Source organism: Emcibacter sp., assembly GCF_048269205.1.
Classification (GTDB): domain Bacteria; phylum Pseudomonadota; class Alphaproteobacteria; order Sphingomonadales; family Emcibacteraceae; genus Emcibacter.
In genome coordinates this window covers 856,420-914,090 of sequence record NZ_JBLXJC010000001.1, presented here as the reverse complement: position 1 = coordinate 914,090, position 57,671 = coordinate 856,420, and the positions used below count along the sequence as shown (strand labels likewise).

Annotated in this window: 51 protein-coding genes and 1 tRNA gene (2 of these 52 only partly in view); 23 read left to right on the top strand and 29 right to left on the bottom strand. The window is 54.1% G+C overall.

Features of this window, described 5'->3' with window-relative positions:
• The 3 genes in view from ACN0YD_RS04235 to ACN0YD_RS04225 are tightly spaced (at most 17 nt apart) and all read left to right on the top strand, a layout consistent with a single transcriptional unit that may run on beyond the window.
• Positions 1–324, top strand: partial view of a tRNA (cytidine(34)-2'-O)-methyltransferase gene (locus ACN0YD_RS04235; protein ID WP_417317400.1) — the 3' portion only. 138 nt of this gene lie to the left of the window's left edge; only the last 324 of its 462 coding nucleotides appear in the window; the start codon falls outside the window, past its left edge; it ends in the stop codon at positions 322–324.
• Between the two features lie 7 nt (positions 325–331).
• Positions 332–1,204: an oxygen-dependent coproporphyrinogen oxidase gene (gene hemF / locus ACN0YD_RS04230; RefSeq protein WP_417317399.1), complete on the top strand. Its 873-nt coding sequence runs from the start codon at positions 332–334 to the stop codon at positions 1,202–1,204.
• Positions 1,205–1,221: 17 nt separating this feature from the next.
• Positions 1,222–2,091 (top strand): esterase/lipase family protein, encoded by an 870-nt coding sequence (locus ACN0YD_RS04225; RefSeq protein ID WP_417317398.1) that lies wholly within the window; start codon positions 1,222–1,224, stop codon positions 2,089–2,091.
• A 103-nt stretch (positions 2,092–2,194) separates the two neighbouring features.
• Here the strand turns inward: ACN0YD_RS04225 and ACN0YD_RS04220 are convergent, their stop codons facing one another.
• The 8 genes from ACN0YD_RS04220 to ACN0YD_RS04185 all read right to left on the bottom strand — a co-directional run bounded on the left by ACN0YD_RS04220 (position 2,195) and on the right by ACN0YD_RS04185 (position 9,547).
• Positions 2,195–2,701 carry an O-acetyl-ADP-ribose deacetylase gene (locus ACN0YD_RS04220; protein ID WP_417317397.1) on the bottom strand — a complete coding sequence of 169 codons (507 nt, stop codon included), beginning with the start codon at positions 2,699–2,701 and terminating at the stop codon, positions 2,195–2,197.
• Positions 2,702–2,731: 30 nt separating this feature from the next.
• Positions 2,732–3,922 (bottom strand): CCA tRNA nucleotidyltransferase, encoded by a 1,191-nt coding sequence (locus tag ACN0YD_RS04215; RefSeq protein WP_417317396.1) that lies wholly within the window; start codon positions 3,920–3,922, stop codon positions 2,732–2,734.
• A complete protein-coding gene (locus ACN0YD_RS04210) occupies positions 3,922–4,572 on the bottom strand; it encodes a CoA pyrophosphatase (protein WP_417317395.1) in 651 nt (216 codons plus the stop codon). Before ACN0YD_RS04210 ends, ACN0YD_RS04215 begins: the two co-directional genes overlap by 1 nt.
• Positions 4,569–5,153: a DUF1285 domain-containing protein gene (locus ACN0YD_RS04205; protein ID WP_417317394.1), complete on the bottom strand. Its 585-nt coding sequence runs from the start codon at positions 5,151–5,153 to the stop codon at positions 4,569–4,571. The genes ACN0YD_RS04210 and ACN0YD_RS04205 overlap by 4 nt, the downstream gene beginning before the upstream one ends.
• Positions 5,154–5,222: 69 nt before the next feature.
• Positions 5,223–5,726 (bottom strand): GNAT family N-acetyltransferase, encoded by a 504-nt coding sequence (locus tag ACN0YD_RS04200; RefSeq protein ID WP_417317393.1) that lies wholly within the window; start codon positions 5,724–5,726, stop codon positions 5,223–5,225.
• A 135-nt stretch (positions 5,727–5,861) separates the two neighbouring features.
• Entirely contained in the window at positions 5,862–7,148 is a 1,287-nt protein-coding gene (locus ACN0YD_RS04195) for an OprO/OprP family phosphate-selective porin (RefSeq protein WP_417317392.1), read from the bottom strand.
• A gap of 243 nt (positions 7,149–7,391) precedes the next feature.
• Positions 7,392–7,871 (bottom strand): DUF934 domain-containing protein, encoded by a 480-nt coding sequence (locus tag ACN0YD_RS04190; protein ID WP_417317391.1) that lies wholly within the window; start codon positions 7,869–7,871, stop codon positions 7,392–7,394.
• Positions 7,868–9,547: a nitrite/sulfite reductase gene (locus tag ACN0YD_RS04185; RefSeq protein WP_417317390.1), complete on the bottom strand. Its 1,680-nt coding sequence runs from the start codon at positions 9,545–9,547 to the stop codon at positions 7,868–7,870. The genes ACN0YD_RS04190 and ACN0YD_RS04185 overlap by 4 nt, the downstream gene beginning before the upstream one ends.
• A gap of 206 nt (positions 9,548–9,753) precedes the next feature.
• Here ACN0YD_RS04185 and ACN0YD_RS04180 point away from each other — a divergent pair, with 206 nt between their 5' ends.
• On the top strand, positions 9,754–11,310 hold the full coding sequence (locus tag ACN0YD_RS04180; RefSeq protein WP_417317389.1) for a choice-of-anchor I family protein: 1,557 nt from the start codon (positions 9,754–9,756) through the stop codon (positions 11,308–11,310).
• A 469-nt stretch (positions 11,311–11,779) separates the two neighbouring features.
• A complete protein-coding gene (locus ACN0YD_RS04175; RefSeq protein WP_417317388.1) occupies positions 11,780–12,379 on the top strand; it encodes an RT0821/Lpp0805 family surface protein in 600 nt (199 codons plus the stop codon).
• Here ACN0YD_RS04175 and ACN0YD_RS04170 read toward each other — a convergent pair whose 3' ends face one another.
• The 5 genes from ACN0YD_RS04170 to ACN0YD_RS04150 all read right to left on the bottom strand — a co-directional run bounded on the left by ACN0YD_RS04170 (position 12,380) and on the right by ACN0YD_RS04150 (position 16,879).
• Positions 12,380–13,144 (bottom strand): enoyl-CoA hydratase, encoded by a 765-nt coding sequence (locus tag ACN0YD_RS04170; RefSeq protein WP_417317387.1) that lies wholly within the window; start codon positions 13,142–13,144, stop codon positions 12,380–12,382.
• A gap of 76 nt (positions 13,145–13,220) precedes the next feature.
• Positions 13,221–13,958: a hypothetical protein gene (locus tag ACN0YD_RS04165; protein WP_417317386.1), complete on the bottom strand. Its 738-nt coding sequence runs from the start codon at positions 13,956–13,958 to the stop codon at positions 13,221–13,223.
• A gap of 128 nt (positions 13,959–14,086) precedes the next feature.
• Complete coding sequence (gene groL / locus ACN0YD_RS04160) at positions 14,087–15,739, bottom strand: chaperonin GroEL (RefSeq protein ID WP_417317385.1); 1,653 nt, start codon at positions 15,737–15,739, stop codon at positions 14,087–14,089.
• 61 nt (positions 15,740–15,800) lie between these two features.
• Positions 15,801–16,088, bottom strand: a complete 288-nt coding sequence (gene groES / locus ACN0YD_RS04155; protein WP_321393048.1) for a co-chaperone GroES — start codon at positions 16,086–16,088, stop codon at positions 15,801–15,803.
• 230 nt (positions 16,089–16,318) lie between these two features.
• Entirely contained in the window at positions 16,319–16,879 is a 561-nt protein-coding gene (locus ACN0YD_RS04150) for a TetR/AcrR family transcriptional regulator (RefSeq protein WP_417317384.1), read from the bottom strand.
• Positions 16,880–17,050: 171 nt separating this feature from the next.
• On the opposite strand from ACN0YD_RS04150, the gene ACN0YD_RS04145 reads away from it, so the two are divergent.
• The 3 genes from ACN0YD_RS04145 to ACN0YD_RS04135 are packed head-to-tail and all read left to right on the top strand — an operon-like array spanning position 17,051 to position 19,126.
• Entirely contained in the window at positions 17,051–17,557 is a 507-nt protein-coding gene (locus ACN0YD_RS04145; protein WP_417317383.1) for an HPP family protein, read from the top strand.
• Positions 17,550–18,167, top strand: a complete 618-nt coding sequence (locus ACN0YD_RS04140) for a glutathione S-transferase family protein (RefSeq protein ID WP_417317382.1) — start codon at positions 17,550–17,552, stop codon at positions 18,165–18,167. The genes ACN0YD_RS04145 and ACN0YD_RS04140 overlap by 8 nt, the downstream gene beginning before the upstream one ends.
• Positions 18,168–18,181: 14 nt before the next feature.
• Positions 18,182–19,126 carry a pyridoxamine 5'-phosphate oxidase family protein gene (locus ACN0YD_RS04135; protein ID WP_417317381.1) on the top strand — a complete coding sequence of 315 codons (945 nt, stop codon included), beginning with the start codon at positions 18,182–18,184 and terminating at the stop codon, positions 19,124–19,126.
• Here ACN0YD_RS04135 and ACN0YD_RS04130 read toward each other — a convergent pair.
• Positions 19,081–19,554 (bottom strand): tetratricopeptide repeat protein, encoded by a 474-nt coding sequence (locus tag ACN0YD_RS04130; RefSeq protein ID WP_417317380.1) that lies wholly within the window; start codon positions 19,552–19,554, stop codon positions 19,081–19,083. The two genes, ACN0YD_RS04135 and ACN0YD_RS04130, sit on opposite strands and share 46 nt — an antisense overlap.
• Before the next feature lie 72 nt (positions 19,555–19,626).
• A complete protein-coding gene (locus ACN0YD_RS04125; protein WP_417317379.1) occupies positions 19,627–19,956 on the bottom strand; it encodes a DUF1491 family protein in 330 nt (109 codons plus the stop codon).
• Positions 19,957–20,045: 89 nt separating this feature from the next.
• Between ACN0YD_RS04125 and ACN0YD_RS04120 the strand changes: the two genes are divergently transcribed.
• Together ACN0YD_RS04120 and ACN0YD_RS04115 are read left to right on the top strand one after the other, a co-directional pair.
• Positions 20,046–20,882 carry a helix-turn-helix transcriptional regulator gene (locus tag ACN0YD_RS04120; protein ID WP_417317378.1) on the top strand — a complete coding sequence of 279 codons (837 nt, stop codon included), beginning with the start codon at positions 20,046–20,048 and terminating at the stop codon, positions 20,880–20,882.
• Between the two features lie 119 nt (positions 20,883–21,001).
• Complete coding sequence (locus ACN0YD_RS04115; protein ID WP_417317377.1) at positions 21,002–22,045, top strand: MBL fold metallo-hydrolase; 1,044 nt, start codon at positions 21,002–21,004, stop codon at positions 22,043–22,045.
• A 7-nt stretch (positions 22,046–22,052) separates the two neighbouring features.
• On the opposite strand, the gene ACN0YD_RS04110 is transcribed toward ACN0YD_RS04115, so the two are convergent.
• The 3 genes from ACN0YD_RS04110 to ACN0YD_RS04100 are packed head-to-tail and all read right to left on the bottom strand — an operon-like array spanning position 22,053 to position 26,919.
• On the bottom strand, positions 22,053–25,997 hold the full coding sequence (locus ACN0YD_RS04110) for a cobaltochelatase subunit CobN (protein ID WP_417317376.1): 3,945 nt from the start codon (positions 25,995–25,997) through the stop codon (positions 22,053–22,055).
• 21 nt (positions 25,998–26,018) lie between these two features.
• Positions 26,019–26,351, bottom strand: coding sequence for a DUF2149 domain-containing protein (locus ACN0YD_RS04105; RefSeq protein WP_417317375.1), 333 nt, complete (start codon positions 26,349–26,351; stop codon positions 26,019–26,021).
• Positions 26,338–26,919: a MotA/TolQ/ExbB proton channel family protein gene (locus ACN0YD_RS04100; protein ID WP_417317374.1), complete on the bottom strand. Its 582-nt coding sequence runs from the start codon at positions 26,917–26,919 to the stop codon at positions 26,338–26,340. The genes ACN0YD_RS04105 and ACN0YD_RS04100 overlap by 14 nt, the downstream gene beginning before the upstream one ends.
• A gap of 216 nt (positions 26,920–27,135) precedes the next feature.
• On the opposite strand from ACN0YD_RS04100, the gene ACN0YD_RS04095 reads away from it, so the two are divergent.
• A complete protein-coding gene (locus ACN0YD_RS04095; protein WP_417317373.1) occupies positions 27,136–29,328 on the top strand; it encodes a TonB-dependent hemoglobin/transferrin/lactoferrin family receptor in 2,193 nt (730 codons plus the stop codon).
• Between the two features lie 83 nt (positions 29,329–29,411).
• Here ACN0YD_RS04095 and ACN0YD_RS04090 read toward each other — a convergent pair whose 3' ends face one another.
• A complete protein-coding gene (locus ACN0YD_RS04090; RefSeq protein ID WP_417317372.1) occupies positions 29,412–31,118 on the bottom strand; it encodes a monovalent cation:proton antiporter-2 (CPA2) family protein in 1,707 nt (568 codons plus the stop codon).
• 407 nt (positions 31,119–31,525) lie between these two features.
• Positions 31,526–31,600, bottom strand: a tRNA-Gln gene (locus ACN0YD_RS04085).
• A gap of 200 nt (positions 31,601–31,800) precedes the next feature.
• On the opposite strand from ACN0YD_RS04085, the gene ACN0YD_RS04080 reads away from it, so the two are divergent.
• Together ACN0YD_RS04080 and ACN0YD_RS04075 are read left to right on the top strand one after the other, a co-directional pair.
• The gene (locus ACN0YD_RS04080; RefSeq protein ID WP_417317371.1) at positions 31,801–32,799 is read left to right on the top strand and encodes a GDP-mannose 4,6-dehydratase; all 999 of its coding nucleotides are present in this window, start codon (positions 31,801–31,803) and stop codon (positions 32,797–32,799) included.
• Between the two features lie 12 nt (positions 32,800–32,811).
• Positions 32,812–33,624 carry a YdcF family protein gene (locus tag ACN0YD_RS04075; protein WP_417317370.1) on the top strand — a complete coding sequence of 271 codons (813 nt, stop codon included), beginning with the start codon at positions 32,812–32,814 and terminating at the stop codon, positions 33,622–33,624.
• A gap of 65 nt (positions 33,625–33,689) precedes the next feature.
• On the opposite strand, the gene ACN0YD_RS04070 is transcribed toward ACN0YD_RS04075, so the two are convergent.
• From ACN0YD_RS04070 to ACN0YD_RS04045, 6 genes are all read right to left on the bottom strand, one after another.
• On the bottom strand, positions 33,690–34,979 hold the full coding sequence (locus ACN0YD_RS04070) for a nucleotide sugar dehydrogenase (RefSeq protein ID WP_417317369.1): 1,290 nt from the start codon (positions 34,977–34,979) through the stop codon (positions 33,690–33,692).
• Positions 34,980–35,084: 105 nt separating this feature from the next.
• A complete protein-coding gene (locus ACN0YD_RS04065; RefSeq protein WP_417317368.1) occupies positions 35,085–37,544 on the bottom strand; it encodes a YjbH domain-containing protein in 2,460 nt (819 codons plus the stop codon).
• An 11-nt stretch (positions 37,545–37,555) separates the two neighbouring features.
• Positions 37,556–40,246, bottom strand: a complete 2,691-nt coding sequence (locus tag ACN0YD_RS04060; protein ID WP_417317367.1) for an SLBB domain-containing protein — start codon at positions 40,244–40,246, stop codon at positions 37,556–37,558.
• 219 nt (positions 40,247–40,465) lie between these two features.
• The gene (locus tag ACN0YD_RS04055) at positions 40,466–41,353 is read right to left on the bottom strand and encodes a 4-(cytidine 5'-diphospho)-2-C-methyl-D-erythritol kinase (protein WP_417317366.1); all 888 of its coding nucleotides are present in this window, start codon (positions 41,351–41,353) and stop codon (positions 40,466–40,468) included.
• Positions 41,334–43,058 (bottom strand): tetratricopeptide repeat protein, encoded by a 1,725-nt coding sequence (locus ACN0YD_RS04050; protein WP_417317365.1) that lies wholly within the window; start codon positions 43,056–43,058, stop codon positions 41,334–41,336. Before ACN0YD_RS04050 ends, ACN0YD_RS04055 begins: the two co-directional genes overlap by 20 nt.
• A 21-nt stretch (positions 43,059–43,079) precedes the next feature.
• Positions 43,080–44,738, bottom strand: coding sequence for an electron transfer flavoprotein-ubiquinone oxidoreductase (locus tag ACN0YD_RS04045; RefSeq protein WP_417317364.1), 1,659 nt, complete (start codon positions 44,736–44,738; stop codon positions 43,080–43,082).
• 376 nt (positions 44,739–45,114) lie between these two features.
• On the opposite strand from ACN0YD_RS04045, the gene ACN0YD_RS04040 reads away from it, so the two are divergent.
• The 3 genes from ACN0YD_RS04040 to moaB are packed head-to-tail and all read left to right on the top strand — an operon-like array spanning position 45,115 to position 48,360.
• On the top strand, positions 45,115–45,957 hold the full coding sequence (locus ACN0YD_RS04040) for a uracil-DNA glycosylase (RefSeq protein ID WP_417317363.1): 843 nt from the start codon (positions 45,115–45,117) through the stop codon (positions 45,955–45,957).
• A complete protein-coding gene (locus tag ACN0YD_RS04035) occupies positions 45,954–47,852 on the top strand; it encodes a lytic transglycosylase domain-containing protein (RefSeq protein WP_417317362.1) in 1,899 nt (632 codons plus the stop codon). The genes ACN0YD_RS04040 and ACN0YD_RS04035 overlap by 4 nt, the downstream gene beginning before the upstream one ends.
• Positions 47,839–48,360, top strand: coding sequence for a molybdenum cofactor biosynthesis protein B (gene moaB / locus ACN0YD_RS04030; protein ID WP_417317361.1), 522 nt, complete (start codon positions 47,839–47,841; stop codon positions 48,358–48,360). Before ACN0YD_RS04035 ends, moaB begins: the two co-directional genes overlap by 14 nt.
• Positions 48,361–48,365: 5 nt before the next feature.
• On the opposite strand, the gene ACN0YD_RS04025 is transcribed toward moaB, so the two are convergent.
• Together ACN0YD_RS04025 and ACN0YD_RS04020 are read right to left on the bottom strand one after the other, a co-directional pair.
• On the bottom strand, positions 48,366–48,968 hold the full coding sequence (locus ACN0YD_RS04025) for a TIGR04282 family arsenosugar biosynthesis glycosyltransferase (RefSeq protein WP_417317360.1): 603 nt from the start codon (positions 48,966–48,968) through the stop codon (positions 48,366–48,368).
• Between the two features lie 39 nt (positions 48,969–49,007).
• On the bottom strand, positions 49,008–49,670 hold the full coding sequence (locus tag ACN0YD_RS04020) for a TIGR04283 family arsenosugar biosynthesis glycosyltransferase (protein ID WP_417317359.1): 663 nt from the start codon (positions 49,668–49,670) through the stop codon (positions 49,008–49,010).
• A 90-nt stretch (positions 49,671–49,760) separates the two neighbouring features.
• Between ACN0YD_RS04020 and ACN0YD_RS04015 the strand changes: the two genes are divergently transcribed.
• The 4 genes from ACN0YD_RS04015 to ACN0YD_RS04000 all read left to right on the top strand — a co-directional run bounded on the left by ACN0YD_RS04015 (position 49,761) and on the right by ACN0YD_RS04000 (position 54,806).
• Entirely contained in the window at positions 49,761–50,864 is a 1,104-nt protein-coding gene (locus tag ACN0YD_RS04015; RefSeq protein ID WP_417317358.1) for a PA0069 family radical SAM protein, read from the top strand.
• 73 nt (positions 50,865–50,937) lie between these two features.
• The gene (gene rnhB / locus ACN0YD_RS04010) at positions 50,938–51,594 is read left to right on the top strand and encodes a ribonuclease HII (RefSeq protein WP_417317357.1); all 657 of its coding nucleotides are present in this window, start codon (positions 50,938–50,940) and stop codon (positions 51,592–51,594) included.
• 181 nt (positions 51,595–51,775) lie between these two features.
• Entirely contained in the window at positions 51,776–52,813 is a 1,038-nt protein-coding gene (locus ACN0YD_RS04005) for a site-specific DNA-methyltransferase (RefSeq protein ID WP_417318842.1), read from the top strand.
• Between the two features lie 181 nt (positions 52,814–52,994).
• A complete protein-coding gene (locus tag ACN0YD_RS04000) occupies positions 52,995–54,806 on the top strand; it encodes an ATP-binding protein (protein WP_417317356.1) in 1,812 nt (603 codons plus the stop codon).
• Positions 54,807–54,825: 19 nt separating this feature from the next.
• On the opposite strand, the gene ACN0YD_RS03995 is transcribed toward ACN0YD_RS04000, so the two are convergent.
• Positions 54,826–55,719 carry a LysR substrate-binding domain-containing protein gene (locus tag ACN0YD_RS03995; protein ID WP_417317355.1) on the bottom strand — a complete coding sequence of 298 codons (894 nt, stop codon included), beginning with the start codon at positions 55,717–55,719 and terminating at the stop codon, positions 54,826–54,828.
• Between the two features lie 107 nt (positions 55,720–55,826).
• Here ACN0YD_RS03995 and ACN0YD_RS03990 point away from each other — a divergent pair, with 107 nt between their 5' ends.
• From ACN0YD_RS03990 to efp, 3 genes are all read left to right on the top strand, one after another.
• Entirely contained in the window at positions 55,827–56,255 is a 429-nt protein-coding gene (locus ACN0YD_RS03990) for a VOC family protein (protein WP_417317354.1), read from the top strand.
• 16 nt (positions 56,256–56,271) lie between these two features.
• The gene (locus ACN0YD_RS03985; protein WP_417317353.1) at positions 56,272–57,195 is read left to right on the top strand and encodes a 2-hydroxyacid dehydrogenase; all 924 of its coding nucleotides are present in this window, start codon (positions 56,272–56,274) and stop codon (positions 57,193–57,195) included.
• Positions 57,196–57,298: 103 nt separating this feature from the next.
• Positions 57,299–57,671, top strand: the 5' portion of a protein-coding gene (gene efp, locus ACN0YD_RS03980; protein WP_417317352.1) for an elongation factor P. Its footprint extends 191 nt past the window's final position; the window shows 373 of its 564 coding nt (coding positions 1–373); it begins with the start codon at positions 57,299–57,301; its stop codon lies beyond the right edge, outside the window.

The following is a 57,671-nucleotide window of genomic DNA, read 5'->3' as shown; positions in this document are numbered from 1 at the left end:
GCAGGCATGGACTATCTGGACCAGAGTCTTGTGATCCGGCATAGAAGCTGGGACGACTTCATATCCGCAAAGCCGGAGGCCAGTCGAATTCTCCTGCTCTCTACGAAAGCGGCAAGGCCCTATACGGACTGCGCCTTTAAACCGGATGACATTCTTCTTCTGGGGCGGGAAAGTGCCGGGGTGCCGGACGAGGTTCATGACCTGGCCGACGACCGGCTGATCATACCCATGACACCGAAGACAAGATCGTTGAATGTGGCGGTCTCTGCCGCTATGGTGCTGGGTGAAGCCCTTCGGCAAACAAACAATTTTCCTACAGGATAGAATAAGAATGGCCCTTCTTGATGAAGCCCTGACCCATGAACGACAACAAACAGCAAGAAACTGGTTTGAAGGCCTGCGTGATCGCATCTGTGCCGCTTTCGAAAAGCTGGAAGACGACCTGACAGGCACCTTTTCAGACCGGGAACCCGGACGTTTCGAGCGCACCACCTGGCATCGGGAGGACGATCCGGAAAAAGGCACAGGCGTCATGTCAGTGATGAAAGGCCGCGTTTTTGAAAAAGTGGGTGTCAATGTGTCAACGGTGCATGGAGAATTTGCGCCGGAATTTGCAAAATCCATGCCCGGCGCCGAGGAAGACCCCCGCTTCTGGGCCAGCGGTATTTCCCTGGTCGCTCATATGCGGAATCCGCTGGTGCCGGCGGTGCATATGAACACCCGGCATATTGTTACCACAAGAAGCTGGTTCGGTGGCGGCGCGGACCTCAATGCCGCCCATCCCGACCCGACGGACACAGCAGACTTCCATGCAGCTTTCAAGGAAGCCTGCGACCAACACGGTCCGGACTATTATGAAAAATACAAGAAATGGTGCGACGAATATTTCTTCATCAAACACCGCAACCGGGCCCGGGGTGAAGGCGGTATCTTCTATGACCAGCTTAACAGCGGTGACTGGGTCAATGATTTTGCCTTCACACAGGATGTAGGGCTCGCGTTCCTGGACATCTATCCGAAGCTTGTGGCCCGGCACATGAATGAAAGCTGGACCGAAGAACAGCGTGAAAAGCTTCTGGTCTATCGTGGTCACTATGCGGAATTTAACCTGGTTTACGACAGGGGCACCACCTTCGGGCTTAAGACCGGCGGCAATGTGGACGCCATCCTCATGTCCCTGCCCCCGGAAGCCAAATGGCCCTGAGACAGGGATAACCGTCCATGCGATTCCAGATTCCGGAAAAACCTGCCAACCTGCGACTTCCCACTTCGGGGGGGAAATACTTCTGGAAAGACCTGTATTTCTATGCAGGCTGGCGCATTCAGCAGCAGATCTGGACCGGTCATTGCCGACTTCTGGACGAACGGGACGCCCGCAGGGCCTGGGGAAGCTATGAACACTGCCTGAGCCAGTTCCGGCATTTTCGCGTGAAACATGACCTGAAATTCCGCTCAAAACATCTGGTAGTGCTTTTGCACGGTCTGGCCCGGCACAAGAATACCATGAAAAAGCCGGCCCGTTTCCTGACCGAAAAGGGACTTGACTGTTATCTGGTCAATTATCCCAGCACCTTCCAGTCGGTGGAAGATCATGCGGATCAGTTGGAGCAGACCCTGAACCTGCTCGAGGATATCGAAACTGTGTCCTTCGTTGCACATAGTCTGGGGGGACTGGTCTGCCGCGAACTGCTTTCCCGGGACGCCGACTGGCAGCAGAGAATTAAAATCGGCAAGCTTGTCATGATCGGCACCCCGAACCAGGGCGCCAGGATCGCCCGTTATCTGGATCCCCTGTGGCTGTTCCGGACGATCAGCGGACCGTCCGGCCAGGACGTGCAACCTGGGAAAGTCGCCCGCTTTGCCCTGCCCTCGGCCCCTACTCTGGTGATTGCCGGCGGCCGGGCCCGCAAAAGCGGTTTCAACCCCTTCCTGCAGGAAGATAATGACGGCGTCGTCACCGTGGAGGAAACCAAGGTGGAAGGCATGACCAGATTCCTGCTGGTCCCCAGCATTCACACGGTGATCATGGATCACCCGGATACCCTGAAGGCCATCGACGAGTTCCTGCAGGCCCCCGACGGCGGCTCGTGAAACATCCCGATAATCGAATTAAATATTATAAAATAAACAGTTAGCCGGATTTTTTTATCTATAACTTCCGGCATCCCCTTGCGCACCCTTGCCTTCCGGGAGCCTAGAGCTGCAGGTTTGCCCTGTAGAACCGTTCCGTATCCCCGTCAAAGCAACAGAATATGACCTGCTTCAGGCTGCTGGAATTTTCCTCGGCCCATGTTTTCACTGTTTCTATTGCAATCTTTACCGCCCGCTCGGCAGGAAAACCGTAAATGCCGGTTGATATTGCCGGAAAGGCAAGGCGGGAAAGTTTCTTTTTTGTCGCCAGTTCAAGACAGCTTCGGTAGCAGGAGGCGAGCTTCTCCTCTTCGTCTTCCCCACCGCCGCACCAGACCGGCCCCACAGTATGGACAATATGTTTCGCAGGCAGTTTGAAGCCTTTCGTTATCACAGCCTCACCGGTATTACAGTGACCTATAGCCTGACAGGCATCCACCAGTTCCGGCCCGGCCGCCTGAAAAATGGCCCCGCAAACACCACCACCCGGTGTCAGCCGGTTATTGGCGGCATTGACAATAGCGTCCATCTCCAGTGTGGTGATATCTCCCCTAAGAACGTTAATCTCCATTGGCCTACTCCTTTATTCCAAATTGGCCTGTTACTCTATTTTGAGAAGTTCTTCCCTGCCCATAGTATAATCACTTTCTTCCCAAAACTGTTCCAGTTTTTTTAATCTTTGCCCGAGCTCCGGTCCCGGCTCCTCCCCGTTTTTGAGAAGATCCCTGCCCTGCAGGGGAAATACCGGGATTGAATAATGCCTCACATATGCAACCTGCTCCACCGTACCATGGCCAACCAGATGAAACTGAACAACGGCCCGTCCAAGGTGATACACAAGCCTGCGCAGGTCCCTTTCAGTCAGTTCCCCTTCCAGTTCCGGATACTCCCGGGCCAGACAGGCCAGTTCTGCGGTCTCCTTGCCGGAAAGGCGCAGATGGCGGGCCATCTTCCGGCTTCGTTCCTCGTCCCGCGGCAATAGCGTGGCAAGCCGCGCCGTCACCGAGCAGAGGCCAAGCTGCTTTTCCCGCCGAATATAGTCAAGGAACGTATCAATTCCTGCATTGTCAGGCAGCACCATGTCGAGAATGCGGCAGTCAGACATGACCGGCACAATGCGTTCGGCAGCGGGATACGATAGTAACTTGCGCATTTCCTGAGCGAGCCGTTCACCGGAAAGACCGGAGATCAGGTCTTTTTCGGCAATACAGGCCGTAAGGCCCTCTTCGTCCAGGGTCGCCTCGTCAAATTGCGCGGCAAAACGGAAAAAGCGCAAAATCCGGAGCGCATCCTCCCGAATGCGTTGCACCGCATCGCCGATGAAACGCACATGACGGGCCTCGATATCCGGCCAGCCATTGCAGGGGTCATAAAGTGTGCCATCTCCATCAAGATAAAAGGCATTCACCGTCAGGTCCCGCCTTTTTGCATCCTCCAGCCAGTCGTCGGTAAAGGCCACATCCGCATGGCGACCGTAGGTTTCCACATCACGGCGAAGAGCCGTCACCTCGATCACTTCTCCCTTTGAGACCGCCGTCACGGTACCATGCTTCAGACCGGTGGGGATCACCTTGATCCCGGCCGCCTCCAGCCTCTTCATGGTTTCTTCCGGGTGCAGGGAACAGGCGACATCAATATCGCCAATGGGACGGTCCATCAGGCTGTCACGCACACAGCCCCCTACCAGCCGCGCCGCGCCGTCGCCCGCATTAAGCACCTCGAGTAACTTCTTCAGGCCAGGCCGGTCAAGCCAGGCCACCTTCGCCCGCTCCAGTTTTTTCAGCGGCTGCATCAGGACATCTCCCGGATCAGGCGGCTGAAACGTACCAGCATGGCTGCCGTCGCCCCCCAGATATAGTGATCGGGATGGGGAAAGACATAAAAGTGCCGGGTCTGGCCTTTCCATAAGCGGCTCTCAAGCTGATGGTTGGTCTCATCCAGAATGAAATCAAGCGACACCTCGAAGGCCTCTTCCACTTCCGACGGATCAATCACAAGTTCAAAATCCGGCTTCACAAAACCAACCACCGGGGAAACTGTAAAACCGGTCACTGTCTCGTAATCCTCCAGTGCGCCGACAACATCGACCTTGTCTATCGGAAGGCCAATTTCCTCTCGTGCTTCCCTGAGCGCCGTGGCAATGGCGTTTTCATCACCCTCGTCACATTTGCCGCCGGGAAATGCAACCTGGCCGGAATGTGTTTTAAGCTCCGCGGATCGTTTGGTCAGCAGGACCGTCAGGCCCTGGGGCCGATCCACCAAAGGCACAAGCACCGCCGCAGGCTTCAAGGGAAGGTCGCTACGCGGCATGAAGTTGTCGGGTCGGTAATTATCCTGATCTGCCCCGGGCGGCCGGCTCCAGGCCCTCTTGTCCGCCGGCCTCATGGCGCGCCAGCAACCGGGATCATGCAATTCGACAATGGTGCGTATCTTGTCTTTCATTCACCGGCTCCGAGAATAAAGAACTGACCTGCGCTCCAGACCCCGAAGGCGCCGTCACGCTCCAGCGCCATATCCGCCAGTTCGTAATATACCGGTCTGCTGATCAGGGCTTCCAGCCGGTCCCGCACCAGAAGATAGGGAGAAGGTTCTCCCGTTTCAGGATCCGTCTCTACCCGGAGGGGATGATCGGCATCGGCGGTAACATAGTCATCAAGATTGGTTCGGAAATGCAGAATCTGCTCTTCCCCCTCACCTTCCTTCTGAAGCTCCACAGCAACAAAAGGACGATCTTCAACCCGGATGCCGACTTTCTCGACCGGAGTCACTAAATAATATTTACCGTCCTCATCATGACGTAAAATGGTAGAGAAGAGCTTGACCATGGCCGGACGGGCAATAGGCGTGCCCATATAATACCAGCTGCCGTCGCGGCGAATTTCCATATCGATGTCACCGCAAAATTCGGGATTCCATTTATGGACCGGAGGCAGCCCTTTCCCTCCGGCTGCCTTGCGGGCTTCCTGTGCAAAAAGATCCGGCCGAAAACCGGAAATATTAGTTTCATTAGAATGTTCTGACATGGATCACTCATCCCGTTGACTTTCATCAATATAGAATTTGATCCATGTAATTGAAAGTATCACAGGAAGTTATTTTGCCGACTGGATTACCCCGGCCACATCCTTCATGGCGCCGGGCACCAGTTCCCGGGCCAGCACCCTTTTGTAATTCACCGGCCCCGGAAGAAGCAGATCCACCGCCAGGTCCCGGGAAAAACCGACACGCCTGTAATAGGGCTCGTCCCCCACCAGAATTACCCGTTCATGCCCCAGTTCGTGCGCCCGTTCCAGGGCATATTCCATCAGGGCGATGCCATATCCCTGTCCCTGCTTGCTGGCCTTGACCGCAATGGGACCCAGCAACAGGGCCGGCCATTTGCGTCCATTGTGCGAACGGATCATCACCGGCCAGAATTGCAGGCTGGCCTTCAGCTGGCCCTCTTCACGGATCACAAACCCCAGTTCGCGGATGCTCGCAACATCCTGCCGCAGCTTGTAGACAGTCTTGACCTGACGATCATTACCAAAACATTCGTCAAGAAGTGTCTCGATATCCTGCAGGTCGCTATCCTGTTGAGGTGTGATGGACAACATGGGCAATACTCAAATTAAAGTGCAGGGGGAAGTATCACACTATCTGTGGAATCTCCAGAAAATAATCACTTAAACAGCAAAAAGGACGGAGCAAGAGCCCCGTCCCAAAATTTTATTCGATAAAACTGGTTTATATTACCAATCAACCTGGAAACGCAGACCCCAGGCATCGATGTTTTCACCGTCGTCACTGCCGCCCTCGATATCGGAGGAGGAGTAGTTGGCCATGAAACGGGCATAGTCGTTCAGGTGCCAGTTAACGCCAACGATGAAGGTTTCCTGCTTGCCGCCGAGAATGGCAAGATCATCGTCACTCAGGTCGATGGTGTCGTAACGGACAGCTACCTGCCAGGCGCCCATGCCGCCTTCAAAGACAGGGTTCGCCACTTTCACACGGCCAAACGCGCCTTTTTTGTAGCTGCGGCTTTCACCGGTAATAAAGTAGCTGAGATCGACATAACCGCCGTTGAAGGTGGCACTGTCATCTGAGCCTATCAGGCTGGCTGACTGCCAGGCCCATTCAGCCTGTGCGGAGAAAGGACCCATAACACCGGCCAGCTCTACACCGTAGAAGGTGTCAGAGTCGGCATCGAAGTTTCCAGTATTAACATAACGACCGGCCTGGTGGTTATGCGGACGCTGGCGATAGCGGACAGAACCGGCTTCATCCAGTTCCCGATACCGGATAGAGGCGCCCATGTGCACCAGAACGTCCTCGAATTTGGTGCTGTAGGTTGCGCGAGCGGCATAGGCGCGGTCATTCACCTCACCACCACCACCGGCATTCCCCTGGAACAGACCGGCCTTGAACGTCAGGCCGTTATCCGCATAGTTCACAGCGATACCTGTCTGGCGGGCCAGGCTGAAGGCATCGGTGAAGGAACCGCGTTCCATGAAGGTGATATAACGTGAAGACGTCTGCTCTTCGAGGGAGTTGGGGGTCTTGTACTGACCGATATCAACAGATACCGGCTTCAGGTCCCAGGAAAGATAGGCATCCTGAACCGTCACTTCATTGCCGGCGAAATCGATCTCGAACTTATATTTCACGTCTTTGAAAACAACGCCTTCAACACCCAGGCGCGCGGCACGGAATTCAGTGTCATCCACTACAGTACCGCTGTTGTCGGAAACATTGCCGTAATCCATCAGAAGGCGGCCACGCACCTTCATTTTGAATTTGCCGTCCTTGCTGGAAAGTTCGGGGGCCCCTTTCCATTTGACTTTCAGGTCAGACCCGGAATCGCTCTGTTTTTTTCCTTCCTGATCCTGCTTGGTTTTCATTTCGTTGACCTGCTGCTGCAAGGCATTGATCTGCTTCTGCAGCTCTTCAACGGTCTGGGCAGAGGCCGGAGCAGCAAGAAGCGCCCCGGTTATGGCAGTAGCAGCCGCCAGGCTGGCCTTTTTAAACCTGTAAGACATGTTTTTTCCTTTTGTCTATATGCGGTTATTGAGTTCTTGGTGTTACTCGGAACGACATAAAATACATTAGAGATTTATAAAATATCAATCTCGGATATGACTCAATTATTTTATTTATGTTACATATATATGACACAAACGTAACAATGGTCATTTTTCCGGACGGGTCATGTTCCCGAATATGAAAAAAGCGGCTCGAAAGCCGCTTTTTCTTTAACGATACTGAAAAATTTTTGTCACATTTTAACGCCGACGGTAAAGCGGCACCTTCTGATCGGCGGACACCTGATAGACTTCCGAAAAGTCTTCCAGTCCCTTGATTTCTTCCTCGATATTCTTGCCCGTCTTTATTTCAAAGGCATTAAATCCACAGCGCTGGAGATAAAAAAGCTGATCCCGCATGATGTCACCCACAGCCCGGATCTCTCCCTTATAGCCTAAACGGTCACGCAGAATCTTGGCATGGCTGTAGCCGCGCCCGTCCATAAAGGTGGGAAAATTAATGGCAATCACATCAAATTTTTCGAGGTCGGCGGCAATCTCGGAGGGATGCTGGTCCGGTTCAAGCTGTATCCCCAGCTTGCCGTTACGGGTCGAAAGGCTTTCCCGATCCGATTTCCAGATGTCCAGGGGTACAATAATATCCCCCAGGAACAGATCATCAGCCGGACCCACATGGCGCCAGTGATCCTCTACAATTTTTTTATCTTTGATGATTCTCACAGCGCGGCTCCTTTCAGGGATACATCTTCATAGACCTGTTCCTTGAACACATCCATACCCACCCGGCGATAGGTATCCAGGAAACGTTCCCCTTCTTCCCTTACCTCCAGATAGGTTTTCAGAAGGCGATCCACCGCCGGGACAATTTCCTCTTCGTCAAAGGCCGGCCCCATGATCTTGCCAATTGAGGCGTCATCTTCAGCCGAACCGCCCAGGGTGATCTGATAATATTCGGTCCCTTTCTTGTTCACGCCAAGGATGCCGATATGCCCCACATGGTGATGTCCGCAGGCATTGATGCAGCCGGACATCTTCAGTTTCAGCTCACCCAGATCATAGAGGTAATCCATATCATCAAAGAAATTGCTGATCCGGTCCGCAACGGGAATGGAGCGGGCGTTGGCCAGGGTACAGAAATCCAGACCCGGACAGCAGATCATATCCTGAAGCGTACCGATATTGGGGGATGCGAAGCCAAGCCCCTTTAGTTTTTCCCAGAGCTCCGGCAGGTCTTCCAGCTTTACATCCGCCAGAACCAGATTCTGTTCATGGGTGGTGCGAATTTCACCAAAGCTGAACTCGTCAGCCAGATCGGCCACCGCCATCATCTGGTCATCAGTGGCATCGCCCGGCGGCACCCCCGGCTTTTTCAGAGACACCACAACAATGGCATAGCCCGGTTTCTTGTGAGTGGTCACATTGTTCTTGTACCACCAGGAAAAATCCCGGTTGTCGGCCAGAAGCTGATCGACACGGGAAGATTTGGCCGGAAGCGTCTCATAATCAGGTTCGGTGAAATAGGCCTTGACCCTGTCGATTTCGGCCTGGTCGAGAATGACCCCGCCCTCGGCCTGGAGGTTCTGCCATTCCTCATCCACCCGGCGGGTAAACTCCTCGGGTTTCAGTTCATGGACAAGAATCTTGATCCGGGCCTTGTATTTGTTGTCCCGGCGACCGAACTGGTTATAAACCCGCATGATGGCCTCGGTATAGGTCAGCAGGTCCTTTTCCGGCACGAATTTATTGATCAGCTTGCCGATCATCGGCGTCCGGCCCATGCCGCCGCCCACATAGACCTCGAACCCGACTTCACCGTTCTTGCCCGGTACGGCGCGATAACCGATGTCGTGATACAGGATCGCCGCCCTGTCCTTGGTCGCCCCGGTAAAGGCCATTTTGAATTTCCGCGGCAGATGGGCGAATTCCGGATGGAAAGTGGACCACTGGCGCATAATTTCGGCATAGGGCCGTGGATCAACCACCTCGTCAGGAGCCACACCCGCATACTGATCGGCGCTGATGTTGCGGATACAGTTACCGCTGGTCTGCACCGCATGCATTTCCACACTAGCCAGGTCAGACAGAATATCCGGCACCTTGTCCAGAGCCGGCCAGTTATACTGGATATTCTGACGGGTGGTGAAATGGCCATAGCCCCGGTCGTATTTGGTGGCGATACGGGCCAGCATGCGCATCTGGTCCGAAGACAGGAGGCCATAAGGCACTGCCACCCGGAGCATATAGGCATGCAGCTGAAGATAAAGACCGTTCTGTAGCCTCAGGGGCCGGAACTCTTCTTCGGTCAGTTCTCCGCTGAGACGGCGTTCCACCTGTCCCCGAAACTGGGCCACGCGTTCATTGATGATACGCTGGTCATAATCGTCATATTTATACATTGCGGTCTTTCCATCACCGGTTCCTGCCGGTTCAAAATATTTTACACTATATTTTATGTGTATTATTATATTCTACATATATAACGATATAAATATAAAAATTCAATACGGGACGTGCGATTCCCGCTATTATTTTTTTTCATAAAAGTTACATAATCTGCTTCCATCATGATTGCTTCGAATAATCTATTCCGGATTCAAGATCAATGACACATCACAAACACCTTACAGCCAGGATTGCCGGGCTCACCCTATTCTCTTTCCTGGTCCTGCCTGCCGCGGCCCCGTCACGGGCCAGTGCGGAGGAACTTACACTCACCCCGCTTGCAACATGGGAGACGGGCATTTTCGATAAAAGCGCCGCAGAAATCGTGGTGTTCCAGAAAAGCACGGGTCTTGTCTTGTTCGTCAATGGCGCGGCCCCCTCAGTAGAGGTGATCAGGCTGACGGCGCAAGGGAAGATGGAATTCGTCACCCGGCTGGATCTGGCGAAATCTGAAAGCCCCACCAGCGTCGCCGTCCGCGATGATCTGATCGCCGTGGCTGTTCATGATGCAGAAGCAAAGGGCCGTCCCGGCAAGATTGTCTTTTTTGACAACCACCACAAGAGGGTCAGGGAAATTCCCGCCGGATCTCTCCCGGACATGGTGACCTTTAGCCCCGACGGGCGCTATGTGCTGGTCGCCAATGAAGGAGAACCCCACGGCACCTTTGATCCGGAAGGCTCCATCACTGTCATCGACCTGAAGCCCGGCATTGACAAAGCTACCCCTGCAACTGCCGCCTTTGGTGCCTTCAATCGCAAGGCCCTGGTCAAGGACGGTGTGCGTATCGCCCCCGGCAAAAGCTTTGCCGAGGATGCGGAACCAGAATATATCGCCGTCTCCAAAGACAGCCGCACAGCATGGGTCTCCCTGCAGGAAAATAACGCACTGGCGGAAATCGATATTGCCAAAGCCGGCATCACAAAAATCATTCCCCTGGGCCTGAAAGACCACAGCCGGCCTGAAAACGCCCTGGACGGTGTTGATGGCGACGGCATCAACATTGTCCCCCGCCCCGTCTTCGGCATGTATATGCCCGACAGCGTGGCAAGTCTGGAGTTTGAGGGTAAAAACTATATCCTGACCGCCAACGAAGGCGATGCCCGCGCGGAGGAAACCAAGCTCGCCAAAGCAAAGCTTGATCCCGCCGCCCTGGACGAGGCAACGAAAAAGGAACTGGCCAAACTGCGCATATCCTCCACTGACGGTGACCTGGACGGAGACGGCGACATTGACCGGGTTCATACCTACGGCGCACGGTCCTTTTCCATCTTTGACACGGACGGAACCCTGGTCTTTGACAGCGGGAATGATTTCGAGCGCATAACCGCGGAATGGCTTGGCGCCTTTTTCAACAGCGACAAGTCAGCCGGTGACAGCGGCGACAGCCGCAGCGACAACAAGGGACCGGAACCGGAAGGCATCACCACCGGCAGGATCAATGAGCGCACCTATGCCTTTATCGGGCTCGAAACAGTGGGTGGCGTCATGGTCTATGATATAACCGATCCCCGCAAACCGTCCTTTGCCGGATACCATAACCCCCGGCATTTCGAAAAGGGACTGAACTATGAAAAGGACGCGGACTGGAAAAAAGCCGGCTATCTGGGACCGGAAGGTTTGAGCTTTATTCCGGCTGAAAACAGCCCCACCGGCACCCCCCTTCTTCTCATTGCTTATGAAGTCAGTGGAAACGTGGAAATTGTGGCCATTAACTGAATCTAAACTATTTGGGCATAATTTAGATTTTGTTAGACATTTTCCTCCCCAGACTTGGGCGGCCCGTAAGGAGCCGCCTTTCTTTTATGAATAATCCCCTGAAAACACATATAAAATTTGCGCCATTGTTTCCGGCAGCTTTATTTTAGTTTTTACTAATAGTTTCAGGAAGTTAGGCTACACTTCCCCATCTGTAGGACAATATTCCCCGCCCGGTGACCCGACGCCCTTTTCCCGTTAACCGGGTTTATTAACCTTGCTCCAGGGTTTCGACTCATCCGTGGTTCCACCCGCAATTGATCTATCTGATTTCCGTTTCCACAATAGTAAGGCAGGATTGCAGAACACGAGTCGCCCCGTTTCCGACAGACCCGGGCGACTTCATAGATATGAGGTTCATGATCTTCTGATTTGATATCTTTACCGCCTGTAAACCGGAAGGCCCCTGCAAACCTGTAAGGAATGGAAAATGTTGATCAAATATTCGTCCAATGCTCTTGTATTTCTGCTGGCCACAACACTGATGACCGGGCCCGTGCTGGCCGATCCGCCCCGCTCAGGGCCAAAAGGCCCGCCCCCCAAGGCCGCGCCCTTCACACCGCGCATTCATCCGGGCGTTCCCCTCTATGCCGGCCCGCATTCGCCCTACGTCCGGCCGCTGCCGCCGGAAAGATACCGGCTCTATCGGGGGGTCCGGATTTATCGCCCCTATGGTCTTATCTATCCGGGGTTCGGGTTTTACTATACGGACAATGATGCTTTTTTCTGGCTGGCCTTCACCGCCTTTACCCTGATCATCCTGCACGAGTTAAGCGAACAGCAGCAGCGCACCCATGAAAATGCCATCGTTATGGCCACAAGGGCGCCTATAGGGGAAACTGTGACCTGGCGGGACGGTAATGCCTCTGGCTGGGTCACCGCCACCCGGGAAGGCACAAGCACACTGGGACGGTACTGCCGTGAATTCCAGCAGACCGTCACCGTCGGCGGCAAAACGGAAACCGCTTACGGCACTGCCTGCCGACAGGAAGACGGCCAGTGGGAGATCATCTCCACCCGGAATGAATAGTCAGAATTTTGAAAAATCAGGGGGCCGCTTTTCAAAAAAGGCGGCCGCCACTTCCATGAACTCAGGGGTTTTCAGCCGCTCGGCGAACAACAGTCCCTCCTCGTCCATGCGCTCCTGAACCTCGGCGCGATTTTTGGCCAACAGACGCTTGGTCTCCAGGATCGCGGTCGGCGCCTTGCTCGCCAGCTCCCGCGCCTTCTCCAGCACCGCCTCGTGAAAGTTAGCCCCGGTCAGGATGCGCGCCACCAGCCCGGCCTGCACGGCTTCTTCGGCAGAAAGCGCCGCCCCCAGCATCAGCATCTCGGTCGCCTTGGCGGTGCCGATGGCCCGGGGGAGCAGCAGCGAGGAGGCCGCCTCAGGCACCAGCGCCAGATTGGTGAAGGGGGTGGTAAAGACCGCGTCCGGGGAGGCATAGATCAGATCGGAATGCAGCAGCATGGTGGTGCCGATGCCGACCGCCAGGCCGTTGACGCCGACGACAATCGGTTTTTCAAACTGGGAAATGGTTTTCAGGAAGCGGAACACCGGCGCCTCCTCCGAATGCTGGATGCCGGCGGCAAAATCCTTCAGGTCATTGCCCGAGGTGAAGGCGTCACCATTGCCGAGGAACACCACGGCCCGGACGGAGCTGTCGGCCGCCGCCTCGTCCATGCCGTCACAAAAGGCCGTATACATGTCGTGGGTAATGGCGTTTTTCTTGTCCGGCCGGTTAAAAGTCAGGACCAGCAGGCTGCCATCCCGCTCGTTTAAAACATAGTCGCTCATGTCGTCATGCTCCCAGAATTTTCCACGGGAACAGTCTAGGACATTTACGGGAGAAATTCAAACGATCGTTTTAAGGTCAAATATACCTCCCCTCTATTTTTCGTCCTCTGAGTACAGCTTTATATACTTTCAGTGGCTCCCGATAATCTTTAAGATCGGTTACTATAGAAATATAAACCCACTTGATGGGGTGCTTCTCACATCCTGCGGTTTCCCATGCGTAATAGTGAGTACCCTTATCTGGAACTCCTCTGTTTTTGGATCTGAGGCGCAGATCAAACTTCTGACGAAAACTCAGGTTCTTGTAATTTTCCACTTTCGATATATCCGTTTCCCCAACACTTTCTGGACGATGCAATTGCCCGTTTGGAAAACTCTCATCAAGCACATCTTTGCTCACTAGAAACTCGCAAGGATGCAGGGAGGCATAAATTATCTTCTCTCTTACCTCTTCATATTCCCAGACATCTGATCGAACATATAGTTTCCTGCACTTAATACTTGGAAGGATATAGCCGCAATCCGACCCTCCCCCTACGACAAAACATCTGCCATAGTCATATAGTTGGAAGTTTTTAATTTCATCCAACGTGCAAAGACCGCGGCGTTCCCGAGGACGTATTATCGGCTCCAATTCCGCCTTATCGGAACCCAGAATTACACTCCGTGTAACGGCGTTTGGAACCCCGTAATTGCCAATGCCGTTTTTAGCATAATAGAAGTTCAAATAAGCCCAGTGACCCAGCACTACGAAATAGTAATACAACACACAGACCAGAGCTGCCCCCAATCCAATCTTGAATTTCTTTTTCATGCTTCCCCCATTCTTCGCTGTTTCACAAAGCATACCACGTTAATTCTAAGTCAATACCCCCAAAAGAAAAGGGCCGCGCGGTTGCGCAGCCCTTCCCAGTAATCTTTGGTGCGTTTGAGCGCTTAGGCTTAGAAGCCCATGCCGCCCATACCGCCCATGCCGCCCATGCCGCCCATGTCGGGCATAGCCGGTGCGCCTTTTTCTTCCGGAATTTCGGCAACCATGGCTTCGGTGGTGATCAGCAGACCGGCAACGGAAGCCGCATCCTGCAGAGCCGTACGAACCACTTTGGTCGGGTCGATAATACCGGCAGCCACCAGGTCACAATATTCTTCTTTCTGGGCGTTGAAGCCATAGTTGGCGTCACTGCTTTCCAGAAGTTTACCGGCGATCACGGCACCATCTTTACCGGCATTTTCAGCGATCTGGCGCACCGGGGCTTCCAGGGCGCGGCGAACGATGGCAACACCAACATTCTGGTCGGCGTTTTCGCCTTCAAGGCCTTCGAGAACGCGTGTGGCATAGAGCAGAGCCGTACCACCACCGGGAACGATACCTTCTTCCACCGCAGCGCGGGTGGCGTGCAGGGCATCATCAACGCGGTCTTTACGTTCTTTCACTTCAACTTCGGTAGAACCGCCAACTTTGATCACGGCAACACCGCCAGCCAGTTTGGCCAGACGTTCCTGCAGTTTTTCACGGTCATAGTCGGAAGTTGTGCTTTCCACCTGGGCGCGGATCTGGCCGCAGCGGGCTTCGATCTCTTCTTTGGCGCCGGCACCGTCAACAACTGTTGTATCGTCTTTGGTGATGGTGACGTTTTTGGCAGTCCCCAGCATATCCAGGGTAACAGTTTCCAGCTTGATGCCGAGGTCTTCGGACACAACCTGACCACCGGTCAGTGTGGCGATATCCTGCAGCATGGCTTTGCGGCGATCGCCGAAGCCCGGAGCTTTCACAGCAGCAATTTTCAGGCCGCCGCGCAGTTTGTTGACCACGAGGGTAGCGAGAGCTTCACCTTCTACGTCTTCTGCAATGATCAGCAGCGGACGACCGGACTGAGCAGCAGCTTCGAGAAGCGGCAGCATCGGCTGAAGGCTGGACAGCTTGCTTTCGTGCAGCAGGATGTAAGGATTTTCCAGATCAACGGTCATTTTCTCGGCGTTGGTGATGAAGTAGGGAGACAGGTAACCGCGGTCGAACTGCATGCCTTCAACAACTTCCAGCTCTGATTCCAGACCTTTGGCTTCCTCGACGGTGATCACACCTTCTTTACCAACCTTGTCCATGGCGTCAGCAATCATCTGGCCGACGGAAACTTCACCGTTGGCGGAGATGGAGCCAACCTGGGCAACTTCCTCGCTGGAGGAAATACCTTTGGAGCGGGCTTTCAGGTCTTCGATCACTTTGGTCACGGCCAGGTCAACACCGCGGCGCAGGTCCATCGGGTTCATGCCGGCTGCAACGGCTTTCATGCCTTCCTTGATCAGGCTCTGGGCCAGAACGGTGGCAGTGGTTGTTCCGTCACCGGCCACATCGTTGGTGCGGCTGGCCACTTCACGGACCATCTGGGCGCCCATGTTTTCATATTTGTCTTTGAGTTCGATTTCCTTGGCAACGGAGACACCGTCTTTGGTGATGCGCGGCGCACCGAAGGATTTTTCGAGAAGAACATTGCGGCCTTTCGGGCCGAGGGTCACTTTAACAGCGTTGGCCAGCGTATCCACACCTTTGAGGATGCGACCACGGGCGTCAGAACCGAATTTTACGTCTTTTGCCATTTTAAATTCCTTTGTGTCTTGAATATCTGTCGCGAGAAGCGGAGTTCAATCGCGAGATGAATTATTCGATAATGCCGAGGATATCGGATTCTTTCATGATCAGCAGGTCTTCACCTTCAACCTTGACTTCGGTGCCGGACCATTTGCCGAACAGGACAGTATCGCCTGCTTTTACATCCAGAGCCGTCACGGTGCCGTCTTCGGCTTTGTGGCCGGAACCCACAGCAACAATTTCACCCTGGCTTGGTTTTTCCTGGGCGGTATCGGGCAGAATGATGCCACCAGCGGTTTTCTGTTCTGCGTCTACGCGACGAACCAGAACACGGTCATGCAAAGGACGAAATGCCATTTCGTAATTCCCTCTATTTGGTTGGTTTGAAGTTAAAGGTTAGCACTCACTCCCTGGGAGTGCCAACAGCTGCCTAGAGAGATAATCCATGGAAGGTGAGAGTCAAGGGGAGCGGGTAAAAAAAATGATCTTTTTTCCGGATTTTTTGAAGGACAGGGCCGAAAGTGCCCAGCCCTGTCAGAGGATATGTGGGAGCCCCGGGCAAATATACAAGATGTAAATCTGAATATTTACGCCCGGTACGGCAACAAATGGCGGACCATTTCGCGCATGGTCTCTATCGCCGGGTCGGGACCGAACAGCTTGGCGCCCTGGATGGCGCCTTCCAGGATCACCATCAGTTGCCGGCCGAAAGAGATCGGATCCTTAAGGCCCATTTCCGCGCCCAGCGTGGCGAACTGTTTCATGGCCCGCTCCTTATAGGCCCGGATCGCCCTGAACACCGGCCCTTCGGGATCGGCATATTCCGCCGCCCCCTTCTGGAACATGCAACCGTTGAAGTCGGGCGAGCGGAACCATTCCTCGTAAATCTCCAGCCAGACCTTGAGCCGGCCGATGGGTTTCTTGTCCCAGCCGAGCGTCTTCTGCCGGTACTGGTCCTGAAACCATTCCTCGCGCTTTTGCAGGACCGCCACCACCAGGTCGTCCTTGGACTTGAAATGATTATAAAGGGTCATTTTGGCGACACCGGCTTCCTTCAGGATCGTATCGATGCCGGTGGCGTGATAGCCGTTTTCGTTGAACAGCCTGAGCGCCGTGTCCACCAGATGTTCCCTGCGTAATGAAGCCATGGAATAACCTTATACAAACCTGTCTGTTTTTTTGCGGTATATCATAGCTTCTTTACCGCGATCACGCAAGATCACATAAATTTGAGAAAATAATTCATTGAAAATATACTGACCTGTCTGTATATATTGCCAAAGCAGACAGACTTGTCTATTCAAAAAAGGAGTGACGCTATGCAATCTGTGAAAACCCTGCGCGCCTCTGTCGGACGGGACTTCAGGCATATTTTCTGGTCCTGGCTCGGCGGCGCCGTCGCCATCTGCCTGCTGGGAGCGCTGACCGGATATTCCAGCCTGCCTCTGTTGATGGCGCCATTTGGCGCAAGCTGCGTTCTTGTTTTCGGACTCCCCGAAAGCCCGCTGGCCCAGCCCCGGAACGTCATCGGCGGTCATACCCTCACCGCCCTGACCGGGTTTGTGTTCCTCTTCCTCTTTGGAGACAGCTGGTGGGCCATGGGACTGGCTGTCGGCACGGCCATCGCCATGATGCAACTGACCCGGACAATCCACCCCCCGGCCGGGGCAAACCCGGTCCTGGTAATGATGTCCGCGCCGGCAGTCACGTTCCTGCTTTTCCCGGTCCTTTCCGGCGCCGCCCTTCTGGTGCTGATCGGACTGCTTATGAACAATCTTTCCCTAACCCGAAGCTATCCCCACAAAAAAGGAGAACAGCATGTATAAACTCTACGATCTTTCCCTGTCCGGCCACTGCCACCGGGCCCGACTGTTCCTGGACCTTATGGGCCTGCCCTATGAATGCGTGCCAGTGGATCTGATGTCTGGCGAGCACAAAGACGAGGACTATGTGAAACGCAATCCCTTTGCCAAAGTACCGCTGCTGGAAGACGACGACACCCTGATTCGGGAATCAAACGCCATCCTGGTCTATCTGGCTCTGAAACACCGGGCCCGAGACTGGTATCCGGTTGAGGACGCCAAAACCGCCGCAGAAATCCAACAATGGCTGAATGTGGCCGCCAATGAGGTGCTGCAGGGCCCGGCCAAGGCCTATGTCGCCCGGGTCTTCGGCGGCAGCGACGAGGTCTATAAGGAAGGCGTTGAAAACAGCCACAAGCTCTATGCCGTCATGGACCCGCTGCTGGAGGACCGCGACTGGCTGGTGAGCAACCGGCCCACCCTCGCCGATGTTGCCCTATACAGCTATATCTCCCGCGCGCCGCTCTCCGGCGTGGATATTTCCGCCTATGGCAACATCCAGCGCTGGCTTGAGAATGTGGAAGGGCTCACCGGTTTTGTCGCCATGCCCGACCCGGCACTTGATGCTGCCTGATCCTGGAGCATACCATGTCACTTTCTTATTATGAAAAGCAGGATATCTCCCCCTTTCACGAGGGGGAGCAGAAAATGCAGGACATTGCCAGACGGCGTAAGCTTACTGAAAGGATCGGCCGCCGCTTCATTCGGCCTTTCCTCACCGAAGAACATCAGGAATTTTTCCGCGGCCTCAGCTACCTGTTTCTGTCGGCGCGGGATGAGGACGGCTGGCCGCAGCCCTTTATCCTTCATGAGGACAGCCCCTTTATCACTGTGCCAGACGAAGAACATCTGGTGCTTCACAGCCTAGTCCCCGGCCTTGAGGAAGGGCAGCGCGTGGGCCTTCTGGGGCTTGATTTTTCCAACCGGCGGCGCAACCGGGTCAATGGTCATGTGGCCGCCCGGGAAGAGGATCATGTGATCCTGCGGGTCGACCAGGCCTTCGGCAATTGCCCGAAATATATCGACATCCGGGAGATGGCGCGCCCGCCCCTGCCGGGACCGGAAAGCATATACAACAAGGCCACGCCTGAAATCAGGGATATGATCCGCGAAAGCCGGCGTTTTTTTATCGCCAGCGGCTATGACACCTTTCAGAATAACGGGCTCAGCGGCATGGATATCTCCCACCGCGGCGGCGCGCCGGGCTTCGTCCAGGTCCACGCCCCGGACCGGCTGATCTTTCCGGAATATGCGGGCAATAACTACTTCAACACCCTCGGCAATATCCTGATGGACGGACGGGCCGGCTTGTTGTTTGCCAACTTCGATACCGGCGCCCGACTCCGTGTCCTCGGCAATGCGCGGGTGATTTTCAATAATTTCGAAGAAACCGGCTGGCAGGCGCAACCGAATACGCCGGAGGCCAAACGGCTGGTGCAGATCGAGATTGAAAAAGTGCTTCATGCGCCGGGGCGGGTAGGTCCCGTTCAGTCCCAGGGTTCACTTTCCAGCTTGAGTGTCAGCTTGTCGTAGATTGCCCGTGCTTCCTCATGACCCTGTTTCGCCGCCCGGCTGAACCAGAGATGGCCAAAACCGTCATCCTGCTTGCGGCCGCGGCCTTCCAGATACATCAGGCCAAGTCGATACTGGGCTTCCGGATGCCCCTCTGACGACGGTCTTTTCTGTACCGGCCGGTTATAGAGATAATTATATTCCATGCCGGTTTTGGGCCGGGCCGCCTTCTCATACCAATGTGCCGCCTTATCCAAATCAACATCGCCCCCAAGGCCCTGCTCGTAAGCGAGACCAAGGCGATACATAGCTTCCTCATCATCCTGGCTTGCCCGGCAGCGGTAATATCTGAACAATTGCCCCTGATCTTCGTCTTTGCCAAGCTGCGGTTTTCCAGACAGGGGGTTCACTCCCTCTGGCAGGCGGGAGGCACAAGGATCCCCCATCATGCATCCCGAAAGAAGCAGCGGCAGAACCAAAAAAGATAAACTCAGATATTTCATCATCCCCCCATGCCGCGGTCAGCTCTGCGGCTGGTATGTCCCCTTCGGGTCCTCCACTTCGATTACCCACAGGTCGTCGTCAAAGTCACGCTGGCGGGCGATATAGCTGTCGGCCTTGTCTTCCGGGACCGGCTCCTCCCCAAGCGGGCAGCGCCAGCCGAGATTTCCGTCCATGTCCCGGGACTGGATGTAAAGCACACAACCGGGCCCGAGCAGGTTTTTCTTGATCAGCACCAGCCCCCGGTCCTTGTCCCCCTTGTGCAGCACCATGGCGGTCATCAGTTCCACGTCAAGGCGCCTGATTTCCGCCGACACCCAGATCGAGGTCTTTAATCTCTCTTCGAACATAAACTCTCTTTGGCTTCAAACATGGGTTACCCATGGACTTTTCTATTGGGCCCACTATAAACTTGAGAAACATCGGGAGGAAAGAAAAAGTGTCAACAAGCGGGACAGACCAGTGGCTGGCGAAACTGACCAGCACCATCTGCAAGCTGGGCCGGGCCGGGTTCGAGGAAACCCTGTTCGAACTGGTCAACCTGGCCGTCGTTGTGGACCATTGCACGGTTTTCATCACCACCCCCGACGGTCATACCGAACATCTTTTTACCCAGAGCCGCCTGGATGAGGACACCTGCAACCGGCTCGCCCGCGCCTATGTCTCGGACTACCGGGCCCGGGACCCGCAGCTCCCCCCAATGGCCGAAGACGGCGCGCCGCCGGAAAGTGACCAGCTTACGGTATTGGGCCGGGCCGACACCGCCGGCTACCCCGAAGACTACCGGCAACAGTTTTTTGGGAAAAGCGGCCTGATCGACAAGGTTTCCAGCCTGCTGCAGACCAGTGCCTACAACATTTACTGCAGCTTTTACCGGCTGGAACAGTCCGGCCCCTTTTCGGAGGAAGACTTCCAGGAACTCTCCCAGCTTCTGCCGCTGCTTACCAACCTGATTTTCAAACATTCGCGCCTGACCCAGTTCCGGGACAAACCGGCCGACCCCATCATCACCCGGGTGCCCCTGAGCCGCTCACCGGACCTGATGAACCGGCTATTGGAGGAACAGAGCGAGGTGTTCGGCCAGCTTACGGAGCGGGAGCGCGAAGTTTGTGTGCGCATTATCCAGGGCTATACGTCAGAGGCCATCGCCCTTGACCTGGATGTGGCCATCTCAACAATTCATACCTATCGCAAACGGGCTTACGCCAAGCTCGGTATCAGCTCGCAAAACGAGCTCTTCAGCCTGATCCTGGAACAAATGCCGATGGGGGCCTAGGCTACCCCCCTGCCTCCAGCCATGCATAAAAGACATGGGGGCTAGTTGTCTCCGGGCCTTTCCATTTCCGTCAGGCCGTTCTATATCTTGAACAAGTAAAGTTTACCGGAAAGCTCCCCATGACCAGACCCGAACGCCCCAAGATGCAGTATCCTATCTCCCACGAGCCGGAGCTCGCCCGGCCGGACAAGGTGGCCGAGGGGGTCTACCGCTGCCGCATCCCGCTGGAATTTGGTCCGCCCTATATCAACAGCTGGCTTTTGGAGGAAGAGGACGGCTGGACCGTGGTGGATACCGGCATGGGCACCAGAATTTCCTCGGACGCCTGGCGGGACGTATTCAAGAACTTCTTCGGTGACAAGCCAGTGAACCGGGTCATCGTCACCCATATGCACCCGGATCACATTGGTCTTGCCGGCTGGATCTGCCGCAAATGGGATATCCCGCTGCATATGTCACAGGTCGAATATCTCACCGCCCGGACCCTGGTTGCGGACACCCATCATGACGTGCCGGACGAGGCCCTGAATTTCATCCGCGCCGCCGCCTATACCGAGGAACAGATGGACAGCTACCGGGCCATCTTCGGCAAGTTCGGCAGCTTCATCCGCGCCCTGCCCCATGCTTTCACCCGCCTTCGGGACGGCGACCGGCTGACCATCGGCGGAGTGGAATGGATTGTGGTGATCGGCCGCGGCCATTCACCGGAACATGCCTGTCTGCATTGCCCGGAGAAAAACCTGTTTATTTCCGGCGACCAGATTTTGCCGGAGATTTCCTCCAACATCAGTGTCTGGCCGACGGAGCCGGAGGCCAACCCGCTCGAGGACTGGCTGGAGTCCTGCGAAATGCTGAAAAACTACCTGCCGGAGAATGTGCTGGTGCTGCCGGCGCACGGCAATCCCTTTATCGGCGCCCGGGAACGGCTTGCCTATATGATCAGCGATCATCAGGAAAACCTGGAAAAGCTGCTTGAGCTATGCCGGACGCCGGTGCGGGTGCCGGACTGCTTTACCACCCTGTTTAAACGGGAAATTACCGGCGGCAAACTCAATCTTGCCGCCGGCGAGACCCTCGCCCACCTCAACTTTCTGATCCATCAGGGCCAGGTCATCCGGGAAACCGATGACAAGGGCGTGAACCTCTACCGCCGGGCGGACTGAACCCGCTCTATTCGGCGGACACAGCCCCGAAAGCGGTTGCCCCGCCGGGTCGACGCCGGGCCTGATGGACGGCGCCGCCGACAAAGAACAGCAGGCAGAGACCGAAGGAGGCGATCATTGACCAGTTCCAGTCGCTTTCCACAGCTTCCGCTTTTTCCACTTTCTTCAGCTCGCGGCCTTCCACCGGCTGGGTCATCTGCCCCTGTGATGCCGCCTGGGGTGCAGGCAGTGCAGCGGAAAGACCGAAACCGGCCGCCTGGGCATTCACAAAGTCCGCGAGCTTTTCGTTATCCACAATCAGGTCATATTTGTTAACCAGCTCGATCAGCCTTTCCACCAGTTGCTGACGGGTTTCATCACTGGCATCCCAGTAGTTTTTACGCACCGCTTCCAGCATGCGCTCGATGATCTGGGCCTGGGCGCCGGGGTTGACCTTTTCAAACCATTCCTGAATGCCAAGATCGAATTTGTCGTTCACATAAATCTCGGCAAATTCCTGCCACTGGTCGGCCCGGACAAGATTGGGATCGACCACCTGCCAGCCCCAGAAATTGGTAATCTTGCCTTCCATGGTGGTGGCGCCGGAATAGCCCTCTTTCATCATCTCGCTAACCCAGCGGCTGTGCTGGGTACGGGTGCGCAGTTCCTTGGCCAGGAACTGGGCCGCATCCTCGGCACGTGGATTTTTCGCGTCCCGCAGGTTGGAAATCACCATTTCCGGGCTTTTACCGTCCAGATTGCGGATCGCCAGCGACAGGCCGCCGAAATATTCAAAGGGATCATCGCTGGAAATCATACCGTACAGATTGGATGACCGGGCGAACATGGCCACATCGGTGCCGGAAAGTTGTTTGCCGTAAATATTGACCCCGTCCACCTTCTCGCCCCAGCGGTTTGGATCAGCCCCGTAGGCATTGCCCATCCTGGCCATGTAATTGTCGGCGATTTTGGCATCCGTCTCCCAGGTATCGCTGGCCCGGACCGCATCATCCACACCGGAGCCGTAGGTCCCGGATTCGTTGGAGAAGACACGCACAGTCGAGAAATATTCCGCATCCTCCTCGCTCATTCCCTCGGCCAGAAGTTCCGCCTTCACCCGCTGGCTGTTTTCCCAGATGGAGTTGTTGGCTTCCTTGAGTTCGGCGACCTTTTTCACCGCTTCAGCCAAAAGCAACACCACATTGGGAAAGGCGTCCCGGTAAAGTCCGGTGGCGGAAAGAACCACATCCACCCGGGGGCGTTTCAATTCCCGCACGGGAATGATTTCCGTGCCGGTGACCATGCCGTTTTCACTCCAGGTCGGGCGAATTCCCATGGCATACATAGCCTGGCTCTCCAGCACCCCGTAATGGCGCATGGCCTCGATCGACCACAGGGAAAAGGCGAGCTTGTCAGGATATCTTCCATGCTCTTTGTAATAGTCATTTATCACACCCTCAACCAGTTCCCTGCCCTGTTCCCAGGCCGCCTTGGTCGGCAGGCGCGCCGGATCGAAACCATAAAGATTGAAGCCGCTGGACAGTGAGTCCGGAGAACGCACCGGATCGCCGCCGGTCTTGACCGGGATATATTGTCCCGCAAGACCCGACACCAGATGCGGTATTTCGCGGATGCCCTCCATGCGACTGTAATAGTCCCGGCCCCGCTCCATATCGGCCCTGATTTCGTCATCAAGCCCCTTCAGGTCCTTGCCAAGGATCACATAGTCACGGACCGTCTTGAAGCCGGCCAGGTCTTCCAGACTGTCTGCTTTTGAATCCAGGTGATCATTGCCGTCTTTATGAGCCGCCCCGTAATGATCGGCTTCAAACTCCCGGGCCCGGGAAACATAGTCACGGCCCAGCATCTGCACGATGGTAGAGGTCACCAGATCAGGTTCCGGCAGTTCGCCGAAGGTATGCAGCCCCAGCGGCTGGTTGGCATTGGCGACGTCCTCAAGATAAAGATGCAGTTCCTCAAGGAAATGCTCAAAGTCGGCGTCAATCTGTTCCGACGTCATGGCGAGATCATCACAAACCTTTGACTCAAAACATATTTTTTTCAGTTCTTCGCCGGTTTTAACCTTTACCCCGCCATCATCCATGGAACGATACTGATGCATCAGTTCATGCACATTGGCGGTCACGCCTTCAAGCCCGGCGGCGGCAAAAGGCGGTGTCATGTGAGCCACCACCACGGCGCTGCCCCGGCGTTTGGTCTGCATGGCCTCGCCCACATCATCAATGATGAAAGGGTACATGACCGGCGTATCCCAGACCGCCAGGTTGCCCTGGTCATAGCGGGACAGGCCGCGCTCCTTGCCGGTGAGATACTCCTGGCTGCCGTGGGTGCCAAGATGGATGATCGCGTCGCTGTTCCAGAACTTGCGGGCATAATAATAGGCGGCCAGATAATAATGGTTCATGGGCACGGTGCCCTGATGGTAGATCAGCTTGTCCTGGTCCTTGTCGTCGGAACGGGGCGGCTGGCGCATCACCAGCATGTTGCCGTTGCGGATACGGGGCAGCACGAAATAAGCTTCCCCATCCCGCTGGACGACCATGAAATTATCCTCGGCCCGGCCCCAGAAATCATTGATCGGTTTGCTAACTTCTTCCGGCAAGCTATTGAACCACTTGAGATAATCCTTCACCGGCATAAGTTCCGCCAGATCATCCTCAAGCAGTTTATCAAGCTCATAATCCCGGTAGAAAGGATTGAGAATCCGGTCCACGGGATCGGTGAAATAATTGCTGTCCACCTTGTTGACACTGTACCCCGCATCATTGAGATTGGCGCTGATGGCGCGCAGGCTGTGCTCGATATTGAGAAAAGACGCCCCCATATCCTTGTCGCCCCAGACCATAACGGTGAGTTTCTTTTCCCCGTTAGGCTTGGTCCGCAGGGCGGCATATTTAAGCGCCCGGGAAACAAGATGGTCCATCTGGTAATCAATCACTTCCGCATGCCCGGTTTCCTGATCGACGGCGGCCACAATTACCGGATCAATCACCCCGGCGGTTTCCGGCAGAACCAGCACAAAGGGTGTCATGGTGGCGGAAATACCCTGGCTGTCATTTTCCCAGTCTGCCTGATTGCCGTTGTAATAGGTCAGCGCCTGCATCACCGGCACCCCGAGACGCTCGAACTCTTCCTTGCGCTTGTTGGCCCAGTGGATGGCCCGGAAATTCACAATCACATCAAGGATCGTCCTGCCGTCTTTCTGCAGCATGGGAGTATAGTCACTGGAGCGGGGACTGAGCTCAAAAAAGAAAGGAATGGCCAGAGCGCCTTTTTCCTCGATCCGGGCGATGGCCGCATCCACCACTTCCGTATTGACGGATTCGATCAGGGAGCGCTGCAACAACACACCGACCACGGCCTTCTGTCCTTCGAGACCCTTCCCGCGCCAGTTCAGGTAACTGTCCACATCCTCGAAAATCAGGCCTTCATAACCCGGCGCATAGATTCCGACCTCCGGATAAACCACCGGGGCCGGTACAGCCCGGGAGCCATCGCCGAACACCTGATGGGCAAGAAAGTCCGCCATACGGCTCAGGTTCACCACTCCGCCGTTTCCATAGTACTCATGCAGGGTCTTGGCCTGCCCGGCCGACACCCCCTTTACCAGATCCGGACTATCCAGCCAGTTGATGGCCAGAAGACGGCTTTTCGCTGCCGCCACCGCCGGTAAAAACTTGCTGAATGTCGCCTTTGTGCTTCGGGCAGAAGAATCATCCATTAACACCAGGTCGTACCCGTTGAATTTGGCCAGCGCCTGTTCCCCGGTCTTGAAATCCCGGGCACTTGCCAGATCAATGGAAATATCAAATTTTGCCGCATAGTCCCTGATGACGGATATTTTCGCCGCATTGGCATGGGTGCCTGAAACATAGAGCATTTTGTGAGTAGCATCCGCTACAGCAGCGGAAGAGAAACTCAGGGAGGCCACAAGTGCCAGCAGGATACGCATGATATTTCCTCTGAATATTTGTTAGTTGGCGGAATTTTCCGCGCTTCCCTCGTCGGGCACATAGATGATGGAACCGTCCGGCATGCGGTAGGCAACACCCGCCTTGACCCCCTCGCCGGAGCCAATATCGCCGGTGCTTTTATAGGTTTCGATCTTCTCGCCCTTCTTGACGATCATTTCCATATTTTCCTGGCCGGGGTTTTTAATCACCATCACATCGTCATCCACAAAAGGATTGATGGGATTCTGGGCAATGGAGATCAGCAGCGCTGCAATCAGCACCAGAAACACATCCACAAGATTGACCACGGACAGGGCCGGGTTGATGGATTCATCCTCGTCAAGAAGCTTCACGGAGGGCCCCCTTTTCCTCTGCCGCCCGGCCGGACCTTTTTTCCACATGCGGCAGCAGGGCCACCAGTTCCTGAGCCAGCCATTTCTTTTTGGTGCTGGCGATAAAGAAGGTGATGGATGCCACCACAAGACCGAAGATCACGGCGGAGAAGGCCACGATCAGATTCTCACTAATCCCCTGCACATCCCCGTCGGACAGGCTTTTCAAAGCCGGTCCCATGGGAATCATGGTGGCGATCAGCCCGAGCATGGGCGCCACGCGGCTGACCATGCGCACAGCTTCCATTTCACCAAGCGCGGCCACATCAAGTTCGTCCTTGGTGATGCTGGAATTTTTCACCGCCAGAGCGGCCAGTGGATATCCCTTGGGCGTGTCGGTGCCGGGCTGAAGACCGTCATTGAGAAGTCTGCGGAACTGTACGGCTCCCCTGTTGCGCTGTACCCCCTGTACAAAAAACCCGCCAAGCGCATAAAGACTGTAAAAAAACAATACCACCAGCAGGACAAGAACCGGCGCCATAAACAGGTCCGATACCTGATACATCAAGTCTTCAAGAGTCCGTATCACAAGATTACTCCACTCAATAATTTTCTAATATTTGAAAGGGAATAAGCTCCCGATTCCAACCATCTCCCCTACGCTCTTACAGATACCGAATTATTTTTGCAACTAATTTTGCGAGTTATTATTAACTTGTTGACGCCTCTGCGCCCAACTGATAATTATTCTTGCGAATCAATCTTAATTGCAAAAACAAGCCTTCGGGCAGCGGGAGTATAGTTTATGAACAGATTAGCCCTTTTCACCCTTCTGGCGGCCGGCACCTCCGCCTTCGCCATTTCTTCCACAGCAATTGCAGAGGAAGCAGAATCCGATCTTGGCCCGGGCACCGCCCCGCTGGAAGTCATTGTGGTTTCCGCCACCCGCACCGAAAACAAGCTTGTCGACGTGCCCGCAACTGTCACCGTCATTGATGAAGAAAAGATCGATGCGATCCTGTCCACCAACATTCGCGACATGCTGCGTTATGAGCCCGGTGTGGAGGCCACCAATTCCGGGCGCTTCGGCCTGAGCGGTTTTAACATTCGCGGCCTGACCGGCAACCGGGTCAAGATCTTGGTGGACGGTATGGAACAATCAGAAAGTTTTTCCTCAGGCGGTCCCTTTCTTATGTCTCCCCGTAATTTCGTCGATATTGACTCCCTTGATAATGTGGAAATCCTGCGTGGGCCGGCGTCCAGCCTGTACGGCAGTGATGCGATGGCCGGTGTAGTTGCTTTCACCACCAAGGGCCCGTCCGCCTATCTGGACGAAGAAGGCAATGACACAGGCGGCGCCGCAAAAGTTCTCTATAACAGCGTCAGCAACACCTTTGCCGAAACCCTGACCCTGGCCAACCGGACCGGCAAACTTGAAAGCCTGATCCAGTATACGCGCCGGGACGGCAAGGAAACGGAAAACTACGGCGACGGCTACAGCGATGCCCTCGGCAACGACCGTACCCTGCCCGATCCTTATGATTATTCCACGGACAATGTGCTGGCCAAGATCGAGTATCAGGTCAATGATGCCCATCGGCTGAAACTTGTCGGTGAATATTTCCGCTCCACCAGCTTTATTGAGCTGAAGTCCCTCGAAGGGCCGAGCTACAATGCGTCCTATAACTATGACAACTATACCGGAGATGATGAATCCGAGCGATACCATATCGGCCTGACCCATGAATGGACGGCCAATAACGTGCTGTTCGACAACCTCAGCTGGACCGTGGATTGGCAGGATAGTTCCGTGGATCAGGAGACCACAAACTATACGGAACGCTTTGGCTATTTCACCCGTCTGATCGATTACAGCCACGGCGAGGAAGACTTCCAGGTTTCCGCCCAGTTTGACAAAACCGCCGGTGTACATCACTTCACTTACGGGGTGACCTACCAGAACACCAAACAGGAAAACCTGACCAACAAATATTATCTGGATACAGACCAGGCCCCGGACATTGCCCGTTATACACCGGTGGTTAAGGGCAATACCTACGGCATTTACCTGCAAGACCAGATCAAACTGTTTGATGAAACCCTGTTGATCACCCCGGGAGTACGTTATGACCGTTTTGAAGCCGATCCTGATGCGGATGATATTTATACTGATGAATTTGACAAACACACCAGTGAGAAAGTCACCTTCCGTGTAGGTGCTGTGTATAAAATCACAGACATATTTTCCGTATTTGGCCAGTTCAGCCAGGGTTTCAAATCCCCCGACCTGGTCCAGCTTTATCGTGGGGACCTGAGCTCTGCTTACCGTGGATATGTCACCCTGCCCAACCCGGACCTGGAACCGGAAAAAAGCAATTCCTTCGAAGGTGGTTTCCGGGTCAACGCCCCGGCAGGAAGCTTTGAACTGACCGGCTTCTACACGGAATATGATAATTTTATTGAACAGACCAGTGACTATACAGTTACACCATGGGTCTTCCAGTACCAGAACTATAATGAAGCCACCATCAAGGGCATTGAGGCCAGAACTGCCCTGCTGCTGGACCAGCTCATTGGGGCACCCGAAGGTGTCGCCTTCCAGGCCGCCTTTGCCTACGCCAAGGGTGAAAGTGAAAGTGAAGGTGAAAAAATACCGCTGGAATCAATCTCCCCGACCAAAGCAGTATTTGGCCTGACCTATGATTCTCCTGATGAAATCTGGGGTGTCGGCGTCAACCTGACTCTCGTCGGTGCAAAGGACAAGGACACCGTCCCTGACGAAGACTATTTCACAACCGACGGCTATGCCCTGGTCGACCTGACGGCCTATTACAACATTATCCCGAACCTGTCCCTGCGGGCCGGTGTCTTCAACGTCACAGACAAGGAACACTGGCTGTGGGAAGACGTGCGCGGCCAGTCAAGCAGCACCACTTATCTGGACCGTTACACCCAGCCGGGCCGGAACTTCTCCGCCAGCCTGAAATATACCTTCTGATAACTCCAACCTCAGAAGTAAAAGCCCCGCCATCTCCCGGCGGGGCTTTTTTCATGGCAAGGCTACTCCCTGCAGGGTATTCCTTATTTTCCGTCTTCATTCCCGGGCGAATCCGGGGGTAGAGACGAACTGGGACGAAGCCGGCGGTAATTGTCTGTGCGGAATTCTTCCAGAATTTCATCGAGTTCCGTATCTTCCACCTCCAGAACCTTGAGGGATATGGCACCAAGCTGAAGGCTGGCCTCCAGTGTTTCCGGCACTACCTGGACACCAAGTTCCGCATAGTTTTCCGCTGTTGGCACATCCCGGGCGCGGGTGATGATGGGCAGTTTCGGCCGCAACTGACGCACGGCATGGATTGTCTTTTCCACTGCTTTCGGTTCATCCAGGGTCACAATCATCAGCTTGATCTTGCCAATACCAATGGCCCGGAGCACTTCCTGACGACTGGCATCCCCGAAATAAATTTCATTGCCGTTGCTTCGTCCCCTGGCGATATGTTCCACATCCATATCCACTGCCAGCCAGGGTTGCTCTGTAGCGGACAATAGACGTCCGACAGTCTCCCCCACTCGACCATACCCGGCAATCACCACCTTCTGTTCTCCATCATCTGCGATTTCCTTCGCAATGGCCCTGCCGCTTCCGGCAACGCCCCTGGCCAGCTTGTCACCCAGCTTCATCATCAGGGGGGTGAGCGCCATGGAGAGGACGATAATACTGAGCAAAGGTTCCAGGATGCCGGCTGGCAGGACTCCGCTGTTGTCAGCCAATGTGAAAAGGACAAAACCGAACTCCCCGGCCTGGGACAACAGAAAAGCAGAACGAAAGGCCGCCGGTGTGTCCAGCCGAAATCCCCGGGCCAGGATAAAAATCAGCGCCGCCTTGGCCGCCAGAAGAGCGACGGTCCCGCCGACGATCAGGCCCAGGTCCCGGCTTACGACGCCCGCATCCAGCGCCATGCCCACACTCATGAAAAACAGTCCCAGCAGTAGACCCCGGAAAGGCTCCACATCAGCCTCAATCTGATGACGGAATTCATTATCAGACAGCAACATGCCGGCAACAAAGGCTCCCATCGCCATGGACAGGCCGGCTTTTTCCATGGCCATGGCGATACCAAGCACCAATAACAAGGCAGCCGCTGTGAACACTTCCTTGCTGCGGGTTCGGGCGATCATCTTCAGCGCCGGCCCGATGGCAAAATGTCCCCCGACCAGAATTGCCAGAAATATGCCCCCGGCTTTCAGCGCCGCCAGTTCCATACTTTCCATGGCATCAATACCACCTGCTGCGGCCAGGGAAACCAGCGCCAGAAGCGGCACAACCGACAGGTCCTGGAACAAAAGCACAGAAAAGCTGGCCCGGCCCCAATGGGCAGTCAGCTGATTGCGCTCCGCCAGGATCTGTAATCCGAAAGCAGTCGAAGACAAGGCCAGGCCAAAGCCCACGATGATGGCTACGGAAAAAGTGAGCGACACCGCGTAATATGCAACCAACGTGAACAACGCACCGGTAATCAGAAGCTGCGCCCCACCGAAGCCGAACACCAGGCGGCGCATCACCCAAAGGCGCTGCGGTTTGATTTCTATACCAATAAGAAACAGCAGGAAAACCACGCCCAGCTCACCGATATGGTGAATGGTGTCCATATTTTGCACCAGCGCCAGCCCATTGGGACCGATTACTGCGCCAGCCGCCAGATAGCCAAGCGTGGCGCCAAGACCGACGCGGGTAAAAATAAGGACGGCCGCCACCGCCGCGGCGAGAAGGATAATAATTTCAGTCATCTACTGCAGACATTCCGGATAAGATTTAATTCCCTGCCTATGCTAAACAAGTCGTTGCTGCATCGCAAGAAAAGCCGGGGGAAACGAATAAGATTACGCCAGCCGCTTTCAAAAAAGCTTTAACATCAGCCCGGGCGGTAACAAGAAAGTAAATGGCTGAGAACAGATCTTGCCACGGGTATCAGCATCGGTCTGTGCCTTATTGCCACCGCCATTGACCTAGCCAATATCCTGGAAAGCATTTGAGTCTGACACTATTTGTTCATATGCTCCTATCCTTTAAAAAGATTACAATGAAAGCAACTTAATTCTTCCCCATAAATTCAAGGAACAATGCCACATTCCGCAATCAAAGCCTGAGAGGTTACATTTGGTGGGCTTCGAACTGATTTGGAGACAATATAAATTGGCTGGGGTGGCAGGATTCGAACCTGCGCATGGCGATACCAAAAACCGCTGCCTTACCACTTGGCTACACCCCACCGGGTCGCACCGTGCCTTTCAGGTGCGCGAGAGTGAAGGGAACATATCAAATTATGACCAGGTTTCAATCCTGTTTTTTCACTGAAATGATTTTTTGTCATAATTCTGACAGAGCCGTGTTATTAAAGAAATCGCAATAAGCTTGGACTATAAGTCCGGTTAAACAAATAACTAATTGATTCTAATACAGGGGTCCTGAATGGCTATTGTGGTTACCGGCGCTGCCGGCTTTATCGGGTTTCATGTCTCCCGCCTGCTTCTGGGGCGCGGTGAACAGGTCATCGGCATTGATATCGTCAACGATTATTATTCCGTCGAGCTCAAAGAAGCCCGGCTGGCCCTGCTGCAGGAAAATCCCAATTTCACCTTCCTGAAGCTTGATTTTTCCGATTTTGATGCCCTGAAGACGGCCCTGGATAAACATAAAATCAGCCATGTGGTGCATCTGGGAGCCCAGGCCGGGGTCCGCTATAGCCTGACCAACCCCTTCGCCTATGCGCAAAGCAACCTGATCGGTCATTTGAACATCATGGAATATTGCCGGCATCTGGATGGTTTCGAGCATATGGTTTATGCCTCTTCCTCCTCTGTCTACGGTGGCAACAAGAACATGCCCTTCTCGGTCGACGACCGGGTGGATAATCCGGTATCGCTCTATGCAGCCACAAAGAAATCCGACGAACTGATGAGCCAGAGCTATGCCCATCTGTTCCGGATGCCGCAAACGGGCCTGCGCTTTTTCACCGTTTATGGCCCCTGGGGACGTCCCGACATGGCCATGTGGATTTTCACCAAAAATATTCTGGCCGGCAAGCCGATCCCCGTGTTTAACCACGGCGACATGCTGCGCGATTTCACCTTTATCGAGGATATCATCGACGGCGTCGTCCGCTGCATGGACAATCCGCCGAAGGATGACGGCACCATGCACACAGTGGGCTCCAATGCGCCGCACCGGGTCTATAACATCGGCAACAACAACACCGAAAAGCTGACGGACATGATCGGCGTCCTGGAAAAGGCACTGGGCAAAAAGGCTGAAATGGAGCTTCTGCCCATGCAGCCAGGTGACGTGAAGGAAACTGCCGCCGATATCTCCGCCATCCAGAATGATCTGGGCTTCGAGCCCAAAACCAAGATTGAGGAAGGCATTCCCCAGTTCGTTCACTGGTACAAAAACTATCACAAAATCAACTAGACAGGATTACATATGGAGTGGGGGAATGTCATATCCCGAACGATCTGGACGCTTCTGCAGCCCAGCAATTCCCTGCTCCTGATCCTGGCCATCGGCCTGATCCTCACCTGGCGCGGCCGAATGAAGTGGGGCCTTCGCCTTTCCTTCTTTTCCCTGATCTGCCTGGTCCTGATCGGCATAAGCCCGGCTGGCAAATGGCTGGCCATTCCGCTGGAACAACGCTTTGCTGACTACCGATCCGTTCCCGACGGCGACTATGCCGGTATTATTATACTTGCCGGCACGGAAAGCACCTCCCTCAGCTCAGTTCACGACCAGGCTATTCTGAAGGATGCGGCCGAAAGATTAAGCGGCGGCGTTAAAATGGCCAGACTATTTCCTGAACTGCCGGTCATCCATACCGGCGGGCTTGGCGAGGGATACTGGACCGAAAACAAGGTTGCAGAACGTTTTTTTACAGATGTGGGGCTGGACATATCCCGGGTATATTTTGAAGGAAAATCCCACAATACCTGGACCAATGCTATTAAAAGCCTGGCATTGATTAAGGCGCAGAAGCTTGATGCCGAGGGAATATGGCTCCTGGTAACCAGCGCCAGTCACATGCCCCGGTCTGTCGGCGCCTTCCGGGAAGCAGGCCTCAAGATCCGCCCCTATCCTGTTGATTTCAGCACAGATCTTACCTACAGCGCCTTCCCCGAATTTGAAGCCGGGAAAAACCTCGCCACTTTTGACAAGATATCTCATGAATGGCTGGGGCTTCTGGTTTATTACGTCACCGGACGTTCCAGCAGCCTGTTCCCGGGTGAAAACGACCTGAAATAGAAACCCCTGACATATAAAAAACCCCGGTCTGGACCGGGGCTTTCCTTAATTCTTTGTCTGAAAAATCAGAGCTGCCATTTACGAAGGGTTTTTGGTTTTTCCATATCCTTCCACATGGCCTTGATATCGGCAATCAGACCGCCAGGTTCCAGCGCGCGTTCAAAGAAGGCAGGTGTGAGCGCAGCATACTCATCATGGGATACAGCACCTATAATGGCGACATATTCACCATCCTTGATTGCATCCAGATCCTTGACCAGTTTGATCTTGTAATATTTTTCCGCCTCTTCCGGATAAGCCGCAGCATCCGCCACATCCACTGTGAACCCGCGACGCTTCAGACTATTGACCAGGTCGATGGATTTGGTATTGCGCAAGTCAGGACAGTTTTCCTTGAACGTCAGCCCCAGAACCAGAATTTTCCCGCTACCCGTTAGCTGGGCGGCAATACGTTCCGCAACAAAGTCAGCCATGCCGTCGTTGATGGCGCGACCGGACAGGATGATGCGCGGATCATGATTGATCTGTTTCGCCCGTTCGGCCAGATAAAAGGGGTCTACACCAATGCAGTGACCTCCCACCAGGCCCGGTTTGAAATTGAGGAAGTTCCATTTGGTGCCGGCAGCTTCCAGAACGTCATAGACGCTGATGCCCAGCTTCTGGAAGATCATCGTGATTTCATTGACAAAGGCAATATTGATATCACGCTGGGCGTTCTCGATCACCTTGGCGGCTTCGGCGGCACGAATGCTGGCTGCCGGGAAAACGCCGCCGCTGGTAACGGCACCATAAAGTTCCGTCAACACCTGAACCACTTCCGGGGTCTGGCCGGAAATCACCTTGGTGATTTTGTCGACCGTATGTTCCTTATCGCCGGGATTGATACGTTCGGGGGAATAGCCCAGATAGAAATCCTCGCCGCATTTCAGGCCGGAAGTTTCTTCGAGCACCGGACCGCAAAGCTCTTCTGTCACCCCTGGATAAACCGTACTCTCGAATACTACAATCGAGCCTTTGGAAATCACAGGGCCAAGCATCTCACAGGCTGAGCGAACCGGGCTCAGGTCGGGTTTGTTATTGGCATCCACCGGGGTCGGCACAGTTACGATATATACTGCAGCTTCCTTAATGGCCCCGGGATCAGCCGTATAGCTGATTGTGCTGGCCTTCAGGTTCTCTTCCGCGACCTCTTCGGTACGGTCAAAACCATTTTCCAGTTCCCGAATACGGTCCGTGCTGATATCGAAACCGATGGTCGGGAATTTTTTTGCGAGAGCGATGGCCAGCGGCAACCCCACGTAGCCAAGGCCTACGACTGCAATCCGCGACTCTTTGTTGAAGGAGATATTTGTCATTGTTTTCTCTGTTTATTATCCAGTTAGAAACTTCCTCTAATCCTGCCTAAAGCTATAACGCCCAATTCTTAAAAAAATAATACCTCACGGGAGAAAATAACAGCCTCAGTCAAGAACATGCTTCCAATCCTGCTCCAGCCGGTGACGTTCGCCGTCGGCAAGGATATCATAGAGACCGGTCCGGTGATCCAGACGCTGACCGCCGTCACGGCCGAGGGCGCGAAATTCCAGATCCAGGTCATGGCGCGACGGTTTATACCAGAACAAACCGAATGGAATTTTCATATAAACCCCCTTATCAAACGATCCGTCGCCGAAATCTTCCGACGACATGTCGGTCACCGTAGCGAAAACGCCAATTCTGATACCATTGTCTAGTCGCCGCGATATGTCAAAAGTCGCGCCCCAGTCACCGGCAAGATACCTTCCCGCCCGTATTACCGTGGAAAGGTTAAACCGGCGATTTTCATGATACAAACTCACATGGCCGGTCACGGCATCATAGTCCCGAAATTCGAAAAGCTGCTTGTAGTCGCGCTGTTTGGCCCAGTTGATCTCGGCGCCAACTGCCCAGCTTCGATCCCGTTTCTTATACAACACTTCTGCCCCCAGGCCACCATACATTGATTCAAAAAGGCCCGCTGTTATACGCGTATAGAGATCTGGCAGGGGGTTTTTGATATAGTTCAATTGCGCCCTGTTCAGGGTCGGCGTGTCCGTGTCGGCGTAAAGACCAATATCGCTACGTATTGCAGGTATGTTGTCATTCGCCCGCTGCGAAATATCATCGAGGTTGCCGATTATCTTCTGACGCAGTTCGGCGGAAACGTCAATGCCTTGCGCAATGGTATAACGGGCGGCAAGAAGTGCATACAGATCCGCTTTGAACTTGTCGTTAGAGATACTACCGAAATGGGTGACAGCTTCGGGCAGAATGTCCCATTCAAAATCCCCTGATGCGGCTCTGGCCGACACAGTTTCCTCATTCCCCGATAAAGGTACCACGCCGTTGATTTCGGCAGTTGATAAAACCTCTTCCGGGCTCCCCTGGTAGTCGGCAGCTTTTTCGAACTCCCTGCGCATCAGGGACAGTCTCGAAACCTCCAGCCCCCTGTCCTCTGCAACAATATCGAAGACCTCTATCTGATCCGGCATGGTTGTTGTGAGAACTCTGGCCGTCCGCCCGGCATTTCTCGGCAATTCAGCATAGGGGCCCGCCTGCTTATGCACCTCGGCGCGATACTCCCCGATATGCACGGAAATTGGCAGAAGATCATTTTCCTCAAGTGTCTCGAGCGCCGCCTCAGCCAGCTGCCGATTCTGTACGGCATCTGTCAGGTTACGAGAGGCCTGCTCCCGCAGATAGACCTCGCTTTTTTTGAACAGGGAGACCGCTGTCCGTCCTATCTCGTCCCGGCGGCGGCCGTGCAGATACTGTTCTCCTCCCGCCTCTCCGGCAAAAATGAGCGTTACATCGGTGTAGGTCATTAACACGGCGCCCAGCGCTGTCATGTTGTCACCTGACTGACGTTTTTCCCGGATCAGCTCGAATTCGTAGCTGCCCTCTTTATGTGAAACCGCGGCAACACGAAACCCGAGCGCCTGCAACCGCTCGAAGGTTTTATCATTCTTCAGGGCTTCCCGAAGATCCGTCTCCGGTCCCGGCAAATCCCTTTTCCCCGCCCTGACGTGAATGGGAACGGGTTTTCTGCCGACAACACGATCGGATAGCCTGAATGTGTGCAGGTTGGTTTTCAGCACAAGCCTGAAAGTTACCCGGTCCCCATAGTCATATCCCAGCGCCAGATCAATCCAGGGGGCAGGGCTGTAATTAAGCCCGAAATTGAACGGGGAACTATCCTTCAATCCGGTAAACTGCGGAATATTATCTGTGTCCAGACTGCTATATTCCATTTTCAGGCTCAGGCCGTCCAGGGGTGTCTGATACTGAACACCTGCAAAGATTGACATATTCTTTCCGGCAAAATAGTTGTCCAGCGAAATGCTACCATCGTCGGCATCCGTTTCACGCCGGTCAAACCCATTTCCAAGTACCCGGAACATGTTGTAAAACCCGCCGCGGGTGGATAGGATCCCCCATCCCAGACCAAATGTAAAATCAAAGTCATTATAGCGCTTGCTGGCAACGATATATTCCGCACTGTATTTTCCGGCCCCCAGCATATCCTGAAAACCGATCGCAAGAGCCGGCCAGAAGTTCGCTTCCTCCATCAGCCTGATTTTCATATCCAGGGAACGGTCGAGATCCCCACCGGGAAATTTTTCATCCGTATAGCTAAGGGTGGTTTCCAGCCAGGGTGTGGCCTGCCAGGTTGCAAATAGACGCGTTCTTTCCGACGTGTAATGCCCGCCCACAGAAAGACTGCCGTCCTCGGCAAAACGGGCGTTCCTCATATCCAAGAGTCCTATCCCCCCGAAATTTCCCGCTGAATAGTCCGCCGACAAAGCAGGCAGGAGAAGCCCCGGAGCGGCAAAGGAAATTACCAGTACTGATAAAATCAGCAGCAAGCTTCTTTTGTTTCTGCCGATCCGGAATAACCCCATGGCTCAGATCATCAGTTTGTAAAGATCACAGCCAGAGAAGCGGCGGACACTGCCAGACTCGAGACAATAGAACCGATTTCCTTGACCAGAGTCAGACTATCGTAGGGACTGAGATCTGTCGGCACGACGATTGCCGTCCCGGGGGGAACAGACAGGTTTTTATCGCCACCCCATGAGGAAAGATTCACTGGACGGGCCACACCATTAGGATAGACAATATAGACCCTGCCCTCGTCAGCAGATCGTGAAAAGCTTCCCACTTCTTTCAAATAGTCGCCCACGCCCTTGCCGGGAACAAATTGCAGTGCACCGGGGTTCAGTACATCACCGACAGCGACAATAAAGTTCGGCCTTTTGGGAACATACAGGGCATCTCCCGCCTCAAGAACAATATCTTTTGCGGGATCGAGAAGAAGCTTCACCGGATCCGCCTCGATGACAACCCGGCCAATAACTTCGGCGGACGCAATCTGGTTTGACAGCAGTTGTGCAGACTGAACAGAGCTTGCATTAATGTTTTTCTTCACCGACGCGGATACCATCGCCGATTGCAGGGTTTTGGCAGCCCTTTTCAATTCTGCCTGCTGAAGCTCCTTTACCCTCTTGCGTGTAAAAATTGCCCCGTAAGGATAAGCCTGTTCCGTGAAGCCTCCGGCCCGGACAATCAGGTCGGAAAGCTTCTCTCCCTTGCGGATTGTATAGACACCGGGCTCGCGAAACTCTCCCGAGAGAAGGACAGCACCAGGCTCAAAGTTGGAGAAAAGAGAACTTACCCTTACCCCGCCTCCCGGATTAACCGTGACTTCCGCAATATTCTGGCGGTTGGAATCGACAAAATCCCATTTTACCGTCAATTGACTGACGCCCTGATTGGAGGAATAATTCGCGACCTCAATTCTGGTCTTGTTGGCATCATTTGAAAGTCCGCCACTGACAGACAACAACGCCTCAAGAGACGTATTGTGGACGATAGGATACACGCCAGGTTGACGGATCGCTCCGTCAACCGAAACCACATATTCGAGCACAAAGGGAAGCAGGTTCTTGGAATTTTCATAAACCGGGGGACAGAGTTCTTCTTTTATCTTCTGTTCTTCTTCCTTATTCTTCACCCATTCTTCTTCCAGTTCCTCCTGCAGGAATTCCTCGGAAGGCGAGGCTTGTTGATATTGGCCGCTAACAACTTTTGACGCCTGTTTCTGCTGGAGCAATGCCTGTGCCTCAAGCGGATTGGACATTTCTTCATCCATCAGCTTTTCCCGGCCACGGATTTTTTCCTCTTCCGTTCCCTTCCTGACAAAGACAGCTCGTACTGCGGTGGCAAAACGTTCTGACTGGGAGTCAGAAATAATGCGAGCAAGATTATCAAGTGGCGCACAATAACTTTTTCTGAGCTCTCTGTCCTCCAGAGAATTTTCCCCTTCATAGTTCCCGGTCAGAATGACATTTCTAACATCCCTGGAGATCAGATACAGGATATCCTTCCGGCCAAAAAAGATCACCCGGTCGCGGTCTTTCAACGCAATATCCTGCCCGCCCATAAGGACTTTTCTTGGACTAAACTCGATCAGCCGGCGGCTTCTCGTCGTTTCGTCAATACGCTCGATGGCGCCAAACAGCATATATGGGTCATCTTCAAGATTTTCCACGCTGCCGATCATCTTCCCAAGTGTGGACGCAGAGGCAAGAGAACGAATTCCAGGCGCCTTCACATGCCCCAGCAATTCCACCTTTCCTACCTGACTGTTTTCGCGCAGCGAAGCCAGGAGCGCTTCAGAGCTTTTTACAGTCGCTTCGCCTTCAACTTCTACAAAAGACTGGCGACCTTCCGCATCAAGACGGATATGGCTGATGCTGTATCCGCGGGGCCGGATTGTTCCCCCCGCCAAAGCAAGCGCTTCTTTTGAGGAGATCGAAGTTTTATCCCCCGGCAATTCATAAATGGCGGGACGGACAACATCTCCATCCACGGCAATTGTCGGCCCGATGACCGGCACCACAACACGATCCCCGTCAACCAGTGAAATATCTCCAGCATCTCCCCCGAGCAACAGCCCGTAGAGATCAATTGTCAGCACCTTATCTCCGCGATATACCTTGATATTCCGCAGTGATCCGGTTTTTTTCACCCCACCGGCCATCATCAGGACTTCAAGTCCAGAAGACAGGCTTGTGGTTCTGACCACCCCCGGCTCGAAAACCTCGCCGGCAACAATAACAGAAATCATGCGGAATGAGGCAAGCGCAACATGCACTTCCGTTCCGATCATGGTTTCGGAGACGATATCTGCCAATTCTGTTTTTACATCCCCAAGCCGTTTACCCACGACATTTACGGGACTTACATCAGGGATGATGATCTGGCCACCGCGGTCAACTTTCACACTATATGAGTCCGAAATGGATCCCTGGAAAGTGAGAGCAAATTCATCCCCGACACCAACAATATAATCATCCGAAACGGCACCGCTAATCACCTGGTTACTTAGGGGGATTTGCAAGAAAAGGTCATAACCAAACTGAACAATTTCGGATGACAAGCGCGCCTGGAAGTCTTCCTCCAGCCTGGAAAGCTCCTTGTATTTCTCTTCCTGGAGCCTGAGTAATTGCTGCTGGATTTCCCGTTCTCTGCCTTCATCTAAGGGAGAAGAAACATCAACAGATTGATTGCCTTTTCCGGCCTGCCTTTTCAAACTTTCCAAGATTGATGTATCGAATGTTTGAGCATTACCGGATTGAGCTAAAACAACTACAAATGCAAACAACAGACCAATGAACGACCCACAAAACCGGTGCATAATATTCATATCAAACTTATTCCCGTTCCTTACGATTTGCGCCTTATCCCGCCAACCCCATTTTGATGCACTTTAGCATAGTTAATATCACTATCAAGTCCAGTGCTGATTGATTGAAGCCGGTCATAAAACAACAGCGGCCTGTAACCAATAGCTTTTTGAATCCATTGCTATATTTTCACCGGCAGATCGTGCGGCTTCCAAAGTATCGAAGAGGCCGAAACAGGTGGCGCCACTACCAGACATGGCTGTGTATCTGCACCCCTCGCTTTCAGCAAGCCTGTCAATCACTTCTGCCACTTTAGGGACCCGACGACAGGCCGGCGGCTGAAGGTCATTTTTACTGTGTGTCAGTATATCCAGCAGCTCAGGCAGGCGGTCAATTTTATTGGGAAGATCCCGCTCCGGTGAAAACTGAAAACCTGAACTGGCAAGTTCTTTGAAAATACCCGCAGTCTCAACCGACACACCCGGGTTTGCAAGAAGAATGTAAAGCGGAAACCCCAGCCCAACAGGCCCGAGTTCTTCTCCGATGGAACGCATTCTGAGAGTCCTGCTCATCAGACATGCTGGAACATCGGCCCCCAGGGAAAAAGCGATTTCCTTAAGCACCTCACCCGTAAGGAGGTCAGGATAAAGTCTGTTCAGAAGCCGAAGCGCCGCCGCCGCATCGGCGGAACCACCGCCAATTCCCGACGCCACAGGTAAATTCTTGGTCAGGACGAACCGGCCGGTTACGTTCTTTTTCGCCCTGGCGGTAAAAGCAGAGATTGTCCGGCAGACCAGATTGCTGTCATTGGCCTGCAGGCCCGCAGAAAATGGACCCGTTATCTCAAAATACAAATTATCCTCAGGGTAATAATCCAGGACATCGCCACAATCGGCAAAGACCACAAGGCTGTCGAGCAGGTGATAGCCGTCGGGCTGCCGACCTGTAACCCTTAAATCGAGATTTATTTTTGCCGGTGCCCGTTCCGACAGAAGCGGGCTGTCATTTGGAGGAAGTGCCATGCCTGATCTTGTTTTTAATTTCAGGAATTTTATCGTCTTCCGGCTTCAGGGAAAGGGCATGACGCCATTGAAACCTGGCTTCATTACGACGACCCACCGCCCAGTAGGCATCACCCAGATGATCATTGATCGCCCAGTCGTCCGCCTGCAGCATAACGGCTTTCTCAAGGACTTCCACCGCCCGGGAATGCTCTCCCATCTTGAACAGGGCCCAGCCGAGACTGTCTATGATATAGCCGTCATGGGGGCGAAGTTCGGCGGCTTTTTCAAGCATCACACGGGCTTTTTGAACATTCATGCCGCGATCAACCCAGCTATAGGCCAGATAATTAAGCACCTGCGGCTGCTCGGGTCGAAGCTCAAGCGCTTTCAGGAAATCCTTTTCCGCCTCTTTCCATCTTTTTTCCCGCTCCAGGACAATGCCCCGGGTATAGAAGACGGTCCAGTGTTTCTCTTCGGGCTCTGGAATACTCTCAACCAGCCGGTCATAGGCCTCGGCCGCCTCGGCGAACATATTGTTTATGCGATAAATGTCACCCAACACACCAAAGATCGTATGTCTTTCGGGGAAAGCCTTCGCAAGGTCACGCAACATGGAAACCGCCTTTTCAAGATCACCGGTCTTTTCATAAATCCATGCCTGCTGCAAGCTGGCCTGATAATAGAGGATATCGTCCTTCTTGATATTCTGCAGGGATTCAAGCGCGCCTTCATAATATTCATCGATTTCGAAAATCTGGCTTAGAAGGAAATCCGCTTCGGGAAAATCCCTGCGCATATATTCACCATATCTGAGATAAAGCGTTGCCGGCGTGCGGATGTTATCCTGCATCAGAAAAGTAGCCGCGGAATAAAAGATTTCCGCAATACCGTCCCGGAAGCCCCGAATATGATGATCGGGCAGCTTGTCCTTTTCCAGCTGCTCCATCCGTGCTTTCAGGGTTTCGTTGTCCGGCGCTTTCTCAAGATAGTTCTGGAACAGCTCACGGGCGCTGTCTTTGCGTCCCTGTCTGGCCAGTAGCAATCCATAGGCCTCCACCGTCCTGAGCGTCAGGGCCCCGAGAGCCCCCAGGGAATCCACATAAAGCTCCTCCGCCCGGGTGTCATTGCCCAGATGCTCATAGAGCAGCCCCGCGTGAAATTTCTTGAAATCCCTGAATGACTCTTTCTGCAGAAGCTCTTCCAGAATAGCCACCGCCTGGTCTTTTTTGCCTTCTTCGGCAGCCATCCAGGCGCTGAAAAACGGCTTGAATAGAGCATAAACACCGGCGTCCCCGACCTGTTCCAGATAGTCCCGCCCCTTTTTAAATTTCCCGGCGTGCGCCAGTTCCAGAAAGCGGTAGAGGCGCACCAGACTGTCAATACGGTCTAGCTTTTCCATACGAGCGGCAACCCGGCCCGCGCAGTCATACTGGCCGTCAGCAATACAAAGAGAGAATGTCCGGGCCAGAAGGGACAGATTGTCCGGATCCAGTTCCAGCGCCTGCTGGTGATAGTCCGCCGCAGCCCCGATGTCCATGGTTGCCCGGGCATGAAGACCGGCAAGATAGGCACCGTAAGGCTTTCTTGCTTCTTCTTCCTGATCGACACTGGCGAGGGCAGGCAGAATGCTGAAAGACAGAAATGCCGCCAGAACTGCTACCCCGGCCCCGCGGCCCGCAATGCCGGTCGCTCTGCCACCGATAGTCTTGAATCTGTCGAACAAATGCCTCTCCTGCATATTGGGCTACATATTGGGGTAGTTCGGTCCCCCGCCACCTTCCGGCACAACCCAGTTGATATTCTGTGTCGGATCCTTGATATCACAGGTCTTGCAGTGAACACAATTCTGCGCATTGATCTGCAGTTTCGGATTGTCGCCCTGATCATCGGTCAAGAACTCATAAACACCTGCCGGACAGAAGCGGGCTTCCGGACCGGCATAGATATTATAGTTCACCTTGACTGGCACGTCTTCATCAATCAGCGTCAGATGACACTTCTGGTCTTCCTCGTGGTTGGTATTGGAAAGGAAGACAGAAGAAAGCTTGTCAAAGGTCAGTACGCCGTCAGGTTTCGGGTAATTGATGGGCTCACATTCCGCGGCGGGTTTAAGGCATTTGTGGTCCTCATCATGCCCAAACGTCCAGGGGAACAGGAAGCCGAGCCCCAGATTATTGAGCCACATATCCAGGCCGCTGTAGAGTGTCCCCCAGAAAGCGCCGAACTTGTGAATGGACGGCTTGGCGTTCCGCACCATATGCAGATCCTTGTAAACCCAGCTGTCTTTAAACTTCTGTATATAGGCCTCAAGTTCGTCGCCCTCACGCCCTGCGGCAACGGCATCAAAGGCCGCCTCGGCCGCCATCATGCCGGTCTTCATGGCATTGTGGGAGCCCTTGATCCGGGGCACATTGACAAAGCCTGCGGAACAGCCGATCAGGGCGCCGCCCGGGAATGTCAGTTTGGGAATGGACTGGAACCCGCCCTCGTTGATGGCGCGTGCACCGTAGGAAATGCGACGGCCGCCTTCCAGCATCGGCGCGATGGCCGGATGGGTTTTGTAACGCTGCATTTCCTCAAACGGTGACATATACGGGTTTTCATAGTCGAGCCCGACCACAAAGCCGATGGCCACCTGGTTATCCTCCAGATGATAGATAAAACCGCCGCCCACAGTCTTGCTGTCCAGCGGCCAGCCCTGGGTATGGATTACTGTGCCCTGCTTGTGATGCTCGGGTTTGACCTCCCACAGTTCCTTGATGCCAATGCCATAGGTCTGCGGCTGCACCCCGTGACGCAGGTTGAAATCATTGATCAGCTGTTTGGCCAGCGATCCGCGCACCCCTTCGGCAATCAGAGTGTATTTGGCCCTGAGTTCCATACCCGGCATATAGGTATCCTTGTGATGACCGTCGGCCCCCACGCCCATATCGCCGGTGATCACACCTTTCACGGAACCATCTTCGCCGGTCAGGATTTCCGCACCGGTAAAGCCCGGAAAAATCTCAACCCCCATATTTTCCGCCTGCTGGGCGAGCCAGCGGGACACATTGCCGAGGCTGACAATATATTTGCCCTTGTTGCTCATCAGCGGCGGGAGGAAGAAATGAGGCATGGAGGTCTTGCCACCCTCTTTCAAAATCCAGTGCTGGTTGTCTGTGACTTCGGTCAGAAGCGGCGCCCCCTGCTCTTTCCAGTCCGGGATCAGCTCATCGAGCGCGATGGGGTCAATAACGGCGCCGGACAGGATATGCGCGCCCACTTCGGAGCCCTTTTCCAGTACACAGACGGACAGATCCTGTCCCTGCTCGTTACAGAGCTGTTTGAAACGGATCGCCGCACTGAGGCCGGCCGGACCGCCGCCAACGATGACGACGTCATATTCCATAAATTCACGTTCCATGATCTTTTTCTCCCTCTTCCCAAAGAGCCGTGACAGCTGCTCTTTATTGAATCAAAACACCCATAAAAGCCAGTTTATGCCTCTATGTTACTCACGGGTCAACGTTATATCACTTTTACACCGGCATTATGAAGCAATATAACAAGTTTTTCAAACGATCGTTTGATGTTGTTTTTCAGCCAAATAAACTGGCAGGAAAAGGGGCCTTGTGACACGGCTCCTTTTTTTCCGACCTCCATATTTCTGCCTCGAACCGGGATCATCATGATTTTCCAGAATTGTTTTTCCGGAGATATTGTCTTTTGCCGGAGCACATGGTTAAAATATGATATGCATTCTAATGTATTTTTAACGGGTTTGAGTCACAATTCACTTCATGAACGATTTCAACACAGAGTCGCATAGCCAGTCTCCCCTCTCCCTGCTCCAGTGGTATCTGGACAGCGGGGTCGATGAATGCATCTCTGACGACGCCACAGACTGGTTTGAAATCAACGCCACTGCTGCACCGAAACCTGCGCAGCCCAATAGGTCAAATCAGCCCGCCGCTGCGACGCGACCGGCTGCAAGCGCCGCTGCCTACCCGCTGCAGGCCACAGACCAGATCGCCGCAACGGCAAAGGATCTGGTGAAAGACTGCAAGACCCTGGACGAACTGCGCCAGAAGATCGAGGAATTCGATGGTTGCGCCCTGAAGAAAACCGCTTCAAAGACCGTATTCTCAGACGGCATCGCCGGCAGCGACCTGATGCTGATCGGCGAAGCCCCGGGGGTCGAGGAGGACAGGCAGGGAAAACCCTTTGTTGGCGCCAGTGGCCAGCTTCTGGATAAAATGTTCGCCGCCATCCACAGAAGCCGCGAAGAAAATCTCTATATTTCCAATACCCTGCCCTGGCGTCCGCCGGGCAATCGCAAACCATCAGATGCAGAGCTGCATATCTGCCAGCCGTTCCTGATGAAACATATTGAACTGGCCGCGCCGAAAGTGCTGGTCCTGCTGGGCGGCACCGCCGCAAGCAGCCTGCTGGACAGCAAAGTCGGCATTACCCGGCTCCGTGGTAAATGGCATGAAATTGAGGTCGCCGGGCGGATAATCCCGGTCATGCCCACCTATCACCCCGCCTATCTGCTGCGCCAGCCACAGACCAAGGCTCAGGCCTGGAGCGATCTTCAGAACATCAGAGACAAATTAAACGAGTTGGACGGGTCAAAAGCATGAAAGTTAATGTATTCATCATAGTTGCGTCCCTGCTTGTCCTCACCTCCGGTCAGGCACTGGCACAGGAGTCCACCCAGCCAATTTCGACTGCCCCCCTGCTGACGCCCGTTGAATCCGCCGCTCCGCAAGATGACGTTGAAGTTATTGCCCCCGAACCCCTTGTTGACCTGTCGCCGCTCAGCGATCATGACGTTAACCTTTACCGGGAAATCTTCGAAGTGCAACGGGAGGGCAACTGGTCCCGGGCCGACCGGCTGATCAGGAAACTGGAGAATAATATCCTGATGGGGCATGTGCTCTACGACAGATACATGCATCCCACAGCCTACACCTCCCAGTATAGGGAACTGTCCGCCTGGATGCTGAAATATCCGGATCACCCCGGCGCCAAGAGAATTTACGACCTGGCCATCAAGAAAAATGGTGGCAAAAAAGCCCGTCTGCACAAACCGGTGCCCCTGCTTGCCGCTTCTTTTCCCGCGGACAAGCCCATGAGGAGAGCCGCCCCGAGCCCATTGCCCCAGCCTGTGGTGGAAACACTTGACCCCACTGTCCCACAACCCGGCGCCAAAAGAAACAGGGCGGAACGCATCGAGGTCGCGCGACTGAAAAAGCGCATCCGTCGCTATCTGCGCCGCCAGAATGCAGAGCGGGCGGAAAAAAGACTGTGGGCCTTTGAACGGGTGAACCTGCTGACACAGGAAGAATTCCACGACCTTCTGGCTGATATCGCCCAGAGTTACTATTTCAAAAACCAGGATGACAAGGCCTATGCCCTGGCGCTGATCGCCTCGGACAATCTCAGGGACAAGGCTTCCCAGGCGGACTGGGTGGCAGGTCTTGCTGCATGGCGCCTGGGGGACTGTGTGCGCGCCGCGGATCATTTCGAGAAAGTGGCCTTTTCCCCGGTGGCCGGAGACTGGATGTCCTCAGCCGGCGCCTACTGGGGGGCCCGGGCCAACACCATCTGCAGGCAGCCTGACCGGGTCAGGCCGCTGCTTGCCCATGCGGCCAGATTCAATCGTACCTTTTACGGCCTGATCGCCGAATATCAGCTCGGCCAGACTCCGGCCCTTAACTGGGAGGAACCGGAATTCAGCGGCGAGCTGTTCCAGGCCATCAGCAACCTGGGCAATGTGAAGCGGGCCATCGCCCTGGCCCAGATCAACAAAACCATGGCCGCCGATATGGAACTTTCCGATGCCTGGCGGCGCACCACCGGAGACAAGCACGCCGCCCTTTTGGGACTGGCCAGCAAACTTGGCCTTGCCGGCACCCAGCTGAAAATCGGTAAAATCGAGGAACAGAAACGGCTGGCGGCACTGGACAGCACACTCTATCCCCTGCCCGATATGGAGCCTGAAGGCGGCTTCGTCCTCGACCGGGCGCTGCTTTTTGCCATCATGCGCCAGGAAAGCGAATTCAACAGCTGGGCCCGAAGCTCGGTAGGCGCCCGCGGCATCATGCAGGTTATGCCAAGGACCGCCAGCTATGTGGCCCGCGACAGGTCGCTGCGCTATCGCAACCGTATCAAGCTGGATGACCCCAAGTATAATATGGCACTGGGCCAGAAATATCTTGTGGCCATGATGGCGCCGGAATTTGCCGACGGCAATCTGTTCAAGCTGCTTACCGCCTATAACGCGGGACCGGGCAACATGCGCAAATGGCTGAGAAAAACCAATTTCCAGGACGACCCGCTATTGTTTATCGAAAGCATCCCGGCACGGGAGACCCGCCACTATATCGAACGGGTTATCAGCAATTACTGGATCTATCGCCTGCGCTTCGGGCAGGACGTACGCTCTCTGAAAGACATTGCATCCGGCGACTGGCCGCTGTATCAACAGCAGGAAGACCACAAAGCCGAAAGACAGAGACATGCCAGCCGATAAAGAGTTCATTCCGCTGAACATCGCCATCCTGACCGTATCCGACAGCCGTACCCTGGAAACAGACACCTCCGGCCAGTTGCTGGTCGACAGACTGACGGATGCCGGACACAAACTGGCTGATCGCGCCCTGCTGCCGGATGACCGGGCAGTCCTGACAGAACAGTTCAGAAAATGGATCGCAGATGACCATATCCAGGTGGTGATTTCCACCGGCGGTACGGGTCTGACCGGCCGCGATATCACGCCCGAAGTGCTCACCCCGCTGTTTGACAAGGAAATTCCGGGTTTCGGAGAGCTGTTCCGCATGGTCAGTTTTAAATTTATCGGCACCAGCACCCTGCAGTCCCGTGCCCTGGGCGGTATCGCCAACGGCACCTACCTGTTTGCCCTGCCCGGCTCCACCGGCGCCTGCAAGGACGGCTGGGACAATATCCTGAACGAACAACTGGACGCACGTCACGGTCCCTGTAATTTCGTCGGCATCATGGGACGACTGAAGGAACAGTGATCCCCTCAGAGCGGGCGGGGAAAACCCGCCATCTCGAAATCCGCCATCTCGTCAATATCTGCAAGTGTCCTGAGCCGCGCCACCCGGCAGGAGGGGGATATATTTGCGAGCGTATCCTTCAGCGCATGTTCCGTCGACCAGCGCACCCCGTCAAAAGGACGAAGAACACGGGGTCGTCTCCGCATCCCCACCAGCCAGTAGCCCCCGTCCTCCGCCGGACCAAATGCCATATCATGGGTCTCAAGCGCATTGAACGCCCGGCGGATATCCCTCTTGTCAATGCCGGGAATGTCGCCGCCGATAATCACCACAGGCCCGGAAGGAAGGATATCAAAGGCCCGTTGCATTCTCTGCCCCAGATTACCTTCTCCCTGCGGAAAGCAACGGGCACCGGACGGCCAGAAATTTCCCTGCCGGGTAAAACTGTCAGGGGAGATGAAAAGCTTCATATCCCAGCGGGGGTCCTGCAGCCGACGGATCAGTGAAATTGTCTGGCGCCTGTAGAAAAGCCAGGCCGGCACACGACCCAGCCCCCGGGCAAGCCGCGTCTTGACAGCGCCGACACGCGGCGCCTTCAAAAACAACACAAGCTGACGGCTGGTCCGCACTTACAGTTTCCTCCTCATCACATTTTTAATGAGCACTATTCACCCGTACAGTTTCTTTATGCGCTCCAGCGGCATACCGAGAAAATAAAGCGTCAGGCATAAGGCATTTCTCATCATGCGTCTGAAATAACCGTTTTTCTGATAGCGTATCGCCGATGTGGTCAGCACCGCAGAAGAAAAGACTATCCTTTTGCGTCCCAGTCGCCTCACCAGGTCCACATCCTCCATCAACACCATGGAAGAAAAACCGCCTACCTGATCATAAAGGGTACGGGAAATGAATAATCCCTGGTCGCCGTATGGCAAAGCCAGCAGGCGACAGCGCCAGCGGACGATAGCTTCCAGCAGTCTCGCCATCAGGCTGTCATCATCAAGCCTGAGGCTGAAAACCAGGGCCTTGTCCGGGTTCTGCGTCCTGTGACGGTCCAAGACCGGCCGCCAGTCCAGCGGCAGCCTGCAATCCGCATGCAGGAACAACAGCCAGTCACCGGTGGTCTTTTCCGCCCCGAGAGCGAGCTGGCCGCCCCGACCCAGTGACGTGACATAAAGGTCTGCCCCCGCCTGCCGCGCCACATCGCCTGTGCCGTCAACGGACCCGCCGTCCATGACAATCACTTCGCAATCCGCAAACATCTCCGGCTCACCCAAAAGTGTCCGAAGATTTTGTTCTTCATTCAGCGTGGGAATAATGAGGCTGATCATGGAAAGATCATGCCCGCCGTCACTTACCCTGCCAAGAGAAAAGATAAAATAAATGTTCCTGTTTTGTTCTTTTTCAGATATAGTTTTCACATGACTCGGCCCTTCACAGAAAATGACGTTATCCCCCCCGACCACCGGCGCGGCCGCGGCGCCCGCAGCCGGGAAAGCGGTCGTTTTGAAAACCAGAAACGGGAACGCATGGATGATGGCTGGAACAATCTGGAAATGGATGAGGAGCAGACCCGCACTTTCCTGATCCCCGATAAATCCAAAACGGTTATCTCTCGAAATAATTCTCCGGACATCCCGTTTCGTCAGGGGCTCAACCCTTACCGGGGATGTGAACATGGCTGCATTTACTGTTACGCCCGGCCGAGCCACACTTATCTGGGTTTTTCCGCCGGGCTCGACTTTGAAAGCAGGCTCATGGTCAAATATGATGCGGCCAAAGTTCTGGAACAGGAATTCCGCCATAGAAATTATAAACCAGAAATCATCGCACTTGGCAGCAACACCGATGTCTATCAGCCCATAGAGAAAAAACTGCGTATCACCCGGCATATCCTGAAGACATTCGATAAATTCAGCCACCCGCTGGGCATTGTCACCAAATCCGCCCTGATCTCCCGGGATATTGATATCCTGAAACGGCTCGCCCGTAAAAGACTGGTCCGTGTTTTCATCTCGGTCACTACCCTGGATTATCGCCTCGCCCGGGCCATGGAACCCAGGGCCAGCACACCGCAAAGGCGTTTGGACACCATCAGAGAACTTTCAACGGCGGGAATACCCGTCGGCGTGATGGTTGCCCCGATTGTACCCTCCCTCACCGATCACGAACTGGAAAATATCCTGGCCGCCGCCCGCGAAGCCGGTGCCCGCAATGCAGGCTATGTCATGCTTAGACTGCCCCTGGAAATCAAAAAGCTGTTCCGGGAATGGCTGGAGGAGGAAGCCCCGGACCGGGCACAAAGGATCATCCATCACCTTCAGGACATGCACGGCGGCAAGGACTATTCCCCCGAATTTGGTCGCCGCATGCGGGGCAGTGGCCCCTATGCGGATCTGATCGCACAAAGGTTCAAGAAAAGCTGCTTCCGTCTCGGTCTCAATCAGAGAACAGCGGAAGATGAACTGACCCTGGATATGTTTCAGGTGCCTCTTGATGACGGTAACCAGATGTCTCTTTTCTGAGCCCCCCTCAGGCATTGCCTTGACACAAATGATCATCCTCCTTTAATCCTGTCATAGGCAAGGGGACGATAATATGTCAGGCAATCACCAAAGCGAACTTTTTGATAGAAGACCGGCCCGCCCGGACTTCAGCCTTGAACAGAATATCGAGGGCATCGTTTGTGGTGTGGATGAAGTGGGCCGCGGGCCACTGGCCGGCCCGGTTGTCGCCGCCGCCGTAATTCTGGACCCGGACAATATTCCGGACGGACTGAATGATTCAAAGAAGCTGAGCGCCAAAAAACGTGAACAGCTGTATGAGAAAATTCTGGTAAGTGCCTGTTTTTCCTTCGGAGAAGCCAGCGTCGAGGAAATTGACGAGCTAAATATCCTGCGCGCCAGCCTTCTGGCCATGCAGAGAGCCGTCGCCGGCCTGCCCCGAAAACCGGATCATGCCCTGGTCGACGGCAACCAGATACCGGACCTGATTTGTCCCGCGTCGTGTGTCATAAAAGGCGACGGCAGATCATTTTCCATCGCCGCGGCCTCCATAATCGCAAAAGTAAAACGAGATTTTTTCATGAAAAATCTGGCCGAAATTCACCCGGAATACGGTTGGGAGCGGAACGCAGGATATGGTACCCGGCAACATATGGAAGCACTAAAGCTTGTGGGCGCGAGTCCATTTCATCGCAAATCCTTCGCGCCAATTCGTGACCTAATGACTCAAGAGTCAGGTATAACTAACTGATTCAAAATAAAAAAAATACTTGACGCGATTCGCCTTTTGACTCAGACTGCGGGTCATGAGCAAGAAAACGAACATAAAAAATAAATCCATCAGCACCCGCCAGAGCAAGGCCGGCGGAGCAGAGGGGACCTACACCGAACTTCCCCTGGACCAGATCCTTCAGGGGAACTGCATCGAACTTATGAACCGGCTGCCGGAAAAGTCAGTAGATGTGATTTTTGCCGATCCGCCCTATAACATGCAGCTCAAGGGAGAGCTCCATCGTCCTGACAACAGTCATGTGGATGCGGTCAACGATCACTGGGACAAGTTTGACAATTTTGCCAGCTATGATGACTTCTCCCGGGCCTGGCTGACAGCCGCCCGCCGCGTCCTCAAGGACAATGGCACCATCTGGGTCATTGGCAGCTATCACAATATTTACCGTGTTGGCGCCACACTTCAGGATATCGGTTACTGGGTACTGAATGACATTGTCTGGCGCAAAACCAATCCCATGCCCAATTTCCGCGGCACACGGTTTACCAACGCCCATGAAACCCTGTTGTGGTGCAACAAGGGCGAAAAATACAACAAATATACGTTCAACTATGACGCCATGAAAGCTCTGAACGAAGATGTCCAGATGCGGTCCGACTGGACCCTGCCGATCTGTTCCGGAAAGGAACGCCTGAAGGTCAATGGTCACAAGGGGCATTCAACACAAAAGCCGGAATCCCTGCTGTATCGCGTGTTGCTTGCTTCCACCAACAAGGGGGATGTGGTCCTTGATCCTTTCTTCGGCTCGGGCACTACCGGCGCCGTAGCGAAAAAGATGGGCCGTCATTTCATCGGCCTTGAAAAAGAAGAAAAATATATTCGCCTGGCCACCGACCGCATCAAAGCCATTGATGAACTGGAAGAAGAGGCGCTGGAAATCACACCGGCCAAACGGGCCCAGCCCCGTGTTCCCTTCGGTACACTTGTCGAACGCGGCATGATTGCCCCCGGTACCCTGCTTTATGGACCGAAAGCGTCCAATGGCAAACAGCATATTGCCAAGGTGCGGGCGGACGGCACACTGATCAGCAACAATTCCAAAGGATCCATCCATCAGGTCGGCGCAGAGCTTCAGGGCGCACCGTCCTGTAACGGCTGGACCTACTGGCATCTGCAAGTGAAAGAACAACTGGTTTCCATCGATATTCTGAGACAACAGATACGACAGGAGCTGCACTAGAATAATAACAACTATAATCTCCGGTAAAAACTAGCTCGCCGCCTGCCCGACGGCGAGCTATTTTATTTCCTGGAAATTCAGCTAAATTACTCCCAATATTAATTTTTTTTAATACATATTTAAGAACAGTTACTCTATTCTGACGCCACAAGAGTATAGTTTATGCAACCCCGGGCACTATATGCATAATAGAGATGAGGACAAACTGAAGTATATCAATTGGTTGGGCGAATTCACTTCCACTAAGATGGAAAGGGAGTTCATTACCAGTCAATGGCAAAATCTTGTAAAAAATTACCGTTATTTCACCTATACTTTCACCGTTATATTTTTTACGGCGATCTTCTTCAGCCTCGCCAAGGCGGAATACAATACACAGACCTATTTCAATCTTTCCGCAAGAATACTGAGCATCCTGCCACTCTATGCCACCATGGTTTTCTTCATGAACAAGGCTCGGCCGGACGTATTTTTTGCGGCCAGCTTCGTCTCCCTGCTAAACCTGACGGCCATTTTTCTACTGTCCATTGGCGTTTTTGTCAGTGACAACTGGGTTAATTTTGCAGGCGCCTTTGTGTTGACCACCATCGCCTATACCACCTACCCCATGTCCAACCTGCAGAGAATAATCTATGGCTGCAGCCTTGCCGTGGGGCTCCAGACGGTCAACCTGTTGAGGTTTTCGCCTGAAGCCGCCAATTTTTTCATGCAGAGCGCCATGCTGTTCTCGGCCAATATTTTCGGTTTCTGGCAGATGCACAATACCAGCATCCTGACCCGCAATACCTATCTCAGCCTGCAGCGGGAAAAGGATCTCAACCGCAAGCTGGAACAGGAACTTATTCAACGCAAGAAAGCCGAGGAAGCAAGTCGCCAGAACGAGGAGCTGTTCCGGTCGCTGTTCACCGCAACCATGTATCCGCTGGCCATGATTAAAACCGGCTCGCCGGAACTGATTACAGCCAATACGGCCTTTTACGAATTATTCTCCCTGCCGTCGCGCAGCCGGGGTAACGAGAATTTTCTCGAACGATTTGAAAAACCGGACAACTTCCTGTCCATGATGCGGAAGGCTGCCAAGTCGGCCACCTATACCATGGACACAGCAAAGCTTCATCACAGTGAAAACGGAACCCGTATTGTCGAGATCTGCATGGTGCCGGTTCGTATTAACGACATGCGCTTCCTGCTTGTCGGTATTTCAGATATTACCCTGCGCAAGCAGGAAGAAGACATCCTGCGTAATGTTACCGAAGACGCCATCAGCGCCAACCTGGCCAAAACGGAATTCCTGGCCAACATGAGCCATGAACTCAGAACGCCACTCAATGCCATTCTGGGCTTTACAGAAATCATGGAACAGGAATTGCTCGGCCCGCTGGGCAATGACCAGTATAAATCCTATCTTCAGGATATTCACACCAGCGGCCGGCATCTCATGGAACTGATCAGTGAAATTCTTGACGTGGCCAAGATTGAATCCGGCAAGTTTGCCCTGTCCCGGGACGAAATCACCCTGGGTGAACTTGTTGAAAATGTGCTGAGCATGCTGAATACCCGCCACACGGAAACCAGCATCTCCATCTCCTCGAAAATCCATGATCCTGCACTGTTGCTGGATGTGGATATTCTGAGAATCCGCCAGGTTATTCTCAATCTGCTGGGCAATGCCATCAAGTTTTCCCACGATAGCGAAGAGATCGTACTATCCACCTGTTATCGAGACAACAAGCTTCTCCTCCAGGTCACCGACCACGGCATCGGCATCGCTCCGGAAGATGTGGATCGGGTCTTTGATCCCTTTACCCAGGTAGAGAGTTCCTACAACCGCAAACGAGATGGCGTCGGCCTTGGGCTTGCGCTGAGCCGAAAGCTGGTGGAGGCCCATGACGGCAGTCTTACTCTTGAAAGCGTTCTGCACCGGGGTACAACCGTGACCATGGCGCTGCCGGAGAGCTGTATCGTGACAGCAAAAATCCGCCAGATTTCCTGATCCTCTCCCATGGCTCCGGCTATTTCTCCGAAACCTGTTTTCCGATCCAGTCACAGAAGGCCCGCACGCCAGGATCAAATTTTCTGTATCCCTGATATAACAGCGCATATTCAAAACCGGAAAAATACTGCACACCAAACGGATTGAACAGCCTCCCCTCGTCCAGGTCCTTCTGCACCATGAAATCCGGCACAAGAGCCAGGCCCAGGTTGTTCCGCACCCCTTCGACAATCATGAAAAAATGCTCGAATCCGAGTGCCGGGGCCACTGTGGCCGCCCCCATTCCCAGGGACTTCTGCCATTTCTGCAAGAGCCCCGGGCGGGATATATGCTCCAGATATCGGGCATTCTCAAGCGCCCCGGGTCCGTCATATCCCTCCATCTGCCGGATATATTCCGGCCCGGAAATCAGGAGCAGCCTTTCCTCAAACAATATCTGTTTTTCCAGACCGGACGACCATCTGTCCTGGCAGCGGATAAAAATATCCGCCTCTATGGCGCTGCTCTTTTCCACTGGACCGTCGCCGGTACTCAACTGCAGCCTGGTGGCCGGATGGCGCCCGGCAAAACTTTCCAGACGGGGGATCAGCCAGCTGCTGCTGAATGAGGGCAGGATGTTGACATGCAGAATGCCAGCGGCATCCTTTTCCCTGGTTAGAAAAGTTACCGTTTCGATAGTTTCCAGGGCCAGGGAAATCTGGGGAAAATAACTCCGTCCCCGATCGCTCAATACAAGACCCTGCCGGCTCCGGTCAATCAGGGTGCACCCCAGATAGTCTTCCAGCAGGGCAATCTGCTTGCTGACGGCCCCCTGGGTGACACCCAGTTCCTCCGCCGCAGCTGTAAAGCTGCCGAGGCGGGCGACCACTTCAAAATGTCGCAGGGCATTCAGTGGTGGAAGTTGACGTTTCATTTTATATATTACTTTTTCTCATGTAATAATACTATTACTCGTTTGCGCTGCTCCCGGCAATGATTTTAGGATAGGGGCAACTTTGACGATATCAGGGGAGAGAACCCATGACTGTTCATCCGTTTCATCTTGCCTTCCCGGTCACCGATCTGGAAAAAACCAGGGAGTTCTACGTCTCCGTACTGGGTGCCGGAACCGGGCGCGAAGCGCCGCGCTGGATTGATTTCAACTTGTTCGGCCATCAGATCTCTGCCCATCTGATTGATGAAATGGACAAGGTGCCCACCAACCCGGTGGACGGACACAACATTCCAGCCCGACATTTCGGCGTGATCCTGAACCGCCGGGAATGGGATGCCCTGGCGGACAGGCTTCGGGCGCACGGGACCAGGTTCATTGTCGAGCCTTACGTGCGCTTTGAAGGGAAAACCGGGGAACAGGCGACGATGTTTTTCCAGGACCCCAGCGGCAATTATCTTGAATTCAAAGCCTTTGCGGATCATAAAGATATCTTCGATCCGGATTATAAAGACTGAATTCTGAAGTGCGACCATGTCCATATTGCTTATCCTTTCCGAAACGCAGGCTGAAAAAATCAGGGGCCTTCTGCAAAAAGAAATCCCGGAGGAAAAGATTTTCATCTGGCCGGAGACAGGCCCGGCAAAGGATGTTGAGATCGTGGTTAGCTGGGGCCATTCCCCCGGTATTTTCAGGACTTTTCCCAATTTGAAACTTATCGCTTCTTTCGGGGCGGGTGTGGATCACATTCTTTCCGATCCGGATCTTCCTGAAGATGTCCCCATCTGCCGCTTTGTCGCCGACAGCCTGTCCCGGCAGATGGCCGACTATGTGACAGGCGCCATCCTCGCTTACCGGTTGCGTCTGGTGGATTACCGGGAATATCAGGCGGCCGGAAGCTGGACACCGCATGCGCCACGGCCAGGGAACCGGGTCACCGTGCTGGGGCTTGGTGAACTTGGCCGCTGTACGGTAGAACAGTTGCAGGCTATGGGGTTTGCGACAAGCGGCTGGAGCCGCACCCGCAAGTCACTGGACAACTGCGCCTGCCATGCCGGGCGCAAGGAACTGGGCGCGGCCGTAATGGATGCTGACTATGTGGTCTGCCTGTTGCCGCTAACTTCAGAAACACAGGGCATTCTGAACCGGGACCTGTTCAACATGATGAAGGAAGGCGCCTACCTGATCAATGCGGCGCGGGGTGATCATCTCGTGGTCGATGACCTGCTGGATGCCCTGTATCAGGGACATGTGGCCGGTGCGTGCCTGGATGTCTTCGAACAGGAGCCCCTGCCCCAGGACAGCCCCCTCTGGCGCCACCCCAGAATTCTTGTCACACCTCATGTCGCCAGTGTCAGCCGCAGCCGGGACCTGACGGATTATATTCTTGAAAATTATCGCGCCCTTCGCGCCGGCCTCCCCCCGGTCAATCCGGTAGACACCGCCCTCGGCTACTAGGACCGTAAATTCTGCGTTTTTGCCGTCAATTTGCGTTGCACGGAAGCCGCCAACCTGATAGGTTGCGCGCCAAACAGCATTGTTCTTTTAAAAGGTCAGCATCATGAAGATAGATGGAAACTCCATTCGTCCGGGAAACGTTATTGAACATCAGGGCGGCCTCTGGGTTGCAGTAAAAATCCAGCACACCCAGCCCGGCAAGGGCGGTGCCTATCTGCAGGTTGAACTGAAAAACCTGAAAGACGGCCGCAAACTTAACGAACGCTTTCGCTCCTCTGAAAAAGTCGAACGGGTCCGCCTGGAACAGAAAGACCATACTTTCCTGTTCGAAGCAGACGACATGTATACCTTCATGGATACTGAAACCTACGAGCAGGTCGAAATCAGCGGCGAACTGATCGGCGATCAGAAAGTCTATCTCCAGGACGGTATGGAAGTGGTGATCGAAAGCTACGAAGGCGCCCCGCTCGGTGTGC

Coding starts and splice junctions, on each gene's coding strand:
- ACN0YD_RS04170 (WP_417317387.1), bottom strand. CDS start 13,144: ATGAGCGACTATGTTTTAAACGAGCGGGATGGCAGCCTGCTGGTCCTG.
- ACN0YD_RS04040 (WP_417317363.1), top strand. CDS start 45,115: ATGAACGATTTCAACACAGAGTCGCATAGCCAGTCTCCCCTCTCCCTG.
- ACN0YD_RS04000 (WP_417317356.1), top strand. CDS start 52,995: ATGCATAATAGAGATGAGGACAAACTGAAGTATATCAATTGGTTGGGC.
- ACN0YD_RS04130 (WP_417317380.1), bottom strand. CDS start 19,554: ATGATGGGGGATCCTTGTGCCTCCCGCCTGCCAGAGGGAGTGAACCCC.
- ACN0YD_RS04045 (WP_417317364.1), bottom strand. CDS start 44,738: ATGGAACGTGAATTTATGGAATATGACGTCGTCATCGTTGGCGGCGGT.
- ACN0YD_RS04175 (WP_417317388.1), top strand. CDS start 11,780: ATGTTGATCAAATATTCGTCCAATGCTCTTGTATTTCTGCTGGCCACA.
- ACN0YD_RS04005 (WP_417318842.1), top strand. CDS start 51,776: ATGAACCGGCTGCCGGAAAAGTCAGTAGATGTGATTTTTGCCGATCCG.
- ACN0YD_RS04110 (WP_417317376.1), bottom strand. CDS start 25,997: ATGCGTATCCTGCTGGCACTTGTGGCCTCCCTGAGTTTCTCTTCCGCT.
- ACN0YD_RS04150 (WP_417317384.1), bottom strand. CDS start 16,879: ATGGCTTCATTACGCAGGGAACATCTGGTGGACACGGCGCTCAGGCTG.
- groES (WP_321393048.1), bottom strand. CDS start 16,088: ATGGCATTTCGTCCTTTGCATGACCGTGTTCTGGTTCGTCGCGTAGAC.
- hemF (WP_417317399.1), top strand. CDS start 332: ATGGCCCTTCTTGATGAAGCCCTGACCCATGAACGACAACAAACAGCA.
- ACN0YD_RS04220 (WP_417317397.1), bottom strand. CDS start 2,701: ATGGAGATTAACGTTCTTAGGGGAGATATCACCACACTGGAGATGGAC.
- ACN0YD_RS04195 (WP_417317392.1), bottom strand. CDS start 7,148: ATGTCTTACAGGTTTAAAAAGGCCAGCCTGGCGGCTGCTACTGCCATA.
- ACN0YD_RS03995 (WP_417317355.1), bottom strand. CDS start 55,719: ATGAAACGTCAACTTCCACCACTGAATGCCCTGCGACATTTTGAAGTG.
- ACN0YD_RS04145 (WP_417317383.1), top strand. CDS start 17,051: ATGCAATCTGTGAAAACCCTGCGCGCCTCTGTCGGACGGGACTTCAGG.
- ACN0YD_RS04055 (WP_417317366.1), bottom strand. CDS start 41,353: ATGGCACTTCCTCCAAATGACAGCCCGCTTCTGTCGGAACGGGCACCG.
- ACN0YD_RS04210 (WP_417317395.1), bottom strand. CDS start 4,572: ATGAAAGACAAGATACGCACCATTGTCGAATTGCATGATCCCGGTTGC.
- ACN0YD_RS04020 (WP_417317359.1), bottom strand. CDS start 49,670: ATGATCAGCCTCATTATTCCCACGCTGAATGAAGAACAAAATCTTCGG.
- ACN0YD_RS04035 (WP_417317362.1), top strand. CDS start 45,954: ATGAAAGTTAATGTATTCATCATAGTTGCGTCCCTGCTTGTCCTCACC.
- ACN0YD_RS04165 (WP_417317386.1), bottom strand. CDS start 13,958: ATGAAAAAGAAATTCAAGATTGGATTGGGGGCAGCTCTGGTCTGTGTG.
- moaB (WP_417317361.1), top strand. CDS start 47,839: ATGCCAGCCGATAAAGAGTTCATTCCGCTGAACATCGCCATCCTGACC.
- ACN0YD_RS04075 (WP_417317370.1), top strand. CDS start 32,812: ATGGAGTGGGGGAATGTCATATCCCGAACGATCTGGACGCTTCTGCAG.
- ACN0YD_RS03990 (WP_417317354.1), top strand. CDS start 55,827: ATGACTGTTCATCCGTTTCATCTTGCCTTCCCGGTCACCGATCTGGAA.
- ACN0YD_RS04070 (WP_417317369.1), bottom strand. CDS start 34,979: ATGACAAATATCTCCTTCAACAAAGAGTCGCGGATTGCAGTCGTAGGC.
- ACN0YD_RS04225 (WP_417317398.1), top strand. CDS start 1,222: ATGCGATTCCAGATTCCGGAAAAACCTGCCAACCTGCGACTTCCCACT.
- ACN0YD_RS04080 (WP_417317371.1), top strand. CDS start 31,801: ATGGCTATTGTGGTTACCGGCGCTGCCGGCTTTATCGGGTTTCATGTC.
- ACN0YD_RS04065 (WP_417317368.1), bottom strand. CDS start 37,544: ATGGGGTTATTCCGGATCGGCAGAAACAAAAGAAGCTTGCTGCTGATT.
- groL (WP_417317385.1), bottom strand. CDS start 15,739: ATGGCAAAAGACGTAAAATTCGGTTCTGACGCCCGTGGTCGCATCCTC.
- ACN0YD_RS03985 (WP_417317353.1), top strand. CDS start 56,272: ATGTCCATATTGCTTATCCTTTCCGAAACGCAGGCTGAAAAAATCAGG.
- ACN0YD_RS04135 (WP_417317381.1), top strand. CDS start 18,182: ATGTCACTTTCTTATTATGAAAAGCAGGATATCTCCCCCTTTCACGAG.
- ACN0YD_RS04180 (WP_417317389.1), top strand. CDS start 9,754: ATGACACATCACAAACACCTTACAGCCAGGATTGCCGGGCTCACCCTA.
- ACN0YD_RS04215 (WP_417317396.1), bottom strand. CDS start 3,922: ATGCAGCCGCTGAAAAAACTGGAGCGGGCGAAGGTGGCCTGGCTTGAC.
- ACN0YD_RS04095 (WP_417317373.1), top strand. CDS start 27,136: ATGAACAGATTAGCCCTTTTCACCCTTCTGGCGGCCGGCACCTCCGCC.
- ACN0YD_RS04200 (WP_417317393.1), bottom strand. CDS start 5,726: ATGTTGTCCATCACACCTCAACAGGATAGCGACCTGCAGGATATCGAG.
- ACN0YD_RS04115 (WP_417317377.1), top strand. CDS start 21,002: ATGACCAGACCCGAACGCCCCAAGATGCAGTATCCTATCTCCCACGAG.
- ACN0YD_RS04205 (WP_417317394.1), bottom strand. CDS start 5,153: ATGTCAGAACATTCTAATGAAACTAATATTTCCGGTTTTCGGCCGGAT.
- ACN0YD_RS04125 (WP_417317379.1), bottom strand. CDS start 19,956: ATGTTCGAAGAGAGATTAAAGACCTCGATCTGGGTGTCGGCGGAAATC.
- ACN0YD_RS04140 (WP_417317382.1), top strand. CDS start 17,550: ATGTATAAACTCTACGATCTTTCCCTGTCCGGCCACTGCCACCGGGCC.
- ACN0YD_RS04185 (WP_417317390.1), bottom strand. CDS start 9,547: ATGTATAAATATGACGATTATGACCAGCGTATCATCAATGAACGCGTG.
- ACN0YD_RS04015 (WP_417317358.1), top strand. CDS start 49,761: ATGACTCGGCCCTTCACAGAAAATGACGTTATCCCCCCCGACCACCGG.
- rnhB (WP_417317357.1), top strand. CDS start 50,938: ATGTCAGGCAATCACCAAAGCGAACTTTTTGATAGAAGACCGGCCCGC.
- ACN0YD_RS04090 (WP_417317372.1), bottom strand. CDS start 31,118: ATGACTGAAATTATTATCCTTCTCGCCGCGGCGGTGGCGGCCGTCCTT.